This is a genomic window from uncultured Roseobacter sp. (genome assembly GCF_947493125.1).
In the GTDB taxonomy this organism is placed as follows: Bacteria; Pseudomonadota; Alphaproteobacteria; order Rhodobacterales; family Rhodobacteraceae; genus Roseobacter.
In genome coordinates this window covers 110705-165392 of record NZ_CANLQB010000009.1, presented here as the reverse complement: position 1 = coordinate 165392, position 54688 = coordinate 110705, and the positions used below count along the sequence as shown (strand labels likewise).

The following is a 54688-nucleotide window of genomic DNA, read 5'->3' as shown; positions in this document are numbered from 1 at the left end:
CCCAACTGTCGGATTGCTCAAAGTAAACGACTCCGTTTGTTTCTTGTCCTTCGCGCAAATATGTGTCCGCCTTTGAAGGTGACAAAGAATTTCTCTGACTCAAAAAGGGAAAAACTTTTGTGCTACTGCCAATCTTCGCCTGAAAGTCCGTAAGCGCAACTGCTTGTCGCTCAAGCCAGAACCATCCAATCCCATATTTCAACCACTGAACAGATAGAGGCCGTATTTGCCAACGATACGCAATCGATACCCCGGAGATGCTAGATGGTGCAGTTCCAGTGTTCGCAACTTTGACATACAGTGCGATACCCGTTTTGTGCACATCGTAGTTTTTGTGTTTCTCACCAGTGTGAAAAGTGCAGGCAAATGTTGGGCCATCAATTAGCGAAACCCTAAAATGTGGCTTTCGCCTAAGAGCGGCAAATACACCTGACACCCAACCAAGAACCAGTGTCACAACAAAGATTGCAAGCGTCAGAACGCCTTGGTTTGAATTCAGCCAAGATATAGATTTCTCAAGAAAATCTGCAGCATTCACTTGATTCTAGATTCCTTTGCTTTGTCCACGTTCACAACAAATGGAACCAAACCGCCCCGCAGTTTCCTGCGAGGCGCTCCAACTTTCAAGCCATCCGGGGCTCCGCCCGTGAATTCCTCAAACGCTCCACCGGAGCGGTTGCCGGCCCTTCAGGGCCGGATCGGAATTCACCCCTTCTCTTCCACGATCTCCACCATATGCGGGATGGAGTTGATCATGCCGCGCACGGAAGGGGTGTCTTCCAACTCGCGGGTCTTGTGCATCTTGTTCAGGCCCAGGCCGATCAGCGTGGCGCGCTGTTTGGCGGGGCGGCGGATCGCAGAGCCGATCTGCTTGATCACGAGTGTCTTGGCCATGCTCACGCCTCCTCAGCCACTTGTGCGGATGTATCGACAGCATCCTCACGCTTGGGCAGGATGTCGGCCACTTTCTTGCCGCGACGCTGCGCAACAGACCGCGGGCTCTGCTCCTTGCGCAACCCGTCCATGGTTGCGCGGATCATGTTGTAGGGGTTCTGCGAGCCGATGGACTTGGAGACCACGTCCTTCACGCCCAGCATCTCGAAGACGGCCCGCATCGGACCCCCGGCGATGATCCCGGTGCCTTCCGGTGCCGTGCGCATCACCACCTTGCCGGCGCCGTGGCGGCCTTCCATGTCGTGGTGCAGGGTGCGGCCTTCGCGCAGCTGCACGCGGATCATCTGGCGCTTGGCCTGTTCGGTGGCCTTGCGGATGGCCTCGGGGACCTCCTTGGCCTTGCCCTTGCCGAAGCCGACGCGGCCCTTCTGGTCGCCCACAACCACGAGGGCTGCAAAGCCAAAGCGCTTCCCGCCCTTGACGGTCTTGGAAACGCGGTTGATCGCGACCAGACGGTCCGCGAATTCCGGAGCCTCATCGCGATCGCGACGGCCCCGCTGGTTTGGTTCTCTGGCCATGCAGGCCTCCTCATGCTACGGGCCTCGGCCCGGGTCTCACAATCCAGGTGAGCCTGAAGCTCCCGGATCATCGAGGCGGCCCCGAAGGGCCACCTTCACTGCTGCGACCAGGGGTGGCCTGAAAGCCCACCCTACCTGCCGGTCCCACGCGAGGTGCTGGCAGGTGCGGTGGGCCTTGGGCCACCGCGTTGGTCAGATCTTCAGACCACCCTCACGGGCGGCATCGGCCACGGCCTTGACCTTCCCGTGAAAGAGGAACCCGCCGCGGTCGAAGTAGGCTTCTTCCACACCGGCTTTCTTGGCACGCTCGGCAATCGCCGCGCCCACCTTCGTGGCCGCTTCGATGTTGTTCTTGCCAACCACACCCAGATCCTTCTCCAGAGTGGAGGCAGCGGCGAGCGTGCGGCCCGCCACATCGTCGATCAGCTGAACGGAGATGTTCTTGCTGGAGCGGTGCACGCTCAGGCGCACACGCCCGGCATTCACCTTGCGCAGTTTGTTCCGAACGCGAAGACGGCGCTTGAGGAACAGGTCTCTTTTGCTGTTTGCCATGTCTGCGTTCCTTACTTCTTCTTGCCTTCTTTGCGGAAGATGAACTCGCCCTTGTAGCGGATGCCTTTGCCCTTATAGGGCTCGGGCTTGCGCCACTGACGGATGTTCGCGGCAACCTGACCAACAAGCTGTTCGTCAATGCCTTCCACCACAATCTCGGTCTGTTTCGGAGCGGTCACGGTCACACCCTCGGGTGCGGTGTAGTCCACATCATGGGACAGGCCCAGGTTCAGCTTCAGGGTATTGCCCTGCATCTGCGCCCGATAGCCCACACCCTGGATCTCGAGCTCCTTCTTGAAGCCTTCGGTCACGCCGGTGACGCAGTTCTGCACCTGCGTGCGGGACATGCCCCACTGCTGACGCGCGCGCTTGGATTTGCCGCGCGGTGTCACCGTGATCACATTGTCTTCGACCTTCAGATCTACGTCATCCGTCGCTTTGAATGAGCGTGTGCCCTTTGGGCCTTTGACTTCGATGGCCTGACCAGAGACCGTCGCCGTGACGCCAGAAGGCAGGTCAATCGGTTTTTTACCAATACGAGACATCAAACCCTCCTTAGAAGACGGTGCAGAGCACTTCACCGCCAACGTTGGCGCTGCGTGCAGCCTGGTCCGACATCACACCCTTGGGGGTGGAGACAATCGACACGCCGAGGCCCTGACGGACAACGGGAATGTCATTGACGCCCATGTAGACGCGACGACCGGGCTTGGAGACCCGCTTCAGCTCGCGAATGACAGGTTCGCCCTCATAGTACTTGAGGCTGATCTCGATGGCCGGGTGGCCGTCAGCGCCCGTGATCTTCTCATAGCCGCGGATGTAACCTTCGTCGGCCAGCACATCCAACACCCAGGCCCGCAGCTTCGACGCCGGGGTCACGACGGTGGATTTGCCGCGCATCTGGCTGTTCCGGATCCGGGTGAGCATATCTGCGATAGGATCGTTCATCTTATGCCCTCCTTACCAGCTCGACTTGACCATACCGGGGATCTGGCCGTTCGAGCCCAGGTCCCGCAGCGCGATCCGCGAAATTTTCAACTTGCGATAGTAGGCGTGCGGACGACCCGTCAGCTGGCAGCGGTTGTGCAGACGCACAGCAGACGAGTTCCGCGGCAGCTTCGCCAGCTTCAGAGACGCGCGAAAGCGCTCTTCCATCGGCTTTTCCTGGTCGTTGATGATTGCCTTCAGCTCAGCCCGTTTCGCCGCATATTTGGCGACCAGACGCTCACGCTTTTTCTCGCGTTCGATCATGGATTTCTTAGCCATATCTCTTTCCTCCCGATCAGCTGTTGAAGGGCATGTTGAAGGCTTTCAACAGGCTCTTTGCTTCAGCGTCGGTTTGCGCCGTTGTGGCGATCACAATGTCCATTCCCCAGTTCTCATCGATCTTGTCGAAGTTGATCTCCGGGAACACCAGATGCTCTTTCAGGCCCATGGCATAGTTGCCACGCCCGTCAAAGGACTTGCCCGACACGCCGCGGAAGTCGCGGATGCGGGGCATCGCAATGGTGATCAGACGGTCGAGAAATTCATACATGCGGTCACCGCGCAGGGTCACCTTCGCGCCCAGCGGCATGTCTTCCCGCACCCGGAAGCCCGCGATAGACTTCTTCGCACGCGTGGTCAGCGCCTTCTGGCCTGCGATCAGCGTGAGATCCTCAACAGCGGATTTCGCTTTCTTGCTGTCCCGGACCGCTTCGGCGCCACAGCCGATGTTCAGCACGATCTTCTCAAGACGCGGGATCTGCATGTCGTTCTTGTAGCCGAACTCTTCCTTCATCGCCGCGCGAATGGTGTCCTTGTACGCAGCCTTCAGGCGGGGTGTGTAATTTGCGGAATCAAGCATCGATCACGTCCCCCGTGGTCTTGGCAAAACGCACTTTCTTGTCGCCGTCCATCTTGAAGCCGACGCGGGTCGCTTTGCCGTTCTTGTCAACAAAGGCCAGGTTGCTCAGATCAATCGGCATCGCTTTGGGGATGCGACCGCCCTGGGTGGTCTGGCTCTGTCGTGTGGCGCGAATGGCGATGTTGATGCCATCGACGACCGCCTTGCCTGTCTTCGGGCTCACCGAGGAAATCGTCCCGGTCTTGCCCTTGTCCTTGCCCGCGAGCACGATGACCTTGTCACCTTTTTTCAGTTTCGCAGCCATGATTACAGCACCTCCGGAGCGAGAGAGATGATTTTCATGAAGTTCTTCGCGCGCAGCTCACGGACGACCGGGCCAAAGATCCGGGTACCGATCGGCTCGTTGTTGTTGTTGAGGATGACGGCGGCGTTGCGATCAAAGCGGATCGCGGTGCCGTCTTCGCGGCGGACTTCCTTGGCGGTGCGCACGACAACGGCCTTGCGGACGTCGCCCTTCTTCACACGACCGCGCGGGATGGCTTCCTTCACCGAGACGACAATGATGTCGCCGACGGAGGCGTATTTACGCTTGGAACCACCCAGGACCTTGATGCACTGTACTCGGCGCGCGCCGGAGTTGTCAGCAACATCCAGGTTGGTCTGCATCTGGATCATTTGGTTTCTCCCGACCTTTGGGGGGCCGATGCGTGGCCATATCCCCAGGGTTTCGAATAAAGGGCGTGCGCCTTAGGCCTCAGCGGCCTCCAGCACTTCCCAACGTTTGGTTTTCGACTTCGGCGCGCATTCGATGATGCGGACGCTGTCCCCTACCTTGAAGGTGTTCTTCTCATCGTGCGCCCGGTATTTCTTGGACTTACGGATGGTCTTCTTCAGAACCGGATGCGTGAAGCGGCGCTCGACGCTGACGGTCACTGTTTGGGCGTTGGCATCAGAAGTAACGACACCCTGCAGGATACGCTTTGGCATGGGGGGCTCTCCTTACTCAGATGCAGCAGCGGAGGCTGCTTTTTGGTTCAACACGGTCTTCACACGGGCCGCATTGCGGCGCGCGATGCGCAGCTGCGCGGGGTTTTCCAGCTGGCCGGTGGCCTGCTGAAAGCGCAGGTTGAACTGTTCTTTCTTCAGATTGGCCAGCTCTTCACGCAGCTGGTCCGGGGTCTTGTCATGCAATTCCTTGGCGTTCATCGCCCTTTTCCTTTCAACATCACGGGAAGGCCGCCAAAAGCGTCACCCTGATTCCCGTGGAGTCCATGATGAGAGCGCCGTATAGGAGGCTTGCGGGCCTATGGCAACCCCTTATTCCGGCTTGCACAAAGCGCTCGACGTGTGTCGATGCCAAAAGCCACCGCGGGTTCGTAGATCACGGGCGGTGCGGGACGCTGGCCAGCCCGCGCATCCCGCCTTTCGGCGCGACACACGCTTGTTCTCCCGGTGCCTTTGCGGGATGGTCATAGCAGCGCGCCACCAGAAAGGATTCAGGATGAAATCCGTCGCCAAAACACTGTCATCTTTCGCCGTGATGGGCATCCTTTCGGCCTGCGCGGGTGGCACCTTGCCCTCCGGCGCCCCGGAGCAAACCTGGCTCAGCCCGTCCGAGAGGGCGTTTCTGAACATCCAGCGGCCCTACCCCAATTTCGATGATGTCTGCGTGCTCCTGGGAAAGAGCGAGACCACCGCCGCGATGCGGACCGAGGGGCAAGAGCTGATCGCCTGTCCGAAGCACGAGACCGGTGCGACCGACGACCGGCGGCGGAGCGGCGCAAAGATCGTGGGCCAGTCCGAGTATTGGGTCATTCTCAGCATCGCTTCCGATCTGGCGCAGGCGCAGCTGCAGAGATACTGACGCGGCTCGCCCGTTTGGCCCCGACCGCGATCCGCGCCCAGATCAGCGCAAACCGCGTCGACGGCCGGGGGCTCACACAGCGCCCGGTCCGGCAAGCGGTCGCCCGCAACGCGCATAACCGCATGCCCCCAAGGCGCAACCTCGGAGACGGCGCTCCGCAATCCCTCGCAGCCCCCGCTCCAATCCTGACTATTTTGCTTGGATACAACGGGGATCTGCGCTACCACTGCCGCGTAGCCAAAAGGAGAGCCTGCTATGAACACGCGTTTCATAAGCGGCTTTGCCCTGACGCTTGCAGCCACCGTGACCGTTCTCACGCCAGCAACATCCGCACAGGCCGAAGCCTTGACCCTGACCGACATCGCCGGTCGGACCGTCACCCTGGATGAGGTGCCGGACAAGATCATCCTCGGGGAAGGCCGGATGATGTACGCCATCGCCGCCATCTCGGAGGGCAACCCCTTCGATCATATCGTCGGCTGGAAAGACGACCTGGTGCTCTACGATCCGGACGCCTTCCGCAAATTCGAAGGGGCCTTCCCTGCCGATGCGGAGCGGATGATCAACTTCGGCAATCCCTACGCCGGGGATTTCAGCGTTGAAGCCGTGCTCGAAGCGGAGGCCGATCTGGTGCTGCTCGATAGCGGCAACCTCTTCAAAGCCGAAGAGACCGGCCTGATCGAGAAGCTGGACAAGGCCGGTGTGCCCGTCGTCTTCATCGACTTCCGCCGCAATGCAACAGAGAACACCGTGCCCTCCCTGCTGATCCTCGGCCGCATTCTCGGCGAGGAGAAAGGCGCGGCCAGGTTCATCGACTTCTACATCGCCGAGATGCGCAGGGTGACCAATGTGGTCGACCAGATCCCGGCAGAGGAGCGCCCGCTCGTGGTGGTCGAGAACGCCGCAGGCTGGCAGCCGGACTTCTGCTGCTGGTCGTTCGGACCTTACAACTACGGTCGCTTCGTCGAGCTTGCGGGCGGCAAGAACTTCGCCTCGACCCTCGCCAACGCCTATTCGGTGACCCTGTCGATGGAAGGCATGCTCGAGGCCGACCCGGATCATGTCATCGGCACCGGCGCGAACTGGGCCGAGGCCAAACCCGAGGTGACATCGACGCTGCTGGGCTACGAAGGCGATCCGGCGGTCAACGCCGAGAAGATCGCAGCACTCGCCGCGCGCCCCGGCTTTTCCGAGCTGCGGGCCGTGAAAGAGGGCAACTACCACTCGATCTACCACCAGTTCTACAACTCGCCCTATCACTTCGTCGCCGTGCAGCAGATCGCCAAATGGCTCTACCCCGAGGATTTTGCCGATCTCGATCCGCAGGACACCTTCGAGCGTCTGCACGCGGAATTCATGCCCTATGAGGCGTCCGGCCAGTTCTGGCTGAGCGTCGACTGACCGGATCAGACCCGTCGCAAAGGCGTGCGGCGGGTCATGTGCCATGACAGATTTTTCTCAATCCCCAAGTGTCGATGCAATTGTCGGCACCTATCGCCGGCGGTCCTTCCTGAGGGTGGCGCTGGTCGCAGGTGCCGCGCTTGCGCTGTGCACAACCGTGCTAATCGACGTCATCACCGGCCCGGCGGCGCTCGACATCTTTCGCGTGGCCCATGTGATCGTCCAGCCCGCGCTGGCCACGGCGAAGGAACAGGTCATCATCTGGGACCTGCGCCTGCCGGTGGCGCTCATGGCGGTGGTCGTCGGAGCCATGCTGGGCGTGGCCGGCGCCGAGATGCAGACCATTCTCAACAATCCGCTGGCCGATCCCTTCACGCTCGGCCTGTCGTCGGCGGCCAGTTTCGGCGCGGCTGTGGCCATCGTGCTCGGCTGGTCGGTGATCCCAGGCGTGGGCGCGCTCTGTGTGACGGTCAATGCCTTCGCCTTCGCCATGGCGGCCTCGATGGGCCTCTTCCTGTTCACCAAGCTGCGCGGGGTGACGCCCGAGGCGATGATCCTCGTGGGGATTGCGATGCTCTTCACCTTCAATGCACTGCTGGCCTTTCTGCAATACGGCGCCTCGGAGCTGCAGCTGGCGCAGCTGATCTTCTGGCAGCTGGGCTCGCTCGCACGGGCCACCTGGCCGAAGGTCGGCATTTGCCTTCTGGTTCTGGCGATTGTGCTTCCCTATTTTCTCAGCCGGACCTGGGCGCTCACGGCGCTGCGCATGGGCGAGGACAAGGCCGCAGCCCTCGGGGTCAACGTGAACGGGCTGCGCTTGATGGTGCTGGCAGGCGTCTCGCTGCTCTCCGCCGTTGCGGTATCCTTCGTGGGGGCCGTCGCCTTCGTCGGTCTTGTGGGGCCGCATATCGCGCGCATGATCGTGGGCGAGGACCAGCGGGGTTTCCTGCCGCTCTCGGCTCTGGCCGGCGCGCTGATCCTGTCGGGCACGTCCATCGCCTCCAAGGCGATCACGCCCGGCATCGTCTATCCCATCGGCATGATCACCTCGCTCATCGGCATCCCCTTCTTCGTCAGCCTGATCCTCAGCCAGCGCAAGAGGCACTGGCAATGACGCTTGAGGTGCGCGATCTCCGGTTCGCCTATGGCGCCCGCCCGATCCTGCGCGACGTGGGGTTCGGCCCGTTGCGCCCCGGCCAGTTGACCGCGCTCATCGGGCCCAATGCCTCCGGCAAGTCGACCCTGTTCCGAACCATCGCAGGCCTGCTGAAGGCCCAAGGCACGGTCACGCTCCACGGGCACGATCTGGCCCGGCTCGGCCCGCGGGAGCGGCTGTCGCGGGTTTGCTTCATGCCGCAGTTCTTCGCCGCGAATGCGGCGCTGACCGTCTTCGACGTGGTCATGATGGCGCGCAAGAACCTCAGCGGGTGGCGCGTCACGTCGGAGGATATGCAGGCTGTCGGCCAGGCCCTTCACACGGCCGAGATCGGCCATTTGTCGGATGCCTATATCAGCGAGTTGTCGGGCGGGCAGTCACAGATGGTCTCTGTGGCGCAGGCGTTGATCCGCACGTCGGACGTCTATCTCTTCGATGAACCCACCTCCGCGCTCGATCTCAACCACCAGCTGCGCGTCTTGGGTCAGATCCGTGGCGCCATCGCCGCGCGCGATGCGATCGGCATCGTCGCCCTGCATGACCTCAACCTCGCGGCGCGCTTTGCCGATCACCTGATCCTGCTGGGCCAGGGCCGGATCCTGGCGGAGGGCGCGCCCGCAGACATCCTGCAGCGCCCGGAAGTGGGTGAGACCTACGGCGTCGATATTCACATCACACAAGGCCCCCGGGAGGATCTCATCGTCCATGCCTATGCCCCTGCTTGACCGACGCCGGTTCGGCCTCGCCTTCGGCGCCACGCTGGCGGCACCGATGCTTGCCGCGCGCACCAGGGCGCCCGCACATGAGGACGGGCAGCACGCCATCCTCATGCTCAACGCCGATTGCAACGACACCAGCGTGGTCAACGTCTTTGCCCCGTCGGTGCTGCATATCGAGCCGGGCCAGAGCGTGACGTTCCTGGCCACCGATCCCGGCCACAACACCGCCTCCAAACGCGGCATGATTCCGGACGGGGCAGAGCCATGGAACGGCGCCATCGACGAGGAACTCACGATCACACTCCCCGTGCCGGGGATCTACGGCTATATCTGCCTGCCGCATTACGAAGGGGGCATGGTCGGGCTCATCGTCGTCGGCAACGACCTGTCGAACCTTGCCGCCGCATATAAAGTTCGCCACCCTGGCGCGGCACGCAAGACCTTTCGCGCGTTGCTGACAGACCTCGAAGCAGGAGCTGCGTGACATGACACAATTGATCAACACCTGGAGCAAGGACGCCTCCGAGGAGGACAGCATGACCGACGAGCATGCGTGGATCTGGCGGGAGATGATCGACTGCATCCCGCACGCGGATCTGTCGCAGGCCAAGGTTCTCGACATCGGCTGCAACCAGGGCGGCTTCCTGCGCATGCTCTATGACACACGGCCCTTCGCCGAAGGTGTGGGCGTCGATCTGGCGCAGGACCGCATTGCGCTTGCCGATGCCGCCAAGGCAGCGCGCCCACTCTCCTATCTCGCGACCGACACGCTCGCGGATGCGGGCACCGGCTTCGACCTGGCCTTCAGCCACGAGGTGATCTACCTGATCGAGGATCTGGAGGATCACGCCCGTCAGGTCGCCGCCGTCCTCAAACCCGGCGGCACCTACGACGCGATCACCTGCTGCCACGCCGACAGCCCCCTCTGGGCCGACTGGCGGCCCAGGATCGCCGCCTTCTCCAACATCCCGGTCCCCAACCACAGCGTCGCCGATATCGCAGCGGCCTTCCGCGCCGCGGGCCTCGATCTGTCGATCAGCCGCTTCCTCGCCAAGGCCTTCATCCCGAATGAACCGCCGAGCGACTACTTCCCGAGCGACCTCGCGCGCCTTGAAACCTATTGCACCTGGAAGCTCTGTTTCAGAGCCCGTCGCCCCGCCTGAGGCGCGCTCACCCCCGGCTATGATGATAGGCCATGTAGCCGTTCTGGATCGCAATCTGGTCCGCGATGAACTTCGCGTCATGCCAGACCCCCCAGATGAACGACGAGCCGCGCCGCGTCTGCCATGGCAGCCCGACGAAAAAGAGCCCCGGCACCGGCGAGACACCCCGCTGGTGCCGGGGCCGGCCGGTCTCGTCCAGCGCATCGGCCTTCAGCCAGCCGTAATCGAACCGGAACCCGGTGGCCCAGATGATCGTACCGATGCCCTGCGCGCGAAGATCCAGCGACCGGACAGGATCGGTCACACAGGCCGGGTCCTCCGGGATCACCCGGGCCTCGGGCTCATCCGGCAGATCGAGGCCGGTGCGCGCGACATAGGCATCCGCCGCATCCAGCAGCGAGAGATAGCTGGCGTCCCCCGCATCCAGATTGGCCTTCAGGTCATCGGCGATCTGCAGCACGCCGTCTGCATACCCCGTTGTCATCCCCAACAGCCCAATCCCCGCCTGCGCCATGCGCCGGAAATCCACCGTCTTGCCCCCCTGCGCACCGCTGACCGCGATGGTCACATGCTCCGTGCCCGGCGCGGGCGTGTCCATGTTCCAGATGCCCAGCACCCCGAGCCACCAGACATTATCCCGCCCGCGATAGCGGCGCGGCGGCCGGTCATGCGGACCGATCGAAAGAAACACGTCGCGCCCCGCCGCATGCAGCTCCGCCGCAATCTGAGCTCCGGATGAGCCGCCTCCAACCACCAGAACCGCTCCCTCGGGCAGGACCTGCGGATTGCGATAGGCGGTGGAGTGCATCTGCAGCACATCCGGGCTCTCGGGCACAATCGGGGGAATCGCCGGCTTCTGAAAAGGCCCCGTGGCGCAAACGACATGCTGCGCCTCGATCTCCCCCTCCGAGGTCCTGACATGAAAGCCGGCCCGGCCCGCCAGCGGCGTCACTGCCTCCACCGTCACGCCGGTGCGCACCGGCGCTCCGATCATCTGCGCATAGGCCTCGAAATACGCCGCCACAGAGGCCTTGTCGGCAAAGTCGTCGCCGTCGTAAGGAAACGCCATGTTGGGAAAGCGGTCATGCCAGGCGGGCCCGTTTGCAACCAGCGAATCCCAGCGTTCCGAGCGCCAGCGCTCGGCGATCCGGCCCCGCTCCAGCACCACATGCGCAAGGCCCAGACGGCCCAGATGCTCGCTCGTGGCGATCCCGCCCTGGCCCGCGCCAATCACAAGCGTGTCAATCCGTTCCATGCCCATCGCCCTCAGCCGCCTTGCCAGACAGTGCTAACGCCAACCCGCGCCAACACCAAAACATCATTTGCGAAGCAATGGTTTTGTGATGCCTAATGTAACTTAGTTCTGAACTAAGCAACGGTAAGGCGGCGGCGGACTTTCCTTTGCCGCCCCGGAGCCGCAATACTTGCGCCCAAAGCCCGACGCCGACTCGCCTCAGGAGATGTGCTCATGCCCAAGGACCATATCGACCCCATCGCCGCCCTGCGCGAAACTGTCGCCGTGCCCTTCGAGCGCGCCCGCGCCATGCCCACCGAGGTCTATACCTCGCAGGCCTTCGTGGAGGCGGAGCTGCAGCAGATCTTCCGCAAGGACTGGTATTGCGTGGGCCGTGCAGACGCGCTTGCGACGCCCGGTGACTATGTCTCCTGCGAATTGGCGGGCCAACCCATCGTGGTGTTGCGCGACCAGGCGGGCGGGCTGCGGGCGATGAGCAACGTCTGCCTGCACCGCATGTCGACCCTGCTGCACGGGCGCGGCAACACCAGAACCATCGTCTGCCCCTATCATGCGTGGACCTACGGGCTCGACGGCACCCTGCGCGGCGCGCCCGCGATGACGCAGAACGACGGGTTCTGCAAGGACCACTACACCTTGCCGCAGATCCGGTGCGAGGCCTGGCTGGGCTGGGTCTTCGTCTGCCTCGATCCGAATGCCCCGCCGGTGGCCGACCAGCTGGCAGAGGTCGCCATGCTGATCGACGGCTACGACATGACCAACTATTCGGAGTCCTTCTACGAGGAGCACGTCTGGGACACGAACTGGAAGGTGCTGGCCGAGAACTTCATGGAAAGCTATCACCTGCCGGTCTGCCACGCCGGGACGATCGGCGGGCTGTCCCGGCTGGAGGACATGATCTGTCCGCCCGGCCGCCCGGCCTTCAACTACCACACGATCCTGAAAGACGACACGCTGCGCATCGCCATGGCGCATCCAACGCGGAACACCCGGCTGACAGGCGACGCGCGGCGCACCACCTTCCTGCTGGCGCTTTACCCCAGCCTGATGATCACCCTCACGCCCGGCTATTTCTGGTATCTGTCCCTGCATCCCAAGGGGCCGGGCCAGGTACACATTCGCTTCGGCGGCGGCATGTCGGACGATTATGCGGATGATGCCGACGCACAGGACAATTTCATCGCCCTCAAGACGCTTCTGGACGACGTCAATGTCGAGGATCGCGGCTGCACCGAAAAGGTCTATCGCGGTCTCTGTTCGGATCTCGCCACGCCAGGGCATCTGAGCCATCTGGAGCGGCCCAATTATGATTTCGCCCAGTACCTGATGGCCCGCATCGACGCCGGGCGCGATGCCAAGGGGAGAGCCTGACATGGCGCACACGCGCATCCGCCCGTTCAACACCAAAGACACCTACCCCGAGCAGGCGCTCGACACCGATCTCTGTCAGGCGGTAGTCACCCGGGGCGGGCGCACCGTCTGGATGCGCGGGCAATGCCCGCAAAGCCTCGAGGACGCAAAGACCATCGACAGCCACGATCCGGCGGAACAGACCCACAAGGTCATGCAGAACATCCGGCAGCTGATCGAAGAGGCCGGCGGCTCCATGGAGCATCTGGTCAAGGTCGTGGTCTACATCACCGATGTGCGCCACCGCGAGGCGGTCTATCGCACCATGGGCGCGTATCTTCAGGGCGTACATCCGGTCTCTACCGGGCTGGTGGTGCAGGCGCTGGCGCGGCCCGAATGGCTGGTGGAGATCGACGCCACCGCCGTCATCCCGGACTAGCGCGATGACCTTCTCGCTTGTGGCCCGTTGCGCAGAGACCGGTATGTTCGGCATCGCAATCTCCTCCTCCTCCCCCGCCGTTGCGGCCCGCTGCGCCCACGCGCGCGCGCAGGTGGGTGCCGTGGCCAGCCAGAATGTGACCGATCCCCGCCTCGGGCCCCAGACGCTGGACGCGATGGCGCAGGGCCACTCGGCGGGGGACGCGGTGCGCGCGGTGATCGACGGGGCACAGCACATCGCATACCGCCAGCTGTTAGCCATCGACGCGCGGGGGCAGACGGCCATTCATTCCGGCGCCGAGGTGCTCGGCACCTGGAACGCCGCGCAGGGCACGGACGTGGCGGCGGGCGGGAACCTGCTCGACAACGACGCCGTCCCCGCCGCCATCGTGGCCGGGTTCGAGGCGGCACGGGGGCATCTCGGCGACCGGCTGATCGTCGCGCTGCGCGCCGGTCTGGCCGCGGGCGGCGAAGCGGGCCCGGTGCATTCGGCCGGTCTGATGCTGGTGGACAGGGTCAGCTGGCCGGTGGCCGATCTGCGCTGCGACTGGACCGAAAGCTGCCCCATCGAGGCCGTGGCGACGGCCTGGGATGTCTACAAACCCCAGCTGGACGACTATGTGCGGCGCGCGCTCGATCCCGGTGCCGCCCCCTCATACGGCGTTCCCGGCGACGCATGAACCAAGAGCGCACGGGAGGCCGCGATGAGCGATTTGCGTGACAGACTTCAAGACCTCGCCGCCCTGCCCGCCGACCGCCCGAAGTGCATGCCCGGCGCGTTCTATACCTCGCAAGACCAGTTCGCACATGAGGCGCGCACCGTTCTTCGGACCGGCTGGCACTGCCTGGGGCGCGCCGACGAGATCCCGGAACCCGGCGACTTCTTCACCGTACAGCTTCTGAACGAACCCCTTCTCGTGGTGCGCGGCGATGATGGCGAGGTGCGGGTCCTGGCCAATGTCTGCCGGCACCGCGGCATGCCGCTGGCCGAGGGGCGCGGCACGGCAAAACGCTTCGTCTGCAGCTATCACGCCTGGACCTATGCCCGAGACGGCGCACTGCTGCGGGCGCCGCGCATGCAGAACGCGGGCTTCGATGCGACGACCTGCACCCTGCCCCGGCACCGGGTGCAGCTGTGGAACGGCTTCATCTATGTCACCCTCGACCCTGCGTCCGCCCCCTTCGCTCACCCCGAGCTCGACGCGATGCTGGCGCCCTATGAGACCGCCGATTTCCGGCTCGTCCACGTGGCCGAGGAAGACTGGCACACCAACTGGAAATGCCTGGTCGAGAATTTCATGGAAGGCTATCACCTCAGCGTCGTGCATCCGCACACGCTGCATGGCTACACCCCCTCTGGCCTGTCGCGCAAACTGGTCAGCGGCGACGGCTATACCTCCTATGCGGCCAACTACCCCGAGAATATACAGCCCCGCGGCGAGGGCGCACCGGGGCTCAGCACCGCCGAACGCCAGCGCTCGTCGCTCTTTGCCAAGTTCCCCTGCCAGGTCGCAAGCCAGGCCGCCAGCGTGCTGGTTTCGCTCTCCATCTTTCCGGTCCACGCCAGCCTGATCCGCGTGAAATGGACGATGTCGGTCTATGGCGACAGCCTCGATGACGCGACCATCGCGCAGCGGATCGCCCTCTGGGAGGAGGTCAACCGCGAAGACCGCGAGAAGCTGGAACGCCTGCAGATCGCACTGGCCTCGGAGCATGCGATCGAAGGCCCGCTCGCCGGCGATGACTATGAGGGCACGATCCGGGATTTCCAGACGTGGCTCGCCCGCCAGGACGCCAAATGCGCAACCGCCTGAGCATGTCGGCTGGCCCTGCGCTGCGGAAGCTGATTGTATGACAGCGGACTTGGTTGTCGGGAGCCTCTGGTGCCGCGCTTTACACTGAGGCAGTTGGAATATCTGGTCGCCGTCGGCGACACCGGCGGCATTGCGCGCGCCTCCGAGCGTCTCAATGTCTCCTCGCCCTCCATCTCGGCGGCCATCGCCCAGCTCGAGGCGGAGTTCGCCATCCCGCTCTTCGTGCGCCAGCACGCCCAGGGCCTGTCGCCGACACAGGGCGGACGGCGGGTGCTGGACCAGGCGAAACGCGTGCTGAAGGAAGCCGATGCGATGATCGACATCGCGGCGGACGTCTCCGGCACCGCGCGCGGGCCGCTGGCCGTCGGATGCCTGGTGACCTTCGCACAGCTGGTGCTGCCGCGCATGCGGCGGGGGTTCGAAGCGGCCTACCCGGATGTCCGCATCGACCAGACCGAGCTCAATCAGGCCGAAATCTTCAATGCGCTCCGGCGCGCCGACATTGACCTGGCCCTGACCTATGATCTGGACATCCCGACCGATCTGCAGTTCATCGGCCTCGTACGGCTGCGCCCCTTTGCCGTGCTCAGCGACGCGCATGACTACGCAGCCCGAGACGAGGTCCGCCCGGAAGATCTGGCGCCATTGCCCATGGCGCTGCTGGATCTGCCGATCAGCACGGATTATTTCCTGTCCCTCTTCGACGCCTGCAAGACCCGCCCCCGCATCGCCGAGCGGACCCGCGATATGGCCGTCATGCGGTCGCTGGTGGGCAACGGGTTTGGCTACTCCATCGCCAATGTCCGCCCGCACAGCGACCTCTCGCCGGACGGGCGGCGGCTGGCCTGCGTGCCCATCGCGGAGCCGGTGCGGGCGTTGCGCATGGGGCTGCTGACAACCCAGGGCGCCGAAAAATCGCGCACGGTGCAGGCCGTCATCGGCTTTGCGCGGGATCAGGTGGCCTCCGGCGCGTTCGACGCCATCGGCGGGGAGCCCCTGAGGTGACCTCGTCGCTGGAGATCCTCGACCGGCTGATCGGCTTTGAGACCATCAGCGCAAGGTCCAACCTCGATCTCATCGCTTATGTCGAGGATTTCCTGGTGACCCGGCAGTTTCGCGTGCACCGCATCGCGGATCTGACGGACGACAAGGCGGGCCTCTATGCGGAGATGGGCCCCGAGGGTGCGGGCGGGGTGCTGCTCTCGGCCCATTCCGACGTGGTGCCGGTGACCGGACAGCACTGGACCAGACCACCGTTCAAGCTGACCCGCGACGGCGATCTGCTCTTCGGGCGCGGGACAACCGACATGAAGGGGTTTCTGGCAGAAATGCTGGTCGCCGCCGATACGGCCAGCCGACGGACGCTGACCGCGCCGCTGAAGCTGCTGATCTCCTACGACGAGGAAATCGGATGTGTCGGCATTGCCCGTATGCGAGACCGCCTGACGCCTCTGCTGGGCACGCCCCGGCTGGCCATCGTCGGCGAGCCGACCGAGATGCAGGTGGCCATCGGCCACAAGGGCAAGCGGGCCTACCGGGCCGAGATCACCGGTCAGGCGGGGCATTCGGCGCTGGCTCCCAACTACGTCAGCGCCCTGCAGCTTGCCGTCGACCTTGTGCTGGACCTGCGCGCGCTGCAGGCGGATTTGAAGCAGAACGGCGCCCGAGACGCCGGCTATGACATCCCCTACAGCACGGTGCACGCGGGCAAGATGACCAGTGGCACGGCGCTGAACATCGTCCCGGAGCGGGCCGAGCTGGTTTTCGAAATTCGGCATCTGGCCGCGGACGATCCCGACCTGCTGGAGCGCAGGATCGCGAAGGCGGCGGCAGAGCTGACCGCCCCGCTCGCCGGCGCCGGGGCGATTGCGTTGCATCCTCTGGCCGCCTACCCGGGCCTGGCGACCCCGGCCACGGGCGACGCCACCCGGCAGGTTCAAGGCTGGTCCGGCGGCAAGACCTGCAAGGTCGCGTTCGGCACGGAAGGCGGCGTCCTGGCGGAGCTGGGCATCCCGACCGTGGTCTGCGGCCCGGGATCCATGGAGCGGCAGGGGCACAAGGCAGATGAGCATATCTCCTCCGCACAGCTGGCGGCCTGCGCGACATTGCTCGCGAATGCGCTCGATACGCTGCTGTGAAACCGCGGCTTGGCCGCGCGCCGAAAACAGCGCCTGATCCCCGGGCAGAGACAAGCGCCCTCGCCCCCATGGAAGGGGCTCGGGCGCTGCCCGGCTGGGCCCGCCGGGCCTCCCCGCTGCTGAGGGTCGGCTCGCAGGTCACGTTCGGTATTTTGGCTGGTGGGCGTGTTGTCGCCACTGACCGGCATCTGCGAAATTGGGCTTGGAGAGACCCGCAATCCACCGTGGTGTCGCAGCAATCCGGTCCATCACAGGTCTCCCAGGTTCCGCCCTTTCAGACGCCAGAGGAACCTGCTCACCCCGCACGCGCGCCTGCAGATCGGAGGACAGAGGCGGTATCGGTCAGAGCGTCACCATCCGGGGTGCTTCGTCAGACGCATTTCAATGCTGCGCGGCGGATCAGAACTCAATGCTCTCTGGAGGGCCGTTTCGGGGGATAGAGACCGGCGAGTTTGGACACTGGGTGTTTGGAGGGCCCGAGCGCCTCACGGTTTGCACAGGGCGGCGGTCCGCGGCGGTCGATCACACTCAAGGGTCGGTGACCTTCAAGGGGGTATCGCGGTGTCGCACAGTGCCGCCTTTACCGCTTGTCAACCTTTTCCCGTCGCGCGCACCCTTAACCCCGCAGATCGGCTCGAAAACATCCGCGCGCACCGACGTGATACCGACGCAATACCGACGTGATACCGACATCGAATTTGCCATATTCCCTTGGGAAAAGGCCCAAAGTCTCTACCCGGGGCCCCACACCCTTGCGTCCGTTGCGCGCGCGCCGCGTTAACGCTCTCGCCTCCCGTCACGGGCTCGGCTAAGACGGGATCATGAGCACCATAGATTCCCTCTTCGTCACCCGCCTCTACCGCGCGCACCTCTCCGAGAAGAAACCCCCAATCGACACGGCCGAGCTTGAAGCCTCCTGCTGGTCCATCGCGGAGGATGACGAGGCAGGGCAAGACTGGTGTGAGGCGAACGGCTATCCGGGCTACACCAGCTACGCCTCGCTGACCGACCTGCCCTACCGCTTTCCGATCTTCAAGGATCTGGTCAAAGCGCTCGACAAGCACGTGAAAGCTTTCGCCAAGGACCTTGCCTTTGACCTCGGCGACAGGCCGTTGAAGCTGGAAGACATCTGGATCAACATCCTGCCGCCGGGTGGCATCCATACGTCTCACATCCATCCACACTCAGTGATCAGCGGCACCACCTATGTGGCCGTCCCGCCGGGTGCCAGCGCCATCAAATTCGAGGACCCGCGACTGGCGCTGATGATGGCCGCCCCACCAAGGATGAAGGATGCGCGCGCCGATTTGCAGACCTTTCACTATGTTGCACCTGCAATCGGCGATGTGCTCCTGTGGGAAAGCTGGCTACGCCATGAAGTCCCGCTGAACATGGCGGAGGAGGAGCGGATCTCCGTCTCATTCAACTATAGCTGGGCGTAGCCCGGGAAACCGGTATGACCGCAAGCGCGCAATCCGTCTTGCCCGGCATCCACGCCAGCGCTGTTGATGAAATCCGGCAACCGTGGTTTGTTGAAGGCCGTATCTTAGGATTTCGGAATGAACAGACGCGCATTCACCAAATACATCGCATCTGGTGCCTTTGTCGGCTTGGCGGGAGGCTATTACTGGCTCAACACGCTGCGCGATCACAGCCAACTGAGCGTGGATCTCATGTTGGACAAGCTGGACGTTCTGTCGAAAACGCCGCTTGAGACGATGGGGCAATGGGATGCTCCGCGAACCTTCCATCACCTGGCTCAATCGGTCGAATTCTCCATGGCAGGCTTTCCCGAACAAAAGTCGGCGATGTTCCAAAATACGGTTGGTCAGCTGGCCTACAAGGTCTTTCGGGCTCGCGGGACCATGTCCCATGGGCTGGATGAGGCGATCCCAGGCGAAGTCATCATAGATAACGGTGAGACACCGCAAGCGATCGACCGGTTGAAGACGGCGCTTTTGGATTTCAGATCATATGACGCTGACCTGAAACCACATTTCGCCTACGGCCATCTGAGCAAGACAGATTACGCCATCGCGCACGCCCTGCATATCAACAACCATCTCGAAGAGTTTCAACTGGCATAGCTGCGCTGCCGGTCACCGGTGTGACGGGCATGTGAAATGAAGCTGCGCGGAGAACCACGAAAAAACCCCGCTGATGTCTCAGCGGGGGTTCTATAACTCAACCGGGTGCTGGCCCGCAGGTTTTCTATGAAAACCCACTATGCCGCATGCGTGAGGATTTACCAATCCTCACGGACGACAACCCGTGTCTTGATGGGCAGCTTCATCGCTGCAAGACGCAGGGCCTCGCGGGCGATGTCGTCGTTCACGCCGTCGATCTCGAACATCACGCGGCCGGGCTTGACCTTCGCCGCCCAACGGTCGACGGAGCCCTTGCCCTTACCCATCCGAACTTCGATGGGTTTCGCCGTCACCGGCACGTCCGGGAAGATCCGGATCCAGACCCGGCCCTGACGTTTCATGTGACGGGTCATGGCACGACGCGCCGCTTCGATCTGCCGCGCCGTGACCCGCTCGGGCTCCAGCGCTTTCAGACCGTAGGTGCCGAAGTTCAGGTCAGACCCGCCCTTCGCCAGCCCCTTGATCGAGCCCTTGAACTGCTTGCGGAATTTCGTGCGTTTTGGTTGTAGCATCTGTCATTCCCCCTTAGCGACGACCGCCAGCACCGCGCGGTGCAGGGCCATCCTGGAGTTCCTGGGCCTTGCGGTCCCGCGCCGACGGGTCGTGCTCCATGATCTCGCCTTTGAAGATCCAGGTCTTGATCCCGATGATCCCGTAAGCGGTCGTGGCTTCCACGTGCGCGTAATCGATATCGGCCCGCAGCGTGTGCAAAGGCACGCGACCTTCGCGGTACCATTCGGTCCGCGCGATCTCGGCCCCGCCGAGACGACCCGCGACGTTCACACGGATGCCCAGGGCGCCCATACGCATGGCGTTCTGCACCGCGCGCTTCATGGCGCGGCGGAAAGACACCCGGCGCTCCAGCTGCTGTGCGATGCTTTCCCCGACGAGGGCCGCATCCAACTCCGGTTTGCGCACTTCAACGATGTTGAGGTGCAGCTCACTGTCGGTCATCTTGGCGATTTTCTGACGCAAACCTTCGATGTCTGCCCCTTTCTTGCCGATAATGACACCGGGGCGGGCTGTGTGGATCGTCACGCGGCACTTCTTGTGCGGACGCTCGATGATCACACGGGCCACGCCGGCCTGCTTGCACTCTTCCTTGATGAACTCGCGGATCGCGATGTCTTCGAGAAGAAGATCACCGTAGTCCTTCGTATCGGCGTACCAGCGGCTGTCCCAGGTGCGGTTCACCTGCAGGCGCATGCCAATCGGATTGACTTTGTTACCCATTAGGCTTGCTCCTCTACCTGACGCACCAGAATCGTGATTTCCGAGAACGGCTTGATGATCTTGCCGAACCGGCCACGCGCGCGCGGACGTCCACGCTTCATGGTCAGGTTTTTACCCACATAGGCCTCTGCGACGATCAGCTCGTCCACGTCGAGGTTGTGGTTGTTTTCCGCGTTCGCGATGGCGGACTGAAGGCATTTCTTCACGTCCAGTGCGATCCGTTTCTTGGAGAAGGTCAGGTCCGTCAGGGCCTTGTCCACCTTCTTGCCCCGGATCATCGCGGCGACGAGGTTCAGTTTCTGCGGGGATGTACGCAGCATGCGCAGCTTTGCACGTGCTTCGTTGTCAGCCACGCGGCGGGGATTTTTATCCTTGCTCATGGCTTACTTCCGCTTCGCTTTTTTGTCGGCGGCATGACCGTAGTAGGTCCGGGTTGGCGAATACTCACCGAACTTCTGACCAATCATGTCTTCGCTGACGTTAACAGGGATGTGTTTGTGACCGTTGTAGACGCCGAACGTCAAACCCACGAACTGCGGCAGGATTGTCGAGCGGCGCGACCAGATCTTGATCACTTCGTTGCGGCCGCTTTCGCGGGACGCTTCGGCCTTTTTCAACACGTAGCTGTCGACAAAAGGACCTTTCCATACTGAACGAGACATAGATTAACGCCCCTTCTTCTTGGCGTGCCGCGAGCGCAGGATAAGCTTGCTGGACGCTTTTTTCTTGTTCCGGGTCTTTGCACCCTTTGTCGGCTTGCCCCAAGGCGTCACCGGGTGACGACCACCAGAGGTCCGGCCTTCACCACCACCGTGCGGGTGGTCGATCGGGTTCATCACCACACCACGCACAGACGGGCGAATGCCCTTGTGACGCATGCGGCCCGCTTTACCGTAGTTCTGGTTGGAGTTGTCGGGGTTCGACACGGCACCAACGGTCGCCATGCATTCCTGACGCACGAGGCGCAGTTCGCCCGAGCTCAGACGGATCTGGGCGTAGCCGCCATCGCGGCCCACGAACTGGGCATAGGTGCCGGCGGCGCGGGCAATCTGACCACCCTTGCCGGGCTTCATCTCGATGTTGTGCACGATTGTCCCGATGGGCATGCCCGCAAAGGGCATCGCGTTACCGGGTTTGATGTCGGCTTTTGTGCTTGCAACCACTGTATCACCCACGGCCAGACGCTGCGGCGCCAGGATGTAGGCTTGCTCGCCGTCCTCGTATTTCACGAGGGCGATGAAGGCGGTGCGGTTGGGGTCGTATTCGATGCGCTCGACCGTGGCCGTCACATCCATCTTGTTCCGCTTGAAGTCAACGATCCGGTAGAGGCGCTTGGCCCCGCCGCCTTTGCGGCGCATCGTGATCCGTCCGGTGTTGTTCCGTCCGCCGTTTTTGGTCAAGCCTTCCGTGAGGGCTTTGACCGGGCGGCCTTTCCAGAGCTCCGAACGGTCGATCAGTACCAGCCCACGCTGGCCCGGCGTCGTCGGTTTGTACGACTTGAGTGCCATGTTGTCTGTCTTCCGTTTTGCTGTCGGTCGTCGCAATGACGACCATGGTATGAAGGCCCCCGTAGGTGCCCGAGTTGTGTGTCCTCGCGGACAAAGGCGAAGCCCCGGACGAATCCGGGGCCTTGCCGATGCGTCCGTTTAAGAGAGTGCGCCCTCGGGGTCAAGCGCATGACCCGCTGAAAGTTCATATTTTTCAGGGCGCGGGCCCCTGTCTGAGCGCCGATTTGCCGCGGTCTTTGACGCGCGATCTTCTGCCTTCCTAATGTCGCAGCCGAGATGCTACGGTCAGGCGATCTTGGGTGGAGGGAATACCATGAGTTTCGTAAAGGCATTGGCTGCGGTCGCCGTCGGGTTTGCGGCGGCAAAGGGGATGGACAAATACAAGAAGATGGGCGGCATGGCCGGTGTTCAGGACGCGCTGCAAGGCGCGGGCAACAGCAACATCGCGGACCAGCTGGGCCGCATGGCGGACCAGTTCGGCATCCCGGGCGGATCGGCGCAAGTGAAGAGCCTGTTTGGCCAGATGGGGCAGGCGACTGCGGGCGCCACGGAAGCCGGTGCGGCGGGTCTGGGTGGGCTGATGGCCAGCATGCGCAGTGCGACGGAGGCGGGCAGCCAGCAGTCGGCGGCCATGATGGAGGCGATCTTCGGCAACACCCCCGTGGGCGACGCGATGGAGCAGCAGGCCAAGCTGATGATCCGCGCGATGATCCAGGCCGCGAAGGCTGACGGCGAGATCGACGAAGAGGAGCAGGCGGCCATCGTCGAGCGGCTGGGGGATATCAGCGAGGACGAGCGGGAGTTCGTGAAGGCGGAATTGCAGGCGCCGGTGGATCTGGCGGGGCTGATCCAGGATGCGGGATCCGTCGGGCGCGAGCAGATCTACTCCACCTCGCTCGCCGCGATCCGCATCGACAATCCGGCCGAGGCCGCCTACATGCGCCAGCTCGCGACGGGCCTCGGCCTGAGCGACGCGCAGCGCGATGCGATCCACGCGCGGATGGGCGTGGCCGCCCTGAGCTGAGGGACGGTTCCGGTTAATCGACCGGGCGGGCCTAGTTTCGGGCCCGCGCCGAAAACGGCGCGTTTACCCCTGCAAAATATGGAAAACCCCATGTCGGTATCACGTCGGTATTTTGTCGGTATTGCGTCGGTGCACACGTCGGCAAATGGCGCCATTAACAGACCGAGCGCACTCCGGCGTTAAGACTTCTGACCAAATCGAAAATTCAGGGGACTCCAGCCGCGCCGGGACAGCGGGCCCGGTCCAAAGACAAACCGGTCACCCGCCCGATGACGGACGCCGACCGCAAGCCGCTGGTCGGCTGGCGGGTGTCAGCGCTTGACCTGAGCTGCCTTCGGCGTCCTGCCGCGCCGTTTCGGCTGCTCGGCAGGGGCGTCAGCAGCGGTGTTGGCTTCTCTTTCGAGACGCGCGGCCCGGAGGCGGGCTGTCTTGATCTGCCGCTTCTCGGCCTCACCTTCGGTGATCTCCCGGACGATCCGTGTGGTCTTGTCCAGGGTCGTTTCCGCGGCCGGTTTGAGGGGGCCGAACACGGTGTCTTTTTTCGGTCTGGGCATTCTTACCACTCCTGTTTGCGGGGCTATTGATCGCCGTCCGGCACAAAGCCGATGTTCGGACGGGAGAAGACGCGGCCCGCGGCCGGCGCCGCGGCATGTGCCGACCGGACGCCTGCGAGCCTGTCCGGGCCGACGACACCGGTGCGCTGTCTCACCTGTGCATAAGAAAACGGGCGCGTCGTCTCAGATACGCCCGTCCAAAATCATCCAGCAGACCCCGGCGACGGGGCCGGAGCCTCACGCAAGAGCGATGTTTGCTGCGCTTTCGCGGCCATCACGACCGGCTTCGATATCGAAGGTGACCTTCTGGTCATCTGCCAGACCGGTCAGACCGGCCCGTTCGACCGCAGAGATGTGCACGAACACGTCCTTGCTGCCGCCATCGGGCGCGATGAATCCAAACCCTTTTGTCGTGTTAAACCATTTGACTGTGCCAGTGGCCATTGTCGTTCTCCTTTTTTGATGCCCGCGAAATGCGGCATGTCGGCTAAGTCAGAGCAAGATCGAATAGACTGAGCCTTAAGGAGCAATTTAACCGATAGCGATAACGTCGCAGGTAACATGTGGGCTTTTCCAACGGCAATTGCAAGGTCTATCTGGCCCGCCGGCATGGTGACGCCAGGCCATTCGGACCGAAGGGCGGCAGGTGCCGACGGTGCCGTCCGGGCGGATACACGGCGCTCGGCGATCAGGTCCGGCGAGGGCGGTCATGAAGGTTCCGGCGGGCCATGCCGGGGTCGCGACAGCCCCCCGGAACCGGAAAAACCCCGGCCTGTTTCCAGACCGGGGCTTTCACTTTTCAGCAGCCTCGCGGCTCAAAGGCCGGTGGAGACGTCGATCGTGTTGCCCTCTTCGAGGGTGACATAGGCCTTCTTGACGTCCTTGCGCTTGCCGAGTTGGCCGCGGAAGCGTTTGACCTTGCCCTTCGTGATCGTGGTGTTGACCGCCTTCACCTTAACCCCAAAGAGCGCCTCGACGGCCTCCTTGATTTGCGGCTTGTTGCTGTCCATCGCCACCTCGAACACAACCGCGCCGTTCTCGGACGTCATGGTCGCCTTCTCGGTGATGACCGGCTTGCGGATCACGTCGTAGTGTTCTGCCTTGGCACTCATTTCAGGCGCGCCTCCAGTGCTTCGACACCCGCCTTGGTGATCACCAGCGTGTCACGCTTGAGGATGTCATATACGTTTGCGCCCATCGTCGGCAGGATATCCAGACCTTCGATGTTGCGCGCGGCTTGGGCGAAGTTCTCGTTGACCGACGCGCCGTCGATGACGAGCGCACGCTTCCAACCCAGGTTTGCGACCTGTTTGGCCAGGGCGGCGGTTTTGCCGGTCGCAGCGGCCTCGTCGAGGATAACCAGTTCACCCGCCTTGGCCTTGGCGCTGAGCGCGTGGCGCAGGCCGAGCTTGCGGAATTTCTTGGTCAGCTCGTGGCCGTGGCTGCGGACTTTCGGGCCCTTGTAGATACCGCCCCCGCGGAAGATCGGCGCGCCGCGGTCGCCGTGGCGTGCGCCGCCGGTGCCCTTCTGGCGATAGATCTTCTTGGTCGAATAGCTGACCTCGGAGCGGGTCTTGACCTTGTGAGTGCCCTGTTGCGCATTGTTGCGCTGCCAGCGGACCACGCGGTGCAGGATGTCGGCGCGCGGCTCGAGACCGAAGAGGTCCTCGCTCAGCTCGACCGATCCGGCCTTGCCGCCGTCCAGTTTGATGACATCGAGTTTCATGCGTCACCTTCCTTCTTCTCTTCGCCGTCCTCGGAGGGCGCATCATCCGACTTCTCGGCTGCGATTTCAGCTTCCGCGGCTTTCAGCGCCTCGGCTTCGGCGGCGGCTTGCTCTTCGGCGAGACGCTTGGCTTCGGCTTCGGCTTCGGCGGCGGCGGCTGCAGCGGCTTCTTCCGCGGCTTTCGCGGCTTCCTCGGCTGCGGACTTCAGCGCCGCGGGCAGGATGGCGTTTTCAGGGAACGGCTTTTTCACCGCATCCTTGACGGTCACCCAGCCGCCTTTGGAGCCCGGCACCGCGCCTTTGACCATGATCAGGCCCCGGTCGGCATCGGTTTTCACCACTTGCAGGTTCTGCGTCGTGACACGGGCCGCACCCATGTGACCGGCCATCTTCTTGCCTTTGAAGACCTTGCCCGGATCCTGACACTGGCCTGTGGAGCCGTGCGAGCGGTGCGAAATCGAGACACCGTGCGAGGCGCGCAGACCACCGAAGTTGTGGCGCTTCATCGCACCGGCAAACCCTTTACCGATGGAGGTGCCCGCCACATCGACGAATTGACCTTCGAAGTAGTGGTTCGCGGTGATTTCCTCGCCCACGTTGATCAGGTTCTCGGCATCGACGCGGAACTCGGCCACTTTACGCTTCGGTTCCACCTTGGCGGCGGAGAAGTGACCGCGCATGGCCTTGGAGGTCCGCTTGGCCTTGGCTGTGCCCGCGCCGAGTTGCACGGCGGAGTAGCCGTCTTTCTCGGCGGTGCGTTGAGCCACGACCTGCAGCTTGTCGAGCTGAAGCACGGTCACAGGGATCTGCTTGCCGTCTTCCATGAACAGCCGGGTCATCCCGACCTTTTTTGCAATAACGCCTGAGCGCAACATATCTGGTACCCTCCCTGACGCTTACGATTGCAGCTTGATCTCGACGTCCACACCAGCGGCGAGGTCGAGCTTCATCAGCGCGTCCACGGTCTGGGGGGTCGGATCGACGATGTCCAGCAGGCGCTTGTGCGTGCGGATCTCGAACTGGTCACGGGATTTCTTGTCCACGTGGGGGCCACGCAGAACGGTGAATTTCTCGATTTTGTTCGGCAGCGGGATCGGGCCGCGAACGGAGGCACCGGTGCGCTTGGCGGTGTTGACGATCTCCTGGGTGGAGGTGTCCAGCACGCGGTAGTCAAACGCCTTGAGGCGGATGCGGATGTTTTGGCTTTGAATGGCCATTTTCGTGTTCCCTTACTCGGGTCTCAAACGGAGAGGAAGAGCAGCCTTATTGCCACCCTTCGTCGCGTTGCTGTCGGGGGTATGGGCAGGGCCCATGCACCCAGTGTGCGGCAGTCGCTTTTGTTTACAAAAGCGATGAGAGCAGCACCCCGTTTGAGCGGGGCGCTGCTGCCAAAGTCTTATTCGGTAATCTTGGAGACCACGCCTGCGCCGACGGTGCGGCCACCCTCGCGGATCGCGAAGCGCAGGCCGTTTTCCATCGCAATCGGCGCGATCAGCTCAACGCCAAACGACACGTTGTCGCCCGGCATCACCATCTCCGTGCCCTCGTTCAGCTGCACCGTGCCGGTCACATCCGTCGTGCGGAAGTAGAACTGCGGGCGGTAGTTCGCGAAGAACGGCGTGTGACGGCCCCCTTCCTCTTTGGTCAGGATATAGGCCTCGGCCTCGAACTTGGTGTGCGGCGTCACCGAACCCGGCTTGCAGAGCACCTGGCCCCGCTCAACGCCGTCGCGGTCGATGCCGCGCAGCAGCGCGCCGATGTTGTCGCCCGCTTCACCACGGTCCAAGAGCTTGCGGAACATTTCCACGCCGGTGCAGGTGGTCTTCTTGGTGTCGCGGATGCCGACGATCTCGATCTCGTCGCCCACGTTGATCACGCCACGCTCGACACGACCGGTCACAACGGTGCCGCGGCCGGAGATCGAGAATACGTCTTCCACCGGCATCAGGAAGGGCTGGTCGATGGCGCGCTCGGGCGTCGGGATCCACTCGTCCACAGCCGCCATCAGCTCGCGGATCTTCTCTTCGCCGATCTCGGGCTTGTTGCCCTCCATCGCCGCCAGCGCCGAGCCCGCAACGATCGGAATATCGTCGCCGGGGTACTCGTAGGAGGACAGCAGCTCGCGGATTTCCATCTCGACGAGCTCCAGCAGCTCCTCGTCGTCGACCTGGTCGACCTTGTTCATGAAGACGACCATGGTGGGGATGCCCACCTGACGGCCGAGCAGGATGTGCTCGCGCGTCTGCGGCATCGGGCCGTCGGCGGCGTTCACCACCAGGATCGCGCCGTCCATCTGCGCCGCCCCGGTGATCATGTTCTTGACGTAGTCGGCGTGGCCGGGGCAGTCGACGTGGGCATAGTGCCGCGCGTCGGTCTCATACTCCACGTGGGCGGTGGAAATGGTGATGCCGCGGGCTTTCTCTTCGGGCGCGCCGTCAATCTGGTCGTACGCCTTGAAGTCGCCGAAATACTTCGTGATCGCAGCCGTCAACGTCGTCTTGCCGTGGTCAACGTGACCAATCGTGCCAATGTTCACATGCGGCTTCGTACGTTCAAACTTTTCCTTTGCCATGGTGGCCTCCTTAGATGTTCCTGCGGGCAGCGGACCTGCCCAGTGTTTGGGTCGGCGCCCCGGAGCGGGGCACCTGAGTTACGCGAATTTTGCCTGGATCTCGTCGGAGATGTTCTGCGGCACCGGATCGTAGTGATCGAACTGCATGGTGAACTGGGCACGACCCGACGACATCGACCGCAGCGTGTTGATGTAGCCGAACATATTCGCCAGCGGTACGAAAGCGTCGATGGCAATCGCATTGCCGCGGGGTTCCTGACCCGAGACCTGACCGCGCCGCGACGTGAGGTCGCCAATGATACCACCGGTATATTCTTCCGGCGTGATCACTTCGACTTTCATGATCGGCTCGAGCAGTTTCGCGCCGGCCTTCTTCATGCCTTCGCGCATGCCCATGCGGGCGGCGATCTCAAATGCCAGCACGCTGGAGTCCACATCGTGGAACTTGCCGTCGATCAGGGCGACCTTGAAGTCGATGACCGGGAAGCCGGCGAGCGGGCCGGAGTCCATGACGGACTTGATGCCCTTTTCGACGCCGGGGATGTATTCCTTCGGCACCGCACCGCCGACGATGCGGCTCTCGAAGGAGTAGCCCTCGCCCGGATCGGTCGGGGTGAGGATCATCTTCACCTCAGCGAACTGGCCCGAGCCGCCCGACTGCTTCTTGTGGGTGTAGGTGATCTCGGCTTCCTTGGAGATCGTCTCGCGATAGGCCACCTGCGGCGCACCGATGTTCGCCTCGACCTTGAATTCACGCTTCAGACGGTCAACCAGAATGTCGAGGTGCAGTTCGCCCATGCCTTTCATGATGGTCTGACCGCTCTCGAGGTCGGTCTCCACACGGAAGGAGGGGTCTTCGGCGGCGAGACGCGCGAGGCCTTGAGACATTTTCTCCTGGTCGTTTTTCGTCTTCGGCTCGACCGCGATCTCGATCACCGGATCGGGGAAGGTCATGGTTTCCAGCACCACCGGATCGTTCTTGTCGCAGAGCGTGTCGCCGGTGGTGGTGTCCTTCAGACCGGCGAGCGCGATGATGTCGCCTGCAAAGGCCTCGTCGATCTCTTCGCGGTTGTTGGAGTGCATCATCATCATGCGGCCCACGCGCTCGCCCTTACCCTTGGTCGAGTTCAGCAGCTGGTCGCCCTTCTTCATCACACCGGAGTAGATGCGGGTGAAGGTCAGCGAGCCCACGAAGGGGTCGTTCATGATTTTGAACGCAAGACCAGCGAAGGGCATCGCATCATCCGCACGGCGCGCGATGTTGCGGGTTTCTTCCTCGTCGCCCGGCTTGAAGCCCATGTAGTCGACCACGTCGAGCGGGCTCGGCAGATAGTCGATCACCGCGTTCAGCAGCGGCTGCACGCCCTTGTTCTTGAAGGCGGAGCCGCCCAGAACCGGCACGAAGTGCAGCGCCAGCGTCCCCTTGCGCAGCAGTTTGCGCAGGGTGTCGATGTCGGGCTCGTTGCCTTCGAGGTATTCCATCATCGCGTCGTCGTCTTCTTCGACGGCGGCTTCGATCATCTTGCCGCGCCACTCGTCTGCCTGATCCTTCAGGCTGTCGCGGATCGGCTGCTTGACCCACGAGGCGCCGAGGTCTTCGCCCTTCCAGACCCATTCTTCCATGGTCACGAGGTCGATCAGGCCTTCCAGCTCGGTCTCGGCCCCAATCGGCAGGGCGACGGGCACCGCGCGGGCGCCGGTACGGTCCTCGATCATGCGCACACAGTTGAAGAAGTCGGCGCCGATCTTGTCCATCTTGTTGACGAACACGATGCGCGGCACCTTGTAGCGGTCGGCCTGGCGCCAGACGGTTTCGGTCTGCGGTTCCACACCGGCGTTGGCGTCAAGCACGCAGACGGCGCCGTCGAGCACGGCAAGGCTGCGCTCGACTTCAATGGTGAAGTCCACGTGGCCGGGCGTGTCGATGATGTTCATGCGGTACTTGGTATCGGACGTGCCCTCGTTGGTGGGCTCTTCCTGACGCTGCCAAAAGGTGGTCGTGGCAGCCGAGGTGATGGTGATGCCGCGTTCCTGCTCCTGCTCCATCCAGTCCATGGTGGCCGCCCCATCGTGCACCTCACCGATGTTGTGGGACTTGCCTGTGTAATACAGGATGCGTTCGGAACATGTGGTCTTGCCGGCATCGATGTGAGCCATGATGCCGAAGTTGCGGTAGCGTTGGAGCGGATAGTCGCGGGCCATGGGGCTGCTTCCTCGGATGTATCTAAAACGGATCATCGCGCCCCGAGCGGGCGCGACGGTGTTACCAGCGGTAGTGGCTGAACGCCTTGTTGGCGTCGGCCATCTTATGGGTGTCTTCGCGTTTCTTCACCGCGGTGCCGCGGGACTGAACGGCGTCGAGAAGCTCACCGGCGAGGCGCTCTTCCATCGTGTTCTCGTTGCGCGACCGGGAGGCCTTGATCAGCCAGCGGATGGCCAGCGCCTCGCGGCGCTCGGGGCGCACTTCGACGGGCACCTGGTAAGTGGCCCCACCGACACGGCGCGAGCGCACCTCGACGGAGGGTTTGATGTTGTCGAGCGCTTCATGGAAGACCTCGACGGGCGCGCGCTTGATCTTGTCTTCGACCCGGGTGAGGGCGTTGTAGACAATGCGCTCTGCGACCGACTTCTTGCCGTCGATCATCAGGTTGTTCATGAATTTTGTCAGCACCAGATCGCCATATTTGGCGTCGGGCAGGACTTCGCGTTTTTCGGCTGCGTGGCGACGGGACATGCTTGTCTCTCCTTACTTCGGACGCTTCGCGCCATACTTCGAACGGCGTTGCTTGCGGTCTTTCACGCCCTGGGTGTCGAGCACACCGCGCAGGATGTGGTAGCGCACGCCGGGAAGGTCTTTGACACGGCCGCCGCGGATCAACACAACCGAGTGTTCCTGCAGGTTGTGGCTCTCGCCGGGGATGTAGCTGATGACCTCGAAGCCGTTGGTCAGGCGGACCTTGGCGACTTTCCGCATCGCGGAGTTCGGTTTCTTCGGCGTGGTCGTGTAGACACGCGTGCAGACGCCACGCTTCTGCGGGCATTCCTGCAGGTGCATGGACTTGGAGCGTTTGACTTTTGGCTGCCGCGGTTTGCGGATCAGCTGTTGGATCGTTGGCATTCCGGTTCTTTCCCCGTGTTGCTCACATATGTGTGCACGAGGACGACCCCCATGCGGTTGAAACTCTCGCGCAGACGCGTCCGCCTGCGGTTTTGTGCGCCAGCGGCGCGTGATATCGCATTGGCAGAGTGCACAATGCCAAAAGACCGCCACGTTTCCGTACCGAGGAAAACGACGCGGTGGGTTTCCAGAGGATCGGGCCGATAGGGGGCCGGATCGTGACCACTTCAGTTCTGATTTCGGCGCGCAGAGCAAGCCCTGCCGTCGAGATGAGCGGCGTATAGAAGGAGTCGCCGAGGCTGTCAACAGCCGCACCGGGGAATTCGGCCCTCCTCGAGAACGGCCCGCCGCCCGACCTTCTGCCGGGTAAGGTCCCGCGTCGCGTGTGAGATCCGGACCGGACGGTGCAGCCGGGTGGCCCGGCGGACCCCGCCGGGCAGCGCCCGCCCCCCCCTCGATGGGGGGTAGGGCGCTTTCTCGGCCCGCGTTGGCTATTGGGGATGCCGCAGCAGGCGGCGTTCGCGGACCATCGTGTAGGCGCTGGCCCCGACGATGATCCCTGCGCCAAGGAGCGTGAGCGGCGCGGGCCACTCACCAAACAGCACCCAGCCGAGGACCAGGGCCCAGAGCAATCCGGTGTAGCGGAACGGCGCCACGAAGGACACATCGCCCTGCCGCATCACCTGCACGCTGAAGTAATAGCCCCCGACAACGAAGACCGACGCGCCCCCAATCAGCGCCGCCAGCGTCGGGCTGACGGGCACCCAGGGGATGGTGAGCGACGCCGCCCCTGCTGCCAGCAACACGCCGAGCGAGGTCGAGAAGGTCACCAGCAGCGAGGGCGCAGCACTTGAGATGCGCCGCATGATCAGATCGCGCGCCGTGACACAGAGCACGGCGACCAGCGCGTAGAGCGACCAGATGGTAAAGCCCTCGGCCCCTGGACGCACGATCAGCAGCATGCCGCAGAACCCCACCGCGATGGCTGTCATCCGCCGCCAGCCCACGGCCTCGCGGTAGATCAGCGCCGAGCCGAGCGTCACGGCCAGCGGCAGCAATTGCAGGATCGCTGTCACATTGGCCAGCGGCATGTTCAGCAGCGCGGTGATGAAGAAGTAAGCCGCCCCTATTTCCGAGACCGAGCGCAGGGCGATCCAGCCCCAATCCTGCCGAGACACCCGCGCCCGGAAGGCGCCGCGTGACCACGCGAGGCCCCCGATCAACGCGGTGGCCAACAGCCCGCGCAGCACCAGAAGCTGGAACAGCGGCACGGCCCCACCGGTGGCCTTGATCAACGCGTCATTGATCGTGAAGCACGCCATGGAGGCCACCATCATCAGCGCGCCGACGATATTGGGCGAGAGGCTGCGGGTGCTCTGCGCGATCATGGTGTGGGCGCGCCCGGCACCCTAGTGGCCGGTGAAGACAAGCGTCTGCAGCGGCAACAGCAGCGAGCGGATGCGCAGCCCTGCGGCATGCACCACGCCGACAGTATCGACCACATGCAGGAAGATGCGGCGCCCGAAGCCAAGCCCGCCCTCTTCCAGCAGCGCGTGATTGTAGGTGTAGGCGTTGGCCAGACAGCGGCTGCCCGGCGGGATGTCATCGGTCTGGCCGGGATAGATCGGCTCGAGGAAGGCGGTGATCGTGCCGGGCGCACCCTGGTTTTGCACATCGCCCAGGCGGTCCGAGGGGCGGACCTGCCCCGCAGCAATCACATCCTGTACCTCGGTGATGACCATCGGGATGACCGTGAATGGTTTCGAGACGCACATGATCTCGGCCACGCCACCCGCTTTCACCACCTGCGCGGAGATTTGCGGGAAACCCGCCTGGAAGCGGTTCCTTCCGGCTTCGGCGGGCACCAGGATGCCGGCAGGGCGCAACACGGGGCTGACGATATCGCCCACGCGCAGGGTGAATTGTTCGATGGTGCCGTCGACGCCCGCGTAGACGGTGAGCTTTTCGATCTCGTTCTGCGCCTGGGCCAAGGCGGCCTCGGCGGTCGCGCGCTGCGCGGGCAGTTGCACGGTGATCTGCGCATCCACTGCTTCGACACCGGCACGTGCGGCATCGACCTCGCCCTGCCGGACGCCGAGTTCGTTTTCCAGAAGTTCCACATCCCGGTCGCTCACCGCAGCCGACCCCCGCGCCCGAAGTTCGCGCTGGCGCTCGAGGTCCTCTCGGGTTTGCTCAAAGGCCGACAGGGCCTGATCGACCGCCGCCACCGAGGCTGCGCGCTGCGCCTCGGCCAGGACAAGTGCTGCCTCGACCTCGGAAATCTGGCGCCGCGCGGTCTCAGCCGCGGCCTCCTGGCTGCTGCTGTCGAGCTTGAAGATCGGGTCGCCCGCTTCGACCTCCGAGTTGATCTCCACATAGACGTCCGAGACGCGCCCGCCCTGTTCCGACAGGATGGTCACGGTGCGGAAGAAGGAGGCCACGTTGGACGTGCTGGGGTGGTAATAGAAGACGATGGTGATCAGCGTGATGGTCAGCATGGCGCAGAGGGTGATGCCCCAGCGCAGCTCGTACCAGACAGTGAAGAAATTGATCTCCTCGCCCCAGCGCTTGCCCTGAAAGCGGCGTCGCAGCAGGTAGTCGGGCAGGATCGTGACCAGCGAGCACAGGATGACCTCGAGCATGGGTTAGCGCTCCCGATTGACGAGGTTTTGCAGCGACTGCGCAATGGAATTGAGCGGGCTGACGAGGTCTGGCGGGCGGAAGGCGGCGAGCACCAGGGCGATGATCCAGAAGAGGTTGTTGTGGGTGAAGAGCGCCAGCATCGCGAGGATGCTGATGAGCTGGAGCTGCGCGCTGTTGCCCTTGTGCGCCATGCGTTCGGGCAGCGCGTGCAGGGTGAAATAGGCGATCCCGAGCAGCAGGATCAGGCCCAGCACAAAGAAGACCATGAGGGTGAAGAGCCCGTCGCTGCCGTCCGCGCCCGCGACATAGGGCGGCAGGTGGTGCGGGGCCATGGGGTGCTGCGTCTCTGACATGGGAGGCCCTTCTGGCATCAAATTTCGAGGCGGGCTGACCCCGCGGTACAACTGCCGAGGACGCTATCCGCGAACGGCGGGCTTGGCCATATGAATTTGTGGCGGGGCGCAGACCCCGTCGCACAAAGAAAAAACCCCCGGCGCAGACGGCACCGGGGGCTTTGAGCGTTGTATTGGATACCGCCTAGTCGCGGCTGTCGATGTCCGGACTGATCACCTGATCGAAGACGTCGCCGCCCACCATGTCGTCCGCCGGAGCAGCAAGGGCTGCAGCGGCTTCGGCCTCCTCGCGGCGCGCTTCGATCACGACATTGTCGCGGTCTTGCGCCACGCGGCGGACCTTCATGGTGGCGCCACCGGTGCCCGCCGGGATCAGGCGGCCCACGATGACGTTCTCTTTCAGACCAACCAGCTTGTCCTTCTTCCCTTGCACGGAGGCTTCGGTGAGCACGCGTGTGGTCTCCTGGAAGGAGGCCGCCGAGATGAAGCTGCGGGTCTGCAGCGACGCCTTGGTGATGCCCAGAAGGATCGGCTCGCCCTGTGCGGGACGCCCGCCCTTGGCAATGGCCTTCTCGTTGGCGGTGTCGAACTCCTGCTTGTCCACATGTTCGCCCTTGAGCAGCGTGGTGTCGCCGGAGTCCTGGATCTCCCACTTCTGCAGCATCTGGCGCACGATGACCTCGATGTGCTTGTCGTTGATCTTCACACCCTGCAGGCGGTAGACGTCCTGCACCTCGTCGATCATGTAATCCGCCAGCGCTTCGACCCCCATGATGGCGAGGATGTCATGCGGGGCAGGATTGCCGTCCATGATGTAATCACCCTTCTGGACAAAATCCCCCTCGGCGACGGGGATGTGCTTACCCTTGGGCACCATGTATTCGACCTTGTGATCCGGATCCTCGGAGCTCTCGATCGCGATACGGCGCTTGTTCTTGTAGTCTTTGCCGTAGCGCACATAGCCGTCGATTTCCGCGATGATGGCGTGATCCTTGGGACGACGCGCCTCGAAGAGCTCGGCCACACGCGGCAGACCGCCGGTGATGTCCTTGGTCTTGGCCCCTTCCCGCGGGATCCGGGCGACGACGTCACCGGCCTTGATCTCGGCCCCGTCCTCGATGGAGAGCACCGCGTCCACGGACATCGGATAGGTCACCGGGTTGCCCGCATCATTGCGGACCGGCTCGCCATCGGCACCCACGAGGATGATCTCGGGCTTGAGCTCGTTGCCCTTCGCCGCCGAGCGCCAGTCGATCACGATCTTCTGGGTCATCCCGGTGGCGTCGTCGGTTTCGTCCTTCACGGCGATACCGCTGATCAGGTCGACGAATTTCGCGGTGCCGTCCTTCTCTGCGATGATCGGCAACGTGTAGGGGTCCCACTCGAAGAGCTTGTCACCGCGCACGATGTCCTGGCCGTCCTTGGCGAAGAGCTTGGAGCCGTAGCCGACCTTGTGGCTGGCACGTTCCTCACCGTTTTCGTCCTGGATGATCAGCTTCATGTTGCGGCCCATGACCATGATCTCGCCAGCGGCGTTCTCCAGGGTCTGCGCGTTCTCGAAGACGACCTTGCCGGTGTGGCTGGCTTCCAGGAAGGACTGCTGGCCACCTTGAGCCACGCCGCCGATGTGGAAGGTCCGCATCGTCAGCTGCGTGCCCGGCTCGCCGATGGACTGTGCCGCGATGATGCCGACCGCCTCGCCAGTGTTGACCATGGTGCCGCGCGCGAGGTCGCGCCCGTAGCACATCGCACAGACGCCTTCCTCCGCCTCACAGGTCAGCGGGCTGCGGATTCGTGCCGATGCAACGCCGGCCTCTTCGATGGAATCCGCCATGCGTTCATCCACCAGCGTGCCCGCCGCGACCATCACCTCATCCGTGCCCGGGCGCAGGATGTCCTCGGCCACGACACGGCCCAGGATGCGCTCGGAGAGCGAGGCCACGACCTCACCATCGTTCACCGCCGCATTGGCCGTGATCGAGGCTTCGGTGCCGCAGTCGTTCATGCGCACGATGCAGTCCTGTGCGACGTCCACCAGACGGCGGGTCAGATAGCCGGAGTTCGCTGTCTTCAGAGCGGTGTCCGACAGGCCCTTGCGCGCCCCGTGGGTGGAGTTGAAGTACTCCAGAACGGTCAGGCCTTCCTTGAAGTTCGAGATGATCGGCGTCTCGATGATGTCGCCGTTGGGCTTGGCCATGAGGCCGCGCATGCCGCCGAGCTGTTTCATCTGCGTCACCGAGCCCCGCGCGCCCGAGTGCGCCATCATGTAGACCGAGTTCGGCTCCATCTCGGCGCCGCTCTCGTCCTTCACGCTGGCGGAGATCGAGCCCATCATCGCCTCGGTCACCTTGTCGTTACACTTCGACCAGGCGTCCACAACCTTGTTGTACTTCTCGCCCTGGGTGATCAAACCGTCCATATACTGCTGTTCGAAATCCTTCACCTGGTCGCGCGTCTCTTCGACGATCGGCCACTTGGTGTCGGGGATCAGCATGTCGTCCTTACCGAAGGAAATCCCGGCCTTGAACGCCTCTCGGAAGCCCATGGTCATGATCTGGTCACAGAAGATGACGGATTCCTTCTGACCACAGTAGCGGTAGACGGTGTCGATGACCTGCTGCACCTCCTTCTTGCGCAGCAGACGGTTCACCAGTTCGAACGGCGCCTTGGCGTTGAGCGGCAGCAGCGCGCCCAGACGGATACGGCCCGGCGTAGTCTCGTAGCGTTTCATGACCTCGAGGCCATTCTCGTCGATCTGCGGAATACGCGCGGTGATCTTGGAGTGCAGATGCACGAGCCCTGCATCCAGAGCGTGCTGGACCTCTTCCACGGAGCCGAAGACCATGCCTTCGCCCGGCATGCCTTCGCGTTCCAGCGTGGTGTAATAGAGACCCAGGATCATGTCCTGCGACGGCACGATGATCGGCGCACCGTTGGCGGGCGAGAGCACGTTGTTGGTGGACATCATCAGCACGCGCGCTTCCAGCTGCGCTTCCAGCGAGAGCGGCACGTGGACCGCCATCTGGTCGCCGTCGAAATCCGCGTTGAAGGCCGAGCAGACGAGCGGGTGCAGCTGGATCGCCTTGCCTTCGATCAGGACAGGTTCAAACGCCTGAATGCCCAAACGGTGCAGCGTCGGCGCGCGGTTGAGCATCACCGGATGTTCACGGATCACCTCGTCGAGAATGTCCCAGACCTCCGGACGCTCTTTCTCAACGAGCTTCTTTGCCTGTTTCACGGTGCTGCTGAGGCCCTTGGCCTCCAGCCGCGAATAGATGAAGGGCTTGAAGAGTTCGAGCGCCATCTTTTTCGGCAGACCACACTGGTGCAGCTTGAGTTCCGGCCCGGTCACGATGACCGAGCGGCCGGAGAAGTCGACGCGCTTGCCGAGAAGGTTCTGGCGGAAGCGGCCCTGCTTGCCTTTCAGCATGTCGGAGAGCGATTTCAGCGGGCGCTTGTTGGCGCCTGTGATCACGCGGCCACGACGGCCGTTGTCAAAGAGCGCATCGACGGATTCCTGCAGCATCCGCTTTTCGTTGCGCACGATGATGTCGGGCGCGCGCAACTCGATCAGCCGCTTCAGGCGGTTGTTCCGGTTGATCACTCGGCGATAGAGGTCGTTCAGATCCGACGTCGCAAAGCGGCCCCCATCAAGCGGCACCAGCGGGCGCAGCTCCGGCGGGATGACCGGAATGACCGTCAGCACCATCCACTCCGGGCGGTTACCGGATTCGAGGAAAGATTCCACGACCTTCAGGCGCTTGATGATCTTCTTGGGCTTCAGCTCACCGGTGGCCTCTTTCAGATCGGCTCGCAGGGTTTCAGCTTCCTGCTCCAGGTCAATCGCGGCCAGCATCTCGCGGATCGCTTCGGCACCGATGTTCGCCGTGAAGGCGTCCATGCCGTAGGCGTCCTGCGCGTCCATATACTCTTCTTCGGTCATCATCTGACCGTATTGAAGATCCGTCAGGCCCGGCTCGATCACCACGTAGTTCTCGAAGTAAAGCACGCGCTCCAGATCGCGCAGGGTCATGTCGAGCATGAGGCCGATGCGTGAGGGCAGCGATTTCAGGAACCAGATGTGGGCAACCGGCGAGGCCAGCTCAATGTGGCCCATCCGCTCACGACGGACCTTCTGCAGCGTGACTTCCACACCGCATTTTTCACAGACAACGCCGCGATACTTCATGCGCTTGTACTTGCCGCAAAGACACTCGTAGTCCTTGATCGGCCCGAAGATCCGCGCGCAGAAAAGACCGTCACGCTCGGGCTTGAAGGTCCGGTAGTTGATGGTCTCGGGCTTTTTGATCTCCCCGAAGGACCAGCTCAGGATGCGCTCGGGCGAGGCCAGAGACACCTTGATTTCGTCAAACACCTTGGGCGGTGTGAGCGGGTTGAACGGGTTGTTTGTCAGTTCCTGGTTCATTTTCAAATCCTTGAAAGGGGTGCATTAGGAGAAAGGTGGCCGTATGCCCACCCCTGCCCGCTGGCAGTTACGGTGGGCCTTTGGGCCGCCGTTACTCGTCCTCCTCCGCATCCAGGAGTTCCATGTTGAGACCGAGGCCGCGGACTTCTTTGACCAGAACGTTGAACGATTCCGGCACGCCGGCCTCGAAGTTGTCCTCGCCCTTGACGATGCTTTCATAGACTTTCGTCCGTCCGGCCACGTCGTCCGACTTCACGGTCAGCATCTCCTGCAGGGTGTAGGCGGCGCCGTAAGCTTCCAGAGCCCAGACCTCCATTTCCCCAAAGCGCTGGCCACCGAACTGCGCTTTACCGCCCAGAGGCTGCTGGGTGACGAGGCTGTAAGGCCCGGTCGAACGCGCGTGGATTTTGTCATCCACCAGGTGGTGCAGCTTGAGCAGGTACTTGACGCCAACGGTCACAGGTCGCGCGAATTGCTCGCCAGTGCGCCCGTCGAAGAGGATCGACTGGCCCGACTCCGAGAAGCCTGCGCGGACAAGCGCGTCATTCACGTCGCCCTCTTTCGCACCGTCGAAGACCGGCGTCGCAATCGGCACACCGCGTGTGACGTTGCTGGCCGCTTCGATCAGCGTCTCTTCATCCATGCCCGCGACGCCTTCGTCGTAGACATCCTCGCCATAGGCGTGGTGCAGCGCGTCGCGCACAGGGGTCAGATCGCCGGAGCGACGGTATTCCTGCAGCGCCTCGTCCACGTTCAGACCCAGACCGCGCGCGGCCCAGCCCATGTGCGTCTCGAGGATCTGCCCGACGTTCATGCGGCTCGGCACGCCCAGCGGGTTGAGGCAGAAATCGACCGGGGTGCCATCGGCGAGGAAGGGCATGTCCTCCATCGGCACCACTTTCGAGATCACACCCTTGTTGCCGTGACGCCCGGCCATCTTGTCACCCGGCTGCAGCTTGCGCTTCACCGCGACGAAGACCTTGACCATCTTCATCACGCCCGGAGGCAGATCATCGCCCCGGCGCACCTTCTCGACCTTGTCCTCGAACCGCGCATCCAACGCGCGCTTCTGGATCTCGTATTGTTCGTTCAGGGCTTCCACGACTTGCGCGTCGGCCTCGTCCTTGAGCGCCAGCTGCCACCACTGACCGCGGGTCAGCATCTGCAGCAGGTCTTCGGTGATCTCTGAGTTTGACGGAACGCCCTTGGGGCCCTTTACCGCAACCTTGCCGAGGATCATATCCTTGAGACGCGCGTAGATGTTGCGGTCGAGGATGGCGAGTTCGTCGTCCCGGTCGCGGGCCAGACGTTCGACTTCCTCACGCTCGATCTGCAGCGCACGCTCGTCTTTTTCCACCCCGTGGCGGTTGAAGACGCGCACCTCCACGACCGTGCCGAAATCGCCCGGCTTCACGCGCAGCGAGGTGTCGCGCACGTCGGAAGCTTTCTCGCCGAAGATGGCGCGCAGGAGTTTCTCCTCCGGCGTCATCGGGCTTTCGCCTTTCGGGGTGATCTTGCCCACGAGGATATCGCCCGGCTCCACATCGGCACCGATGTAGACGATGCCCGCCTCGTCGAGGTTGCGCAGGGCTTCCTCACCGACGTTGGGAATGTCGCGGGTGATCTCTTCCGGCCCGAGCTTGGTGTCACGCGCGGCGACTTCGAATTCCTCGATATGGATCGAGGTGAAGACGTCGTCACGGGCAATCCGCTCGGAAATCAGGATCGAGTCCTCGTAGTTGTAGCCATTCCACGGCATGAAGGCGACGACGACGTTCTTGCCGAGCGCCAGCTCCCCCATGTCTGTGGACGGACCATCGGCAATCACCTGGCCTTTGGTCACGCGATCCCCCACCTTCACCAGCGGACGCTGATTGATGCAGGTGTTCTGGTTCGAGCGCTGGAACTTGCGCATGCGGTAGATGTCCACGCCTGCATCGCCCAGCTCCAGGTCTTCGCTGGCGCGGATCACGATCCGCTGCGCATCGACCTGGTCGATGACACCCGCACGTTTGGCCATGATGGCCGCACCGGAGTCGCGGGCGACCACCTCTTCGATGCCGGTGCCGACCAGCGGCGCCTCTGCCTGAAGCAGCGGCACGGCCTGACGCTGCATGTTCGAACCCATCAGAGCACGGTTGGCGTCGTCATTTTCCAGGAACGGGATGAGCGAGGCCGCGACCGAGACCAGCTGCTTGGGCGAGACGTCGATGAGGTCGACCGACTCGCTGGGCGCGAGGGTGTATTCACCGGACTGGCGGGTGTTCACGAACTCATTGGTGAACTTGCCGTTGTCATCGATGGAGGCGTTGGCCTGCGCCACGGTGTGACGCTGTTCCTCTGTTGCGGACATGTAGTGCACTTCGTCCGTGACGGTGCCGTCCTCCACCTTGCGATACGGCGTCTCGATGAAGCCGTATTTGTTCACGCGGGCGAAGGTGGCGAGCGAGTTGATCAGACCGATGTTCGGGCCTTCCGGCGTCTCGATCGGGCACATCCGGCCGTAGTGGGTGGCGTGCACATCGCGCACTTCAAAGCCCGCACGTTCCCGCGTCAGACCGCCCGGCCCAAGCGCCGAGAGGCGGCGCTTGTGCGTGACCTCGGAGAGCGGGTTGGTCTGGTCCATGAACTGCGACAGCTGGCTGGAGCCGAAGAATTCGCGCACCGCAGCCGCGGCCGGTTTCGCGTTGATCAGATCCTGCGGCATGACCGTGTCGATCTCGACCGACGACATGCGTTCCTTGATCGCGCGCTCCATCCGGAGCAGACCCACGCGATACTGGTTCTCCATCAGCTCGCCGACCGAGCGCACCCGGCGGTTGCCAAGGTGGTCGATGTCGTCGATGTCACCGCGCCCGTCGCGCAGATCCACCAGCGCCTTGATGCAGGCGACGATGTCTTCGCGGCGCAGCGTGCGCTGGGTGTCTTCCGCATCGAGGGCCAGACGCATGTTCATTTTCACGCGGCCAACGGCCGAGAGGTCATAGCGCTCGCTGTCAAAGAAGAGCGTGTCAAAGAGTGCGGAGGCCGCCTCAACGGTGGGCGGCTCGCCCGGCCGCATGACGCGGTAGATGTCCATGAGCGCGGTGTCGCGGTTCATGTTCTTGTCCTGCGCCATGGTGTTGCGCATGTAGGGGCCGACGTTGACGTTATCGATGTCGAGCACGGGGATCTCGGTGATCCCGGCGTCGATCAGCTCCTTCGCAGTGCCGCCGATCAGCGTGCCGTCCTTGTCGTATTCCAGCGTCAACTCGTCCCCGGCTTCGACATAAATCGCGCCGGTTTCCTCGTTGATGATGTCCTTTGCGACAAACTTGCCCGCGATGTGGTCGTAGGGCAGCAAGAGCTCGGTCACGGTGCCTTCGTCGATCAGCTTCTTGACCGCGCGGGGCGTGACCTTCTTGCCCTGCTCGAAGAGCACTTCACCCGATTTCGCATCAACCAGATCGTAGGTCGGCCGCGTGCCGCGCACCCGGTCGGGGAAGAACGGGGCGACCCAGCCCTTGTTCTTCTCCAGCTTGTAGGTGACCGTGTTGTAATAGGCGTCCATGATCGCTTCTTGGTCGAGACCAAGCGCGTAGAGGAGCGTCGTGACCGGCAGCTTGCGGCGGCGGTCGATGCGCGCAAAGACGATGTCCTTGGCGTCGAATTCAAAGTCCAGCCAGGAGCCGCGGTAGGGAATGATCCGGCAGGCGAAGAGCAGCTTGCCCGAGCTGTGCGTCTTGCCCTTGTCGTGATCGAAGAACACACCGGGAGAGCGGTGCATCTGGGAGACGATCACCCGCTCGGTGCCGTTGACGACAAAGGTGCCGTTCGGCGTCATCAACGGCATGTCGCCCATGAAGACGTCCTGCTCCTTGATGTCCTTTACGGATTTCGCGCCGGTGTCCTCATCCACATCGAAGACGATGAGACGCAGCGTCACCTTCAGCGGTGCGCTGTAGGTCATGTCGCGCTGCTGGCATTCCTCGACGTCGTACTTCGGCTTTTCCAGCTCGTATTTGACGTATTCGAGCACGGAGGTCTCGTTGAAGTCCTTGATCGGAAAGACCGATTGGAAGACGCCCGTGATACCTTCGCCATCGGTGGGGGTATCGGCATCGCCGGAGTTCAGGAAGAGATCATACGAGGATTTCTGCACCTCGATGAGGTTCGGCATCTCCAGCACTTCGCGGATCTTGCCGTAGTATTTGCGTAAACGTTTCTGGCCGAGGAACGTATTTGCCATGCGAGGTCGCACTCCATATCTTTGTCTGTTCGCGCAGCGGGAGGGCGGCCCGTGGCGAACGCTCAAAGATCGAAAAGAAGATCTATCCCTGCGTGCTTGCCCGAAAGCACGCGCCCGATCATAATCTCTCCGGAAAAAGCCGCTCTGCTCGGGGTGGAGCGGCTTTTTGCGAAAGATTTCAGGGGTGTGTGAGTGTGCCTGCTCCTGCCTGTGTCAAAGACGCAAAAAGCCGGGCGCGAATCATCGCTCCCAGCGGAAGTCATCACATAGGCGTTGCTTAACAAAAGCACAACAGGGCGGGCGGAGAAAAGTGGTTTTTTGGGTCAGATGCCCAGCCAATGCCTCGACTGCGGACTTAAAATGACTACACCTGTTTCAGTTAGGCGGGACGAAATTGTCGCATCTGTTGTCGGTTGCTAAATTACCACTTTCCGCAGGGGAGAAATCTCAGTCCGTGGGGATAAAGCGACGAACGCGCATCAGATGTTATCATGTTCGCCCGAATGCAAGGTCAGCCAGGTCGGTACTCTGGACCAGAACACTGTAGTAAAACCCCACTAGTTGGCCCGGTTCGGACATCCGGCAGGCAATCGAATGCGTGGTTCAATTCGACGGCGGCACCTGGTTTTGCCGGAAAATCAGGAATGCTGAAAGGCACGCTGCGTTGAGGATCATACGGCCCATTTGGCCATGTTTTGTAAGCGGCAATGTAGATCCGATGACGGTAAGCCGCCTTATCCGGGAAACGGTGGGGCTCGGTGAAGAAGCGCCGCCACGCACCTGAGACATGGTCCGAAAGGCCATCGCCAAACGCAGAGTTGGGCTGAGCACCGTGTGCGTCAACCCATATCCGCGCAAGGCGAGCAGATTGATCTGGGGTCATGTTTTCCAAACCAACAAAGCAGGAACTTCCCAGATAGAGCACTGATACGGCTTCATGAGGCGCTGAGATGATCATGTGCGGTATGGTTCGACCATTTTTAGCTTTGACCTGCTGGATTGTTACGCCAAAACCTGCGCGTTCAAGATTGCGGCGGACCTTCTCTCTGTCGATAACGTCCGTGCATGCCCGGACTGCACGTTCGGCAACCGCAAAGCTCTGAGTGTCGGCAGGAACGCTGCTAATGAACTCTGTATCAACTGGGGGTATTCCACACCCGGCAACGAATAAAACAAAGAAGACTAGCGGCGATCTAAACCATGACATCATATCTATTCCTCAGTCGTGTTTTGCTAGCACCGGAAACAAACCTTGCATAGGGTCGTGGACTTACCGGGTGTAAGAGTTGGAGGCACTCGAAAAGAGGAAAGAGAGGCGGGAAACCACAACTGGCGACAACGCGCCTTTTCCGATAACAGTAATCATCTCCCCCACAGGCGTACGACTGTAGTTTAGGCTCCAAGCGGACCAATGAAAAAAGGCGCCCCGTTGCCGGAGCGCCTTTCGTGTTCGCAAAAGCGTCAGGCTTAGGCCAGTTCGACTTCGGCGCCAGCTGCTTCCAGCTTGGCTTTGACTTCTTCGGCTTCGGCTTTGTCGACGCCTTCCTTGATCTTGCCGCCGGCTTCGACCAGGTCCTTGGCTTCTTTCAGGCCAAGACCGGTGATGCCGCGCACTTCCTTGATCACGTTGATCTTGGAGGCGCCCGCGTTTTTCAGGACAACGTCGAATTCCGACTTCTCTTCTTCAGCGGCGCCACCGGCGTCCGCAGGACCGGCCATCATCACCGCGCCGCCAGCGGCGGGCTCGATGCCGTATTCGTCCTTGAGGATGGTTTTCAGTTCTTGTGCTTCAAGCAGGGTCAGACCAACGATCTCTTCTGCCAGTTTCTTCAGATCAGCCATGTTCAGCTCTTTCCGTTACGATATGTGTGTTCCAACGTCGCGCTTTGACCACGACGCCGATATGACGTTGCTTATGCCGCCGCCTTGTCCTCGATGGTGGACAGGATGGAGGCAATGTTGCTTGCAGGTGCGCCAATGGCCCCGGCGATGTTCGATGCAGGTGCGCCCAACATGCCCGCGATGGTGGAGATAAGCTCCTCGCGCGACGGCATCTTGGACACGGCTTCGACACCGGCGACGTCCAACGCGTTCTCCCCCATGGCCCCGCCGAGGATGACGAATTTGTCATTGCCCTTGGCGTAGTCCTGAGCCACCTTGGCCGCGGCCACGGGATCCTCAGAATAGGTCAGAACGGTCATACCCGTCAGAAGGTCAGCGATGCTTGCGCATGGCTTGCCCTCAAGGGCGATCTTGGCGAGCCTGTTCTTGGCAACACGCACAGACCCGCCCGCGTCGCGTGCTTTGGCGCGCAGGTCCTGCATTTCAGCAACTGTCAGACCGGCGTAGTGGCTGACCACGACGACGCCAGAGCTTTCAAAGATCTGGCCGAGTTCGTCGACCAGCTGTTCTTTTTGTGCTCTATCCACAGTTTCACTCCAATTATGGGGGTGTCCCCCCGGCTCAGTTCACACCGGATCACTCCGGCAGTTTTGGTCCTCGAAACAACGGGCCAGAACCGCCAGAGGCTCTACGGTTGAGCATCTGGAGAGTAAGTCTGTTCCCATCTCAGGCAGGAATTACAGGATTGCTCCAACCCGCCGTCTCGGACGAAATCCAGTAGCACACGAATCAACGCACGCCGCCGGTGGGTTGCGTTTAAGGGTAAGTGGCCTGTCGGACAAGAGGTCTTCTTTTGGGAGGTACTCTGACGGCTGCCTAGCGGGACTTTGCTGCCGCTGCGCCGAACTGCAAAAACCCAGCATTTAGTTGGTCAGGCCAGCATCACAAGTCTGCGCTAGTTCTTCAATCAAAGTCGCAAACTCCTCCATGTCTGAAGGGTCCAGATAAAACCTGAAATTATGCCCTGACAACGGCCCAGTGATTTCAACGCCAGAGCAAAATTGAATTCTTTCGTATGACATCGAATATGAACGTGGGTCGATTTCCGTGCCGTTACGGTCGCTTATGGCTCTCAATCTTGCATCTACATCCGTTGGAAAATTCTCAATTTCCTCATCCATAATTTGTCGCCTGCGGTCATACGCAAAGCCTAAAACACGATCGTACAACGACCGGTACTGATAGCTCGCTGCGCCCTTCAAACGTTCAAATCGCGTGTCTGTAAAGTCTGTAAATTCAACTGCTTCTTTGTCCGTCACAAGCGCACGCAGATCGATGTAGTCGATCTTAGCAAAGAAACTAGCACCCGTCTCGCAACTGTTTGGTTTGTACAACCGCAATTGAATACCGCAGCGTTCAACAGTTACATTCAACTCGGACCACAAAACTTGGCCGTCTGGGCTGAAGGATTTGCGGTGCAAGATATCTTCGATACGGTGGGCGGCGTCCGCATGAACCGCAAGCGGGACGGATGTCATCCAAAATACGATGGTGGCTTTCCACAAAGCCGTTCTCATGTGATCGATGTCCTTAGAAGCACCCAAATAAAGATGAGATTTACGCCCCTTTTTGTAAAGCATAAACCTTCACTTTGGGCTCAAAGCTGACTTTGACGATCACAGCCGAAACAAAAAAAGGCGTCCTCTTGGGACGCCTTTTGTCAGTCGTAACAAATGCCGACTACTCGGTCACAGCGTTCTCGACGGCAACTGACACGCCCGGGCCCATGGTGGAACTGAGCGCAATTTTCTTCATGTAGGTACCTTTGGAGCCCGACGGTTTAGCCTTGGACACGGCGCCGACGAAGGCGCGGATGTTTTCGACCAGCTTGGCTTCGTCGAAGCTTATTTTGCCGACACCGGCGTGCACGACGCCGCCTTTTTCCGCCTTGAACTGCACTTCGCCGCCCTTGGCGGCTTTGACGGCGGCTTCGACGTCCATGGTCACCGTGCCGACCTTGGGGTTGGGCATCAGGTTGCGGGGGCCGAGCACCTTGCCCAGACGGCCCACGATGGGCATCATGTCGGGCGTGGCGATGCAGCGGTCAAACTCGATCTTGCCGCTTTGCACGGTTTCCATCAGGTCTTCGGCACCGACGATATCTGCACCGGCCTTCTCCGCCTCTTCGGCCTTCGGACCACGGGCAAAGACCGCGACGCGTACCGTCTTGCCTGTGCCGTTCGGCAGGCCGACCACACCGCGTACCATCTGGTCTGCATGGCGCGGGTCCACCCCGAGGTTCATCGCGATCTCGACGGTCTCGTCGAACTTGACGTTCGAGTTGCCCTTGATCAGCGCGACGGCTTCTTCGACGGTCACATTCTCTTTGCCAGCGAACGCTTCACGCGCAGCGCGGGTTCTTTTTCCAAGCTTTGCCATCTTACTTCACCTCGATGCCCATGGAGCGGGCAGAGCCCAGGATGATCTGCATCGCCGCCTCGATCGAGTTGGCATTGAGATCCTTCATCTTCGCCTCGGCGATCTCACGCACCTGCTTGGTGGTCACATGGCCCACGACCTCGCGCGACGGCGTCTTGGCGCCGGATTTCAGCTTGGCGGCCTTCTTCAGGTAGTACGACGCAGGCGGCGTCTTGATGTCCATGGTGAAGGACTTGTCCTGATAGTAGGTGATCACGGTCGGGCACGGCGCACCGGGCTCCATCTCCTGCGTCTTGGCGTTGAACGCCTTGCAGAATTCCATGATGTTGATGCCGCGCTGACCCAGCGCCGGACCAACCGGCGGGGACGGGTTCGCTTGACCGGCGGGGACCTGAAGCTTCATGGTCCCGGCGAGTTTCTTGGCCATTGGCCTTCTCCTTTTCCAACCCCTCTCCGGCGCGCCGGTTTGGGCTTATGTTGTCGTGGTCCGGTCCGGGTGCCGCGGCACCCTCGCCTCCCACGTCTGACGCACTCAGGTCTGCTTGTTGACCTGGGTGAATTCCAGCTCGACCGGGGTTTCCCGACCGAAGATCGACACCGACACCTTCAGGCGCTGGTTCTCATCGTCGACCTCTTCGATCATGCCGTCGAAGTCCTCAAACGGTCCGTCGGCGACCTTGACCTTCTCGCCCACCTCGAAGTGGATGAGCGTGCGCGGCGCGTCTTCGCCTTCCTGAACTCGGTTCAGGATCGCGTTCACTTCCGCATCGCGCATCGGCATCGGGCGGCCCTGAGGCCCCAGAAATCCGGTGACGCGGTTGATCGAGTTGATCAGGTGGTAGCCCTGATCCGACATCTCCATATGCACCAGCACGTAGCCAGGCATGAAGCGCCGCTCGGTCGTGACCTTCTTGCCGCGGCGGACCTCGATCACTTCCTCGGTCGGAACCAGAACCTCGTCGATCTGCTCCTCAAGGCCCTGCTCGGTCACCGAGGTGCGGATCTGCTCTGCGATCTTCTTTTCGAAGTTCGACAGGACACTGACCGAATACCACCGCTTTGCCATCTGATCCTTCGTTCCTGTCTTATGCCACGCTCTGATCGGAGCGTATATTCCACTGATTTTCAGGCACTTAGCCGTCTGACTTTAAACAAAAAATCGGCGCACAACTCGAATCGTCGCACGCCTCTGTCCTCGTCAGATGTGCGGGATACTCCGCACGTGCCAATGTTTCAAGGGGTCAGTTGCGTTTTTTGACCAAGGCCGGGTGTCAGCCAAAGGTGTTCAGAACGACCTGCAGCCCCCAGCGGATGATGATGTCCACCGTGGCAAAGAACACCGCCGTCAGGGCCGCGAGGATGAAGACCATCACCGTCGTCAGCATCACCTCGCGACGGGTAGGCCAGACGACCTTTGCCACTTCGGCGCGGACCTGCTGGATAAACTGGAGCGGATTCGTGGTGGCCATGGCGCGTCTTTCCAAGCTTGCGATGGTGGCGACATAACGAGCGGGCGGGCGGATTTCAAGACCGCTTGGAGCGCTCCGCCCGTCAAAGAGGTGGGCGGACCTCGGTGCGGCCCGTCTCAGGTTTGGAAATGGCGGCCGTCCGGGGCGGTCTTCAGTGCGCCGGTCTGCACCGGATTTCTCGGCTGACGGGGAATTGATCGGCAGCCTGCAGGCACGCAAATTGTCTCCCCCACCCGTCTATGGCATGACCCGCAGCGTGGTGCGGTTTGAAACGCATGAACAATCGCGCTCTGGCGTGCTGGGCCACGAAGCGCTCTCACTGCGAGGAGGTCCGTCCATGTCGACCCTGTTTTCACCCTTCCGTCTGCGAGACGTCACGTTCAAGAACCGCATCGCCGTATCTCCCATGAGCCAGTATCGTGCCCGGGAGGGTCATGCCAATGACTGGCACATGGTGCATCTGGGCCGCTTTGCGATGGGTGGCGCCGGGCTGGTCTATGCCGAAGCCACAGCTGTCGAGCGCGACGGGCGGCGCACCCATGGCGATCTTGGGGTGTGGGAGGATGCGCAGGTTGAGGCGTTGCAACCCGTTGCGGCCTTTCTCGACCGGGAAGGCGCGGTTCCGGGCATTCAACTGGGACACGCGGGTCGCAAGGCATCCGAACGTCGGCCCTGGCGTGGGGAAACACCGGTCGATGACAAGGATGTCGCGGAGCGCCGAGAGGCACCTTGGCGGGCGTGTGCGCCCTCCGCTCTGCCTTATGCCGAGGGCTGGCCCGCGCCTGTCGAGATGTCCGAGGCCGACATCGCGCGTGTCATCGACAGCTTCGGAGCCGCCGCCGGGCGCGCAGCAGACGCAGGGTTCAGGATCATCGAGGTCTATGCCGCGCACGGCTTTCTCGTGCACCAGTTCCTCTCACCACTCTCCAATAGCCGTACAGACCGCTGGGGCGGCACGCTGGAGAACCGGGCGCGCTTTGCCATTGAAGTGGCGAGATCCATTCGTGCGCAGTGGCCCGAGCGGTATCCGCTGGCCTTCCGCCTGTCCGCCACCGACTGGATCGACGGTGGGCTGGAGGTCGAGGACACGGTGCACATTGCGCGCTTGCTGAAAGCCGAGGGCGTCGATCTGATTGATTGCTCCTCGGGCGGCATCGGCGGCAAGGACCGGCCCCGCCGCATGACGATCGGCGAAGGGTTTCAGGCGCCCTTCGCTGCCGAGGTGCGCGAGCAGGCCGGTGTCGCCACCATGGCGGTCGGCTTCCTGTGGGATGCGCGTTTCTGTGAGGACCTGCTGGCCTCGGGACAGGCGGATATGATCGCCTTGGCGCGCGAGGTTCTGAACGATCCCAACTGGCCGCTGCACGCAGCCCAGGTTTTGGGCGCGGATGACAGCCATGCCCATTGGCCGGTCGAAGCCGGCTGGTGGCTGATGAAGCGTGACCGTCTGCTGCGCAAGCTGGGGCTGAGATGACGCGGCATCCGCCCCGCGCACATATGCGCCGACGATGTTTGGCCCGCGAAAGCACGCCTGGGACATCGCGTTTTTGGCCCGGCACCGGGGCGTTGAGGTCTGCGCGGAGGTAATGGCAACCCCGGCCTATCGCGATGCTCCAAGCCACGGACAAGCTGGAATGCCGGACAGCCGGTTGCTGAGGAACAGCGCCGCAAAAGCCTCTGCTCAGACGCTGCAACCGGCATGACTAAAGTCCAGGCCCGTGTTGAGACCCGCAGCGAGGCCGCGTGCGAGGGCGCACGGTTCATGGGGTGTCCACTTCGGCCCGGTGCGAGACAAGTCGCGACCGCTTCAGTCACGCCGCTTGGGGCGGCCGAACTCGCCTGACAGGTGCCACGGCATTTGCCGCGCCGACCTGATCTGAGAAAACCGCCGGAAGTGGATGGCAGGGGCTGAGGGACTCGAACCCACGACCCTCGGTTTTGGAGACCGATGCTCTACCAACTGAGCTAAACCCCTATGCCGGTGCTTGGCCTAGTCGGAAACGCCCTCAGGTTCAAGAGGGATCGCACGGCGCATGGCCGAAAAACACGCGAGGGCTATCCCGCAATGGCCTCCAGGGCCGCGATATCTGCCCCCACGATCTGCGCCTCATGCGCCAGAATCTTCTCAATCGGCCAGGTCCACCAGGCGATCTGCAGCAAGCGCTGCACGGTTTCGGGGTCGAACCGGCTGCGGATTACGCGTCCGGGGTTGCCGACCACCACGCTGTAGTCCGGAATCGTGCCGCCGACCACGGCGCAGGTGCCGACGATCACGCCACTGCCGATCTGCGCACCCGGCAGAATGCGGGCCTCTGCTCCGATCCAGACGTCATGACCGATAACCGTGTCCCGACCCCGTGGCAGCGTGTTGGGATAGTCGAGGAATCGCTCCGGATCGTGAATGGCAAAGGGAAAGGTCGAGATGCCCCGCATATCGTGATTGGCGCTGTGGGTGATAAAGCGCACGCCGTGCGCGATTTGGCCGAATTTGCCGATGATCAGCCGGTCCTGCGATGTGGGGAAGAGGTAGGGCGCGAGGCGCGCCGCCCAGGCCGACGGATCTTCCGGCGGATCGAAATCATTGGCGTAGGTGTATTCTCCGACTTCGATCCGCGGATGATCGACCACCGCCTTGAGAAAGACGTTGTTGGGCAGGCGCGTGCCGTCAGGAAAAGTCACCGGATGCACGGTATCGGGTGATGGAAACGGCATCGGCACACTCCTGCAAGTCCTCTGTCGCGGCTCTTCTATCGAAGCGCCAGACAAAGAAAATCGAAAACTGAAGAAAAAGTTTCGCCCAATGTGATCCGCTTCACTGAAAGCGGGGCGGTCTTGCGGCAAAAAGGGCTCAAGCAGCGTGTTGAGTGATCAGTGTTTGGGTAGCTGCCGAGATTTTGAGAACCAGCCGGACGCATTACCGGCACCACATTTTTAAAGGCCAAGACAATGCATATGAAGTTCATCTCGTTCATCGCAGGGACCGCGATCATTCTCGCGGGCTGTGCGAGCCAGGCAACCTATCCTCTGAGCGGCGTGCCGGCAGAAACGGATGACGCGGTTCAGGTGATGAGTGCGCCGGGTGTGGGGCGATATTGAGCTAGCAGGCCCCCCGATGCCGGACATCATCGGGACCTGGTGCAGCCCTCAGCCTCGGGAGTGTTGCACGCAAAAAGAGCCACCGGTCTGCCGGTGGCTCTTTTCCGTTATATAGGACTGACCCGGGTGCTGCGTCTCTGCTCTCATTGATCCTTTGGATCACCTGCCGCAGGTGACGCTCACTGGCGTTGTTTCCGCGATTACTCGGTAATCTTGGAGACCACGCCAGCGCCGACGGTGCGGCCACCCTCGCGGATCGCGAAGCGCAGGCCGTTTTCCATCGCAATCGGCGCGATCAGCTCAACGCCAAACGACACGTTGTCGCCCGGCATCACCATCTCCGTGCCCTCGTTCAGCTGCACCGTGCCGGTCACATCCGTCGTGCGGAAGTAGAACTGCGGGCGGTAGTTCGCGAAGAACGGCGTGTGACGGCCCCCTTCCTCTTTGGTCAGGATATAGGCCTCGGCCTCGAACTTGGTGTGCGGCGTCACCGAACCCGGCTTGCAGAGCACCTGGCCCCGCTCAACGCCGTCGCGGTCGATGCCGCGCAGCAGCGCGCCGATGTTGTCGCCCGCTTCACCACGGTCCAAGAGCTTGCGGAACATTTCCACGCCGGTGCAGGTGGTCTTCTTGGTGTCGCGGATGCCGACGATCTCGATCTCGTCGCCCACGTTGATCACGCCACGCTCGACACGACCGGTCACAACGGTGCCGCGGCCGGAGATCGAGAATACGTCTTCCACCGGCATCAGGAAGGGCTGGTCGATGGCGCGCTCGGGCGTCGGGATCCACTCGTCCACAGCCGCCATCAGCTCGCGGATCTTCTCTTCGCCGATCTCGGGCTTGTTGCCCTCCATCGCCGCCAGCGCCGAGCCCGCAACGATCGGAATATCGTCGCCGGGGTACTCGTAGGAGGACAGCAGCTCGCGGATTTCCATCTCGACGAGCTCCAGCAGCTCCTCGTCGTCGACCTGGTCGACCTTGTTCATGAAGACGACCATGGTGGGGATGCCCACCTGACGGCCGAGCAGGATGTGCTCGCGCGTCTGCGGCATCGGGCCGTCGGCGGCGTTCACCACCAGGATCGCGCCGTCCATCTGCGCCGCCCCGGTGATCATGTTCTTGACGTAGTCGGCGTGGCCGGGGCAGTCGACGTGGGCATAGTGCCGCGCGTCGGTCTCATACTCCACGTGGGCGGTGGAAATGGTGATGCCGCGGGCTTTCTCTTCGGGCGCGCCGTCAATCTGGTCGTACGCCTTGAAGTCGCCGAAATACTTCGTGATCGCAGCCGTCAACGTCGTCTTGCCGTGGTCAACGTGACCAATCGTGCCAATGTTCACATGCGGCTTCGTACGTTCAAACTTTTCCTTTGCCATGGTAAGAGGCGCCCTTTTGTTTCCAGGGGGTCTGTGCGGACCCATTTTTCACATGGCGCGCGATGTATTGCGAAGCTGCGGGAAAATCAAGCACAACCGCAAGGAGGCCTAGCCCGCCTCGGCGACCGCACTCTCGTCTATGCCCTGTGACGCCGCCGGCGCGGCATTGTCCGCCCCCCTGTCGAACCAGCCCTCCTCCGCGTTTTTCTTGACGAGGTAGTCCTCGATCTTCTGGGCGACATTGCGGGAGAGGTTCAGAAGCTGTGTCTCGGCCGACTGGCTCCAGCCGGTGCCGACGATGCTTGCACCGTCCAATGTCTCAAGCACTGTGAGCTGCTCCGGTTCGTCGTTGAGCTTCACGCCCTTTGCATCGTCCCAGACGGTCAGGCGGATGATCATCGCGGATTTGGGTGCCGCGACAACCGGCACGCCCCTCTTGGCCAGCACATAGCCCTCGATGCTGACACCGAAGTGATAGTCCTTCGCGCCCTCATAGCGATCAAACCGCTCGGCAATTGCGGTTTGCAGCGCCTCGGTCAGCTGCTCCTTCGGCACTTCGCGACTGACCGTTGCAGTGGTCTGGACCTTTGGCGCCACAACCACGTTATGTCCGAGACTGAAGTCGCCCAGCGGCACCAGGGGCGCGTCGAGATCGCGCGCGCCAGTACAGGCGGCGAGGGAGAGACCCGCCAATAGGAGCAAAATTCGCCTGATCATGCTGCACCCCGTTGGTGTTCTTGTTGTGATATGCCTAGCTCAAGCCGGTCTGGCACGCAATCCACCGGTGCCCAGATCGGTGGACCACCGCGGGGCCTGCGCTACCTCTGATCCATGGAACAGCGCAAGATCTCGCAGCCCGGCGCGCCCCGCCTGCCCGTCCGCGTGCCCCTGGTGCGCGAGGAGCTCGGCATCCTCCGCAGCTTCAGCCTGATGCAGGAGAATATCCTCAACATCATTCCCGAGATCGCGACACGGGAGCCCGTCCTGTCGGGCCGCACCGCGCGACGCTGGCATATGATCATGCACCCGCCGTCGATCCGGCAGATGCTGCTCGACCGGGTGGAGGATTATCCGAAATCGGTTGTCACCAAGAACTTGCTGCGACCGGCGGTGGGCGACTCGCTTTTCATCGCCGAAGGCGCGCAGTGGCGCTGGCAACGGCGGCTTGCCGCCCCTGCATTTTCGCACCGCAACGTGCGCAATCTGGCGCCCATCATGACGGCGGCAGCCGAGCGCAGTGCGGAGCGGATTGCGGGTGCCGGGCGCCGCGCGGTGAACCTGCTCGACGAGATGATCGCAGCGACCTTCGACGTGATCGCGGACGTGACGTTCAGCGATGACGGCAGTTTTGATCGCGGTGAGATCCATCGTGCCATCGAGGACTACGTGGCCGATGCAGGCCGCGTGTCGCTGCTCGACGTGCTGGGTGCGCCGGACTGGCTGCCGCGGCCGGCGCGGCTGTGGTCGGCACAGTCGATGGCCGAGATGCGGCGCAGCGCGGATGCCGCCATCGAGGCGCGGGCAACCCGGGGCCCCGGTCCGGTGCCGGACTTTCTCGATCTGCTGCTGGCGGGCGAGGACCCCAAGAGCAAGCGACGTCTGACAACCGGTGAGCTGCGCGACAACCTCCTGACTTTCATCGTCGCAGGGCATGAGACCACGGCGCTGTCGCTGGCGTGGTCCTTCTATCTCTGCGCCTTCGATCAGGACGTTCAGGAGCGGGCCCGCGCCGAAGTGCAGGCGGTGCTGGGAGGCCGCGCCGCGAC

At 62.5% G+C, this 54688-nt stretch carries 62 protein-coding genes and 1 tRNA gene (2 of these 63 cut by a window edge); 18 read left to right on the top strand and 45 right to left on the bottom strand.

Annotation, left to right across the window (positions count from 1 at the left end):
* From Q1A71_RS19385 to rpmC, 12 genes are all read right to left on the bottom strand, one after another.
* Positions 1-538, bottom strand: the 5' portion of a protein-coding gene (locus Q1A71_RS19385) for a hypothetical protein (protein ID WP_299680414.1). 203 nt of this gene lie to the left of the window's left edge; 538 of the gene's 741 nt are visible here — the first part of the coding sequence; it begins with the start codon at positions 536-538; its stop codon lies beyond the left edge, outside the window.
* A 167-nt stretch (positions 539-705) separates the two neighbouring features.
* A complete protein-coding gene (rpmD, locus tag Q1A71_RS19380) occupies positions 706-894 on the bottom strand; it encodes a 50S ribosomal protein L30 (RefSeq protein WP_299680412.1) in 189 nt (62 codons plus the stop codon).
* Between the two features lie 2 nt (positions 895-896).
* Positions 897-1472, bottom strand: a complete 576-nt coding sequence (rpsE, locus tag Q1A71_RS19375; RefSeq protein ID WP_299680409.1) for a 30S ribosomal protein S5 — start codon at positions 1470-1472, stop codon at positions 897-899.
* Positions 1473-1664: 192 nt separating this feature from the next.
* Positions 1665-2024, bottom strand: coding sequence for a 50S ribosomal protein L18 (rplR, locus tag Q1A71_RS19370; RefSeq protein WP_299680406.1), 360 nt, complete (start codon positions 2022-2024; stop codon positions 1665-1667).
* Between the two features lie 11 nt (positions 2025-2035).
* Entirely contained in the window at positions 2036-2569 is a 534-nt protein-coding gene (rplF, locus tag Q1A71_RS19365; RefSeq protein WP_299680403.1) for a 50S ribosomal protein L6, read from the bottom strand.
* Positions 2570-2579: 10 nt separating this feature from the next.
* Complete coding sequence (rpsH, locus tag Q1A71_RS19360; RefSeq protein WP_299680400.1) at positions 2580-2972, bottom strand: 30S ribosomal protein S8; 393 nt, start codon at positions 2970-2972, stop codon at positions 2580-2582.
* Positions 2973-2984: 12 nt separating this feature from the next.
* On the bottom strand, positions 2985-3290 hold the full coding sequence (gene rpsN / locus Q1A71_RS19355; RefSeq protein WP_299680397.1) for a 30S ribosomal protein S14: 306 nt from the start codon (positions 3288-3290) through the stop codon (positions 2985-2987).
* Between the two features lie 16 nt (positions 3291-3306).
* Positions 3307-3870 (bottom strand): 50S ribosomal protein L5, encoded by a 564-nt coding sequence (gene rplE, locus Q1A71_RS19350; protein ID WP_299680394.1) that lies wholly within the window; start codon positions 3868-3870, stop codon positions 3307-3309.
* Positions 3863-4174, bottom strand: coding sequence for a 50S ribosomal protein L24 (gene rplX, locus Q1A71_RS19345; protein ID WP_159974575.1), 312 nt, complete (start codon positions 4172-4174; stop codon positions 3863-3865). Before rplX ends, rplE begins: the two co-directional genes overlap by 8 nt.
* A 2-nt stretch (positions 4175-4176) precedes the next feature.
* Positions 4177-4545 carry a 50S ribosomal protein L14 gene (gene rplN / locus Q1A71_RS19340; RefSeq protein WP_011567679.1) on the bottom strand — a complete coding sequence of 123 codons (369 nt, stop codon included), beginning with the start codon at positions 4543-4545 and terminating at the stop codon, positions 4177-4179.
* A gap of 72 nt (positions 4546-4617) precedes the next feature.
* The gene (gene rpsQ, locus Q1A71_RS19335; protein WP_298919265.1) at positions 4618-4857 is read right to left on the bottom strand and encodes a 30S ribosomal protein S17; all 240 of its coding nucleotides are present in this window, start codon (positions 4855-4857) and stop codon (positions 4618-4620) included.
* A gap of 12 nt (positions 4858-4869) precedes the next feature.
* Positions 4870-5076 (bottom strand): 50S ribosomal protein L29, encoded by a 207-nt coding sequence (rpmC, locus tag Q1A71_RS19330; protein WP_299680389.1) that lies wholly within the window; start codon positions 5074-5076, stop codon positions 4870-4872.
* Positions 5077-5371: 295 nt separating this feature from the next.
* Between rpmC and Q1A71_RS19325 the strand changes: the two genes are divergently transcribed.
* From Q1A71_RS19325 to Q1A71_RS19300, 6 genes are all read left to right on the top strand, one after another.
* Positions 5372-5734: a hypothetical protein gene (locus Q1A71_RS19325; protein WP_299680386.1), complete on the top strand. Its 363-nt coding sequence runs from the start codon at positions 5372-5374 to the stop codon at positions 5732-5734.
* A gap of 255 nt (positions 5735-5989) precedes the next feature.
* The gene (locus Q1A71_RS19320; RefSeq protein ID WP_299680383.1) at positions 5990-7135 is read left to right on the top strand and encodes an ABC transporter substrate-binding protein; all 1146 of its coding nucleotides are present in this window, start codon (positions 5990-5992) and stop codon (positions 7133-7135) included.
* Positions 7136-7178: 43 nt separating this feature from the next.
* Complete coding sequence (locus Q1A71_RS19315; RefSeq protein WP_299680380.1) at positions 7179-8249, top strand: iron ABC transporter permease; 1071 nt, start codon at positions 7179-7181, stop codon at positions 8247-8249.
* Positions 8246-9016: an ABC transporter ATP-binding protein gene (locus tag Q1A71_RS19310; RefSeq protein ID WP_299680377.1), complete on the top strand. Its 771-nt coding sequence runs from the start codon at positions 8246-8248 to the stop codon at positions 9014-9016. The genes Q1A71_RS19315 and Q1A71_RS19310 overlap by 4 nt, the downstream gene beginning before the upstream one ends.
* On the top strand, positions 8997-9494 hold the full coding sequence (locus Q1A71_RS19305; protein WP_299680374.1) for a pseudoazurin: 498 nt from the start codon (positions 8997-8999) through the stop codon (positions 9492-9494). The genes Q1A71_RS19310 and Q1A71_RS19305 overlap by 20 nt, the downstream gene beginning before the upstream one ends.
* A 1-nt stretch (position 9495) precedes the next feature.
* A complete protein-coding gene (locus Q1A71_RS19300; protein ID WP_299680371.1) occupies positions 9496-10173 on the top strand; it encodes a class I SAM-dependent methyltransferase in 678 nt (225 codons plus the stop codon).
* A 7-nt stretch (positions 10174-10180) separates the two neighbouring features.
* Here Q1A71_RS19300 and Q1A71_RS19295 read toward each other — a convergent pair whose 3' ends face one another.
* A complete protein-coding gene (locus Q1A71_RS19295; RefSeq protein ID WP_299680368.1) occupies positions 10181-11434 on the bottom strand; it encodes an NAD(P)/FAD-dependent oxidoreductase in 1254 nt (417 codons plus the stop codon).
* 207 nt (positions 11435-11641) lie between these two features.
* On the opposite strand from Q1A71_RS19295, the gene Q1A71_RS19290 reads away from it, so the two are divergent.
* The 8 genes from Q1A71_RS19290 to Q1A71_RS19255 all read left to right on the top strand — a co-directional run bounded on the left by Q1A71_RS19290 (position 11642) and on the right by Q1A71_RS19255 (position 19255).
* Positions 11642-12799 (top strand): SRPBCC family protein, encoded by a 1158-nt coding sequence (locus Q1A71_RS19290; protein WP_299680366.1) that lies wholly within the window; start codon positions 11642-11644, stop codon positions 12797-12799.
* Position 12800: 1 nt separating this feature from the next.
* On the top strand, positions 12801-13217 hold the full coding sequence (locus tag Q1A71_RS19285) for a RidA family protein (protein WP_299680363.1): 417 nt from the start codon (positions 12801-12803) through the stop codon (positions 13215-13217).
* Positions 13218-13221: 4 nt separating this feature from the next.
* Complete coding sequence (locus Q1A71_RS19280) at positions 13222-13896, top strand: DUF1028 domain-containing protein (RefSeq protein ID WP_299680360.1); 675 nt, start codon at positions 13222-13224, stop codon at positions 13894-13896.
* Between the two features lie 24 nt (positions 13897-13920).
* The gene (locus Q1A71_RS19275) at positions 13921-15030 is read left to right on the top strand and encodes a Rieske 2Fe-2S domain-containing protein (protein WP_299680357.1); all 1110 of its coding nucleotides are present in this window, start codon (positions 13921-13923) and stop codon (positions 15028-15030) included.
* Positions 15031-15099: 69 nt separating this feature from the next.
* The gene (locus Q1A71_RS19270; protein WP_299680354.1) at positions 15100-16035 is read left to right on the top strand and encodes a LysR family transcriptional regulator; all 936 of its coding nucleotides are present in this window, start codon (positions 15100-15102) and stop codon (positions 16033-16035) included.
* Entirely contained in the window at positions 16032-17168 is a 1137-nt protein-coding gene (argE, locus tag Q1A71_RS19265; protein ID WP_299680351.1) for an acetylornithine deacetylase, read from the top strand. The genes Q1A71_RS19270 and argE overlap by 4 nt, the downstream gene beginning before the upstream one ends.
* Positions 17169-17989: 821 nt before the next feature.
* Positions 17990-18610, top strand: a complete 621-nt coding sequence (locus Q1A71_RS19260; RefSeq protein ID WP_299680348.1) for a TIGR02466 family protein — start codon at positions 17990-17992, stop codon at positions 18608-18610.
* Between the two features lie 117 nt (positions 18611-18727).
* On the top strand, positions 18728-19255 hold the full coding sequence (locus Q1A71_RS19255; protein WP_299680345.1) for a DUF1569 domain-containing protein: 528 nt from the start codon (positions 18728-18730) through the stop codon (positions 19253-19255).
* Positions 19256-19413: 158 nt separating this feature from the next.
* On the opposite strand, the gene rplP is transcribed toward Q1A71_RS19255, so the two are convergent.
* From rplP to rplB, 5 genes are read right to left on the bottom strand one after another with little or no spacing between them, the layout of a single operon-like run.
* Positions 19414-19827, bottom strand: coding sequence for a 50S ribosomal protein L16 (rplP, locus tag Q1A71_RS19250; protein WP_299146850.1), 414 nt, complete (start codon positions 19825-19827; stop codon positions 19414-19416).
* A gap of 13 nt (positions 19828-19840) precedes the next feature.
* Complete coding sequence (gene rpsC / locus Q1A71_RS19245; protein WP_299680343.1) at positions 19841-20548, bottom strand: 30S ribosomal protein S3; 708 nt, start codon at positions 20546-20548, stop codon at positions 19841-19843.
* Complete coding sequence (gene rplV / locus Q1A71_RS19240) at positions 20548-20928, bottom strand: 50S ribosomal protein L22 (RefSeq protein WP_159978173.1); 381 nt, start codon at positions 20926-20928, stop codon at positions 20548-20550. The genes rpsC and rplV overlap by 1 nt, the downstream gene beginning before the upstream one ends.
* Before the next feature lie 3 nt (positions 20929-20931).
* Entirely contained in the window at positions 20932-21210 is a 279-nt protein-coding gene (gene rpsS, locus Q1A71_RS19235; RefSeq protein WP_067296663.1) for a 30S ribosomal protein S19, read from the bottom strand.
* A gap of 3 nt (positions 21211-21213) precedes the next feature.
* Positions 21214-22056, bottom strand: a complete 843-nt coding sequence (gene rplB / locus Q1A71_RS19230) for a 50S ribosomal protein L2 (RefSeq protein ID WP_299680336.1) — start codon at positions 22054-22056, stop codon at positions 21214-21216.
* A 313-nt stretch (positions 22057-22369) separates the two neighbouring features.
* On the opposite strand from rplB, the gene Q1A71_RS19225 reads away from it, so the two are divergent.
* Positions 22370-23080 (top strand): DUF533 domain-containing protein, encoded by a 711-nt coding sequence (locus Q1A71_RS19225; protein WP_299680333.1) that lies wholly within the window; start codon positions 22370-22372, stop codon positions 23078-23080.
* A gap of 311 nt (positions 23081-23391) precedes the next feature.
* Here the strand turns inward: Q1A71_RS19225 and Q1A71_RS19220 are convergent, their stop codons facing one another.
* The 23 genes from Q1A71_RS19220 to secE form a co-directional block, all read right to left on the bottom strand.
* Positions 23392-23634 carry a hypothetical protein gene (locus tag Q1A71_RS19220; RefSeq protein ID WP_299680330.1) on the bottom strand — a complete coding sequence of 81 codons (243 nt, stop codon included), beginning with the start codon at positions 23632-23634 and terminating at the stop codon, positions 23392-23394.
* Between the two features lie 237 nt (positions 23635-23871).
* Entirely contained in the window at positions 23872-24078 is a 207-nt protein-coding gene (locus Q1A71_RS19215) for a cold-shock protein (RefSeq protein WP_299680327.1), read from the bottom strand.
* Between the two features lie 371 nt (positions 24079-24449).
* Positions 24450-24746 (bottom strand): 50S ribosomal protein L23, encoded by a 297-nt coding sequence (locus Q1A71_RS19210; protein WP_299680324.1) that lies wholly within the window; start codon positions 24744-24746, stop codon positions 24450-24452.
* The gene (gene rplD / locus Q1A71_RS19205) at positions 24743-25360 is read right to left on the bottom strand and encodes a 50S ribosomal protein L4 (RefSeq protein ID WP_299680320.1); all 618 of its coding nucleotides are present in this window, start codon (positions 25358-25360) and stop codon (positions 24743-24745) included. The genes Q1A71_RS19210 and rplD overlap by 4 nt, the downstream gene beginning before the upstream one ends.
* Positions 25357-26235, bottom strand: a complete 879-nt coding sequence (gene rplC / locus Q1A71_RS19200) for a 50S ribosomal protein L3 (RefSeq protein WP_299680317.1) — start codon at positions 26233-26235, stop codon at positions 25357-25359. Before rplC ends, rplD begins: the two co-directional genes overlap by 4 nt.
* A 21-nt stretch (positions 26236-26256) precedes the next feature.
* On the bottom strand, positions 26257-26571 hold the full coding sequence (gene rpsJ, locus Q1A71_RS19195) for a 30S ribosomal protein S10 (RefSeq protein WP_263843919.1): 315 nt from the start codon (positions 26569-26571) through the stop codon (positions 26257-26259).
* Between the two features lie 185 nt (positions 26572-26756).
* Positions 26757-27932 (bottom strand): elongation factor Tu, encoded by a 1176-nt coding sequence (gene tuf, locus Q1A71_RS19190; RefSeq protein WP_299680250.1) that lies wholly within the window; start codon positions 27930-27932, stop codon positions 26757-26759.
* Between the two features lie 78 nt (positions 27933-28010).
* Positions 28011-30134, bottom strand: coding sequence for an elongation factor G (gene fusA / locus Q1A71_RS19185; RefSeq protein WP_299680314.1), 2124 nt, complete (start codon positions 30132-30134; stop codon positions 28011-28013).
* Positions 30135-30195: 61 nt separating this feature from the next.
* Positions 30196-30666, bottom strand: coding sequence for a 30S ribosomal protein S7 (gene rpsG, locus Q1A71_RS19180; protein ID WP_263843594.1), 471 nt, complete (start codon positions 30664-30666; stop codon positions 30196-30198).
* Between the two features lie 12 nt (positions 30667-30678).
* Positions 30679-31050, bottom strand: a complete 372-nt coding sequence (gene rpsL, locus Q1A71_RS19175) for a 30S ribosomal protein S12 (RefSeq protein WP_007118826.1) — start codon at positions 31048-31050, stop codon at positions 30679-30681.
* A gap of 491 nt (positions 31051-31541) precedes the next feature.
* Positions 31542-32438 carry a DMT family transporter gene (locus tag Q1A71_RS19170; protein WP_299680301.1) on the bottom strand — a complete coding sequence of 299 codons (897 nt, stop codon included), beginning with the start codon at positions 32436-32438 and terminating at the stop codon, positions 31542-31544.
* Between the two features lie 21 nt (positions 32439-32459).
* Positions 32460-33692 carry a biotin/lipoyl-binding protein gene (locus Q1A71_RS19165; RefSeq protein WP_299680298.1) on the bottom strand — a complete coding sequence of 411 codons (1233 nt, stop codon included), beginning with the start codon at positions 33690-33692 and terminating at the stop codon, positions 32460-32462.
* Positions 33693-33695: 3 nt separating this feature from the next.
* Entirely contained in the window at positions 33696-34046 is a 351-nt protein-coding gene (locus Q1A71_RS19160; protein WP_299680295.1) for a hypothetical protein, read from the bottom strand.
* 184 nt (positions 34047-34230) lie between these two features.
* On the bottom strand, positions 34231-38472 hold the full coding sequence (gene rpoC / locus Q1A71_RS19155) for a DNA-directed RNA polymerase subunit beta' (RefSeq protein WP_299680292.1): 4242 nt from the start codon (positions 38470-38472) through the stop codon (positions 34231-34233).
* 91 nt (positions 38473-38563) lie between these two features.
* A complete protein-coding gene (rpoB, locus tag Q1A71_RS19150; RefSeq protein WP_299680289.1) occupies positions 38564-42700 on the bottom strand; it encodes a DNA-directed RNA polymerase subunit beta in 4137 nt (1378 codons plus the stop codon).
* Between the two features lie 511 nt (positions 42701-43211).
* Positions 43212-43910: a hypothetical protein gene (locus Q1A71_RS19145; protein WP_299680286.1), complete on the bottom strand. Its 699-nt coding sequence runs from the start codon at positions 43908-43910 to the stop codon at positions 43212-43214.
* Positions 43911-44167: 257 nt separating this feature from the next.
* The gene (gene rplL / locus Q1A71_RS19140; protein WP_299680283.1) at positions 44168-44542 is read right to left on the bottom strand and encodes a 50S ribosomal protein L7/L12; all 375 of its coding nucleotides are present in this window, start codon (positions 44540-44542) and stop codon (positions 44168-44170) included.
* Between the two features lie 71 nt (positions 44543-44613).
* On the bottom strand, positions 44614-45129 hold the full coding sequence (rplJ, locus tag Q1A71_RS19135; protein WP_299680280.1) for a 50S ribosomal protein L10: 516 nt from the start codon (positions 45127-45129) through the stop codon (positions 44614-44616).
* A 336-nt stretch (positions 45130-45465) separates the two neighbouring features.
* Positions 45466-46182: a hypothetical protein gene (locus tag Q1A71_RS19130; protein WP_299680277.1), complete on the bottom strand. Its 717-nt coding sequence runs from the start codon at positions 46180-46182 to the stop codon at positions 45466-45468.
* Between the two features lie 100 nt (positions 46183-46282).
* Positions 46283-46981, bottom strand: coding sequence for a 50S ribosomal protein L1 (gene rplA, locus Q1A71_RS19125; protein WP_299680274.1), 699 nt, complete (start codon positions 46979-46981; stop codon positions 46283-46285).
* A 1-nt stretch (position 46982) separates the two neighbouring features.
* Positions 46983-47408 carry a 50S ribosomal protein L11 gene (rplK, locus tag Q1A71_RS19120; RefSeq protein WP_299680271.1) on the bottom strand — a complete coding sequence of 142 codons (426 nt, stop codon included), beginning with the start codon at positions 47406-47408 and terminating at the stop codon, positions 46983-46985.
* 105 nt (positions 47409-47513) lie between these two features.
* Complete coding sequence (gene nusG / locus Q1A71_RS19115; protein ID WP_159978217.1) at positions 47514-48047, bottom strand: transcription termination/antitermination protein NusG; 534 nt, start codon at positions 48045-48047, stop codon at positions 47514-47516.
* 205 nt (positions 48048-48252) lie between these two features.
* Entirely contained in the window at positions 48253-48450 is a 198-nt protein-coding gene (gene secE / locus Q1A71_RS19110; RefSeq protein WP_299680262.1) for a preprotein translocase subunit SecE, read from the bottom strand.
* Positions 48451-48787: 337 nt separating this feature from the next.
* Between secE and Q1A71_RS19105 the strand changes: the two genes are divergently transcribed.
* The gene (locus tag Q1A71_RS19105) at positions 48788-49924 is read left to right on the top strand and encodes an NADH:flavin oxidoreductase/NADH oxidase (RefSeq protein ID WP_299680259.1); all 1137 of its coding nucleotides are present in this window, start codon (positions 48788-48790) and stop codon (positions 49922-49924) included.
* A 425-nt stretch (positions 49925-50349) separates the two neighbouring features.
* On the opposite strand, the gene Q1A71_RS19100 is transcribed toward Q1A71_RS19105, so the two are convergent.
* Together Q1A71_RS19100 and Q1A71_RS19095 are read right to left on the bottom strand one after the other, a co-directional pair.
* Positions 50350-50425: transfer RNA gene (locus tag Q1A71_RS19100), tRNA-Trp, on the bottom strand.
* Between the two features lie 80 nt (positions 50426-50505).
* On the bottom strand, positions 50506-51162 hold the full coding sequence (locus tag Q1A71_RS19095; protein WP_299680256.1) for a CatB-related O-acetyltransferase: 657 nt from the start codon (positions 51160-51162) through the stop codon (positions 50506-50508).
* A gap of 240 nt (positions 51163-51402) precedes the next feature.
* Here Q1A71_RS19095 and Q1A71_RS19090 point away from each other — a divergent pair, with 240 nt between their 5' ends.
* Positions 51403-51546 carry a hypothetical protein gene (locus tag Q1A71_RS19090; RefSeq protein WP_299680253.1) on the top strand — a complete coding sequence of 48 codons (144 nt, stop codon included), beginning with the start codon at positions 51403-51405 and terminating at the stop codon, positions 51544-51546.
* 200 nt (positions 51547-51746) lie between these two features.
* Here Q1A71_RS19090 and tuf (Q1A71_RS19085) read toward each other — a convergent pair whose 3' ends face one another.
* Together tuf (Q1A71_RS19085) and Q1A71_RS19080 are read right to left on the bottom strand one after the other, a co-directional pair.
* A complete protein-coding gene (gene tuf, locus Q1A71_RS19085) occupies positions 51747-52922 on the bottom strand; it encodes an elongation factor Tu (protein WP_299680250.1) in 1176 nt (391 codons plus the stop codon).
* A gap of 108 nt (positions 52923-53030) precedes the next feature.
* A complete protein-coding gene (locus Q1A71_RS19080; RefSeq protein WP_299680247.1) occupies positions 53031-53639 on the bottom strand; it encodes a hypothetical protein in 609 nt (202 codons plus the stop codon).
* Between the two features lie 114 nt (positions 53640-53753).
* Here Q1A71_RS19080 and Q1A71_RS19075 point away from each other — a divergent pair, with 114 nt between their 5' ends.
* Positions 53754-54688, top strand: partial view of a cytochrome P450 gene (locus Q1A71_RS19075; RefSeq protein ID WP_299680244.1) — the 5' portion only. 442 nt of this gene lie beyond the right edge of the window; 935 of the gene's 1377 nt are visible here — the first part of the coding sequence; it begins with the start codon at positions 53754-53756; its stop codon lies off the right edge, out of view.

Excerpts from the sequence above, each read along its gene's own strand:
- rpmD (WP_299680412.1), bottom strand. The coding sequence starts at position 894 with ATGGCCAAGACACTCGTGATCAAGCAGATCGGCTCTGCGATCCGCCGC.
- rpsE (WP_299680409.1), bottom strand. The coding sequence starts at position 1,472 with ATGGCCAGAGAACCAAACCAGCGGGGCCGTCGCGATCGCGATGAGGCT.
- rplR (WP_299680406.1), bottom strand. The coding sequence starts at position 2,024 with ATGGCAAACAGCAAAAGAGACCTGTTCCTCAAGCGCCGTCTTCGCGTT.
- rplF (WP_299680403.1), bottom strand. The coding sequence starts at position 2,569 with ATGTCTCGTATTGGTAAAAAACCGATTGACCTGCCTTCTGGCGTCACG.
- rpsH (WP_299680400.1), bottom strand. The coding sequence starts at position 2,972 with ATGAACGATCCTATCGCAGATATGCTCACCCGGATCCGGAACAGCCAG.
- rpsN (WP_299680397.1), bottom strand. The coding sequence starts at position 3,290 with ATGGCTAAGAAATCCATGATCGAACGCGAGAAAAAGCGTGAGCGTCTG.
- rplE (WP_299680394.1), bottom strand. The coding sequence starts at position 3,870 with ATGCTTGATTCCGCAAATTACACACCCCGCCTGAAGGCTGCGTACAAG.
- rplX (WP_159974575.1), bottom strand. The coding sequence starts at position 4,174 with ATGGCTGCGAAACTGAAAAAAGGTGACAAGGTCATCGTGCTCGCGGGC.
- rplN (WP_011567679.1), bottom strand. The coding sequence starts at position 4,545 with ATGATCCAGATGCAGACCAACCTGGATGTTGCTGACAACTCCGGCGCG.
- rpsQ (WP_298919265.1), bottom strand. The coding sequence starts at position 4,857 with ATGCCAAAGCGTATCCTGCAGGGTGTCGTTACTTCTGATGCCAACGCC.
- rpmC (WP_299680389.1), bottom strand. The coding sequence starts at position 5,076 with ATGAACGCCAAGGAATTGCATGACAAGACCCCGGACCAGCTGCGTGAA.
- Q1A71_RS19325 (WP_299680386.1), top strand. The coding sequence starts at position 5,372 with ATGAAATCCGTCGCCAAAACACTGTCATCTTTCGCCGTGATGGGCATC.
- Q1A71_RS19320 (WP_299680383.1), top strand. The coding sequence starts at position 5,990 with ATGAACACGCGTTTCATAAGCGGCTTTGCCCTGACGCTTGCAGCCACC.
- Q1A71_RS19315 (WP_299680380.1), top strand. The coding sequence starts at position 7,179 with ATGACAGATTTTTCTCAATCCCCAAGTGTCGATGCAATTGTCGGCACC.
- Q1A71_RS19310 (WP_299680377.1), top strand. The coding sequence starts at position 8,246 with ATGACGCTTGAGGTGCGCGATCTCCGGTTCGCCTATGGCGCCCGCCCG.
- Q1A71_RS19305 (WP_299680374.1), top strand. The coding sequence starts at position 8,997 with ATGCCTATGCCCCTGCTTGACCGACGCCGGTTCGGCCTCGCCTTCGGC.
- Q1A71_RS19300 (WP_299680371.1), top strand. The coding sequence starts at position 9,496 with ATGACACAATTGATCAACACCTGGAGCAAGGACGCCTCCGAGGAGGAC.
- Q1A71_RS19295 (WP_299680368.1), bottom strand. The coding sequence starts at position 11,434 with ATGGGCATGGAACGGATTGACACGCTTGTGATTGGCGCGGGCCAGGGC.
- Q1A71_RS19290 (WP_299680366.1), top strand. The coding sequence starts at position 11,642 with ATGCCCAAGGACCATATCGACCCCATCGCCGCCCTGCGCGAAACTGTC.
- Q1A71_RS19285 (WP_299680363.1), top strand. The coding sequence starts at position 12,801 with ATGGCGCACACGCGCATCCGCCCGTTCAACACCAAAGACACCTACCCC.
- Q1A71_RS19280 (WP_299680360.1), top strand. The coding sequence starts at position 13,222 with ATGACCTTCTCGCTTGTGGCCCGTTGCGCAGAGACCGGTATGTTCGGC.
- Q1A71_RS19275 (WP_299680357.1), top strand. The coding sequence starts at position 13,921 with ATGAGCGATTTGCGTGACAGACTTCAAGACCTCGCCGCCCTGCCCGCC.
- Q1A71_RS19260 (WP_299680348.1), top strand. The coding sequence starts at position 17,990 with ATGAGCACCATAGATTCCCTCTTCGTCACCCGCCTCTACCGCGCGCAC.
- Q1A71_RS19255 (WP_299680345.1), top strand. The coding sequence starts at position 18,728 with ATGAACAGACGCGCATTCACCAAATACATCGCATCTGGTGCCTTTGTC.
- rplP (WP_299146850.1), bottom strand. The coding sequence starts at position 19,827 with ATGCTACAACCAAAACGCACGAAATTCCGCAAGCAGTTCAAGGGCTCG.
- rpsC (WP_299680343.1), bottom strand. The coding sequence starts at position 20,548 with ATGGGTAACAAAGTCAATCCGATTGGCATGCGCCTGCAGGTGAACCGC.
- rplV (WP_159978173.1), bottom strand. The coding sequence starts at position 20,928 with ATGAGCAAGGATAAAAATCCCCGCCGCGTGGCTGACAACGAAGCACGT.
- rpsS (WP_067296663.1), bottom strand. The coding sequence starts at position 21,210 with ATGTCTCGTTCAGTATGGAAAGGTCCTTTTGTCGACAGCTACGTGTTG.
- rplB (WP_299680336.1), bottom strand. The coding sequence starts at position 22,056 with ATGGCACTCAAGTCGTACAAACCGACGACGCCGGGCCAGCGTGGGCTG.
- Q1A71_RS19225 (WP_299680333.1), top strand. The coding sequence starts at position 22,370 with ATGAGTTTCGTAAAGGCATTGGCTGCGGTCGCCGTCGGGTTTGCGGCG.
- Q1A71_RS19220 (WP_299680330.1), bottom strand. The coding sequence starts at position 23,634 with ATGCCCAGACCGAAAAAAGACACCGTGTTCGGCCCCCTCAAACCGGCC.
- Q1A71_RS19215 (WP_299680327.1), bottom strand. The coding sequence starts at position 24,078 with ATGGCCACTGGCACAGTCAAATGGTTTAACACGACAAAAGGGTTTGGA.
- Q1A71_RS19210 (WP_299680324.1), bottom strand. The coding sequence starts at position 24,746 with ATGAGTGCCAAGGCAGAACACTACGACGTGATCCGCAAGCCGGTCATC.
- rplD (WP_299680320.1), bottom strand. The coding sequence starts at position 25,360 with ATGAAACTCGATGTCATCAAACTGGACGGCGGCAAGGCCGGATCGGTC.
- rplC (WP_299680317.1), bottom strand. The coding sequence starts at position 26,235 with ATGTTGCGCTCAGGCGTTATTGCAAAAAAGGTCGGGATGACCCGGCTG.
- tuf (WP_299680250.1), bottom strand. The coding sequence starts at position 27,932 with ATGGCAAAGGAAAAGTTTGAACGTACGAAGCCGCATGTGAACATTGGC.
- fusA (WP_299680314.1), bottom strand. The coding sequence starts at position 30,134 with ATGGCCCGCGACTATCCGCTCCAACGCTACCGCAACTTCGGCATCATG.
- rpsG (WP_263843594.1), bottom strand. The coding sequence starts at position 30,666 with ATGTCCCGTCGCCACGCAGCCGAAAAACGCGAAGTCCTGCCCGACGCC.
- rpsL (WP_007118826.1), bottom strand. The coding sequence starts at position 31,050 with ATGCCAACGATCCAACAGCTGATCCGCAAACCGCGGCAGCCAAAAGTC.
- Q1A71_RS19170 (WP_299680301.1), bottom strand. The coding sequence starts at position 32,438 with ATGATCGCGCAGAGCACCCGCAGCCTCTCGCCCAATATCGTCGGCGCG.
- Q1A71_RS19165 (WP_299680298.1), bottom strand. The coding sequence starts at position 33,692 with ATGCTCGAGGTCATCCTGTGCTCGCTGGTCACGATCCTGCCCGACTAC.
- Q1A71_RS19160 (WP_299680295.1), bottom strand. The coding sequence starts at position 34,046 with ATGTCAGAGACGCAGCACCCCATGGCCCCGCACCACCTGCCGCCCTAT.
- rpoC (WP_299680292.1), bottom strand. The coding sequence starts at position 38,472 with ATGAACCAGGAACTGACAAACAACCCGTTCAACCCGCTCACACCGCCC.
- rpoB (WP_299680289.1), bottom strand. The coding sequence starts at position 42,700 with ATGGCAAATACGTTCCTCGGCCAGAAACGTTTACGCAAATACTACGGC.
- Q1A71_RS19145 (WP_299680286.1), bottom strand. The coding sequence starts at position 43,910 with ATGATGTCATGGTTTAGATCGCCGCTAGTCTTCTTTGTTTTATTCGTT.
- rplL (WP_299680283.1), bottom strand. The coding sequence starts at position 44,542 with ATGGCTGATCTGAAGAAACTGGCAGAAGAGATCGTTGGTCTGACCCTG.
- Q1A71_RS19130 (WP_299680277.1), bottom strand. The coding sequence starts at position 46,182 with ATGCTTTACAAAAAGGGGCGTAAATCTCATCTTTATTTGGGTGCTTCT.
- rplA (WP_299680274.1), bottom strand. The coding sequence starts at position 46,981 with ATGGCAAAGCTTGGAAAAAGAACCCGCGCTGCGCGTGAAGCGTTCGCT.
- rplK (WP_299680271.1), bottom strand. The coding sequence starts at position 47,408 with ATGGCCAAGAAACTCGCCGGGACCATGAAGCTTCAGGTCCCCGCCGGT.
- nusG (WP_159978217.1), bottom strand. The coding sequence starts at position 48,047 with ATGGCAAAGCGGTGGTATTCGGTCAGTGTCCTGTCGAACTTCGAAAAG.
- secE (WP_299680262.1), bottom strand. The coding sequence starts at position 48,450 with ATGGCCACCACGAATCCGCTCCAGTTTATCCAGCAGGTCCGCGCCGAA.
- Q1A71_RS19105 (WP_299680259.1), top strand. The coding sequence starts at position 48,788 with ATGTCGACCCTGTTTTCACCCTTCCGTCTGCGAGACGTCACGTTCAAG.
- Q1A71_RS19095 (WP_299680256.1), bottom strand. The coding sequence starts at position 51,162 with ATGCCGTTTCCATCACCCGATACCGTGCATCCGGTGACTTTTCCTGAC.
- Q1A71_RS19090 (WP_299680253.1), top strand. The coding sequence starts at position 51,403 with ATGAAGTTCATCTCGTTCATCGCAGGGACCGCGATCATTCTCGCGGGC.
- tuf (WP_299680250.1), bottom strand. The coding sequence starts at position 52,922 with ATGGCAAAGGAAAAGTTTGAACGTACGAAGCCGCATGTGAACATTGGC.
- Q1A71_RS19080 (WP_299680247.1), bottom strand. The coding sequence starts at position 53,639 with ATGATCAGGCGAATTTTGCTCCTATTGGCGGGTCTCTCCCTCGCCGCC.